General features: G+C 68.8%; 39 protein-coding genes and 5 tRNA genes. 13 read left to right on the top strand and 31 right to left on the bottom strand.

The annotated features are described in order from the left end of the window. Positions 1 to 168: 168 nt before the first annotated feature. The 5 genes from katG to ABZ319_RS22680 all read right to left on the bottom strand — a co-directional run bounded on the left by katG (position 169) and on the right by ABZ319_RS22680 (position 6,748). Positions 169 to 2,379, bottom strand: a complete 2,211-nt coding sequence (gene katG / locus ABZ319_RS22700) for a catalase/peroxidase HPI (protein ID WP_354988455.1) — start codon at positions 2,377 to 2,379, stop codon at positions 169 to 171. A gap of 35 nt (positions 2,380 to 2,414) precedes the next feature. Beyond that, positions 2,415 to 2,858: a Fur family transcriptional regulator gene (locus ABZ319_RS22695; RefSeq protein ID WP_354988454.1), complete on the bottom strand. Its 444-nt coding sequence runs from the start codon at positions 2,856 to 2,858 to the stop codon at positions 2,415 to 2,417. 151 nt (positions 2,859 to 3,009) lie between these two features. Beyond that, positions 3,010 to 4,050 (bottom strand): NAD(P)-dependent alcohol dehydrogenase, encoded by a 1,041-nt coding sequence (locus tag ABZ319_RS22690; RefSeq protein ID WP_354988453.1) that lies wholly within the window; start codon positions 4,048 to 4,050, stop codon positions 3,010 to 3,012. Positions 4,051 to 4,174: 124 nt separating this feature from the next. Next, positions 4,175 to 4,831 carry a hypothetical protein gene (locus tag ABZ319_RS22685; RefSeq protein ID WP_354988452.1) on the bottom strand — a complete coding sequence of 219 codons (657 nt, stop codon included), beginning with the start codon at positions 4,829 to 4,831 and terminating at the stop codon, positions 4,175 to 4,177. Between the two features lie 729 nt (positions 4,832 to 5,560). Next, on the bottom strand, positions 5,561 to 6,748 hold the full coding sequence (locus ABZ319_RS22680; protein WP_354988451.1) for an alcohol dehydrogenase catalytic domain-containing protein: 1,188 nt from the start codon (positions 6,746 to 6,748) through the stop codon (positions 5,561 to 5,563). Positions 6,749 to 6,932: 184 nt separating this feature from the next. Here ABZ319_RS22680 and ABZ319_RS22675 point away from each other — a divergent pair, with 184 nt between their 5' ends. Together ABZ319_RS22675 and ABZ319_RS22670 are read left to right on the top strand one after the other, a co-directional pair. Further along, positions 6,933 to 8,414, top strand: coding sequence for an FAD-dependent oxidoreductase (locus tag ABZ319_RS22675; protein ID WP_354988450.1), 1,482 nt, complete (start codon positions 6,933 to 6,935; stop codon positions 8,412 to 8,414). A gap of 133 nt (positions 8,415 to 8,547) precedes the next feature. Further along, positions 8,548 to 8,766 carry a DUF6480 family protein gene (locus ABZ319_RS22670; RefSeq protein WP_354988449.1) on the top strand — a complete coding sequence of 73 codons (219 nt, stop codon included), beginning with the start codon at positions 8,548 to 8,550 and terminating at the stop codon, positions 8,764 to 8,766. Positions 8,767 to 9,027: 261 nt separating this feature from the next. Here the strand turns inward: ABZ319_RS22670 and ABZ319_RS22665 are convergent, their stop codons facing one another. The 3 genes from ABZ319_RS22665 to ABZ319_RS22655 all read right to left on the bottom strand — a co-directional run bounded on the left by ABZ319_RS22665 (position 9,028) and on the right by ABZ319_RS22655 (position 11,773). Further along, complete coding sequence (locus ABZ319_RS22665) at positions 9,028 to 9,852, bottom strand: SigB/SigF/SigG family RNA polymerase sigma factor (RefSeq protein WP_354988448.1); 825 nt, start codon at positions 9,850 to 9,852, stop codon at positions 9,028 to 9,030. Positions 9,853 to 10,085: 233 nt separating this feature from the next. Beyond that, positions 10,086 to 10,601, bottom strand: a complete 516-nt coding sequence (locus tag ABZ319_RS22660) for a DUF4383 domain-containing protein (RefSeq protein WP_354988447.1) — start codon at positions 10,599 to 10,601, stop codon at positions 10,086 to 10,088. A 263-nt stretch (positions 10,602 to 10,864) separates the two neighbouring features. Continuing rightward, entirely contained in the window at positions 10,865 to 11,773 is a 909-nt protein-coding gene (locus ABZ319_RS22655) for a helix-turn-helix domain-containing protein (RefSeq protein ID WP_354988446.1), read from the bottom strand. Between the two features lie 329 nt (positions 11,774 to 12,102). On the opposite strand from ABZ319_RS22655, the gene ABZ319_RS22650 reads away from it, so the two are divergent. Further along, a complete protein-coding gene (locus tag ABZ319_RS22650; RefSeq protein ID WP_354988445.1) occupies positions 12,103 to 12,933 on the top strand; it encodes a SigB/SigF/SigG family RNA polymerase sigma factor in 831 nt (276 codons plus the stop codon). Positions 12,934 to 13,065: 132 nt separating this feature from the next. On the opposite strand, the gene ABZ319_RS22645 is transcribed toward ABZ319_RS22650, so the two are convergent. Then, positions 13,066 to 13,701: a TetR/AcrR family transcriptional regulator gene (locus ABZ319_RS22645; protein WP_354988444.1), complete on the bottom strand. Its 636-nt coding sequence runs from the start codon at positions 13,699 to 13,701 to the stop codon at positions 13,066 to 13,068. 77 nt (positions 13,702 to 13,778) lie between these two features. Here ABZ319_RS22645 and ABZ319_RS22640 point away from each other — a divergent pair, with 77 nt between their 5' ends. Then, positions 13,779 to 14,996, top strand: a complete 1,218-nt coding sequence (locus tag ABZ319_RS22640) for an oxygenase MpaB family protein (protein WP_354988443.1) — start codon at positions 13,779 to 13,781, stop codon at positions 14,994 to 14,996. A gap of 56 nt (positions 14,997 to 15,052) precedes the next feature. Here ABZ319_RS22640 and ABZ319_RS22635 read toward each other — a convergent pair whose 3' ends face one another. Continuing rightward, the gene (locus ABZ319_RS22635) at positions 15,053 to 15,361 is read right to left on the bottom strand and encodes a hypothetical protein (RefSeq protein WP_354988442.1); all 309 of its coding nucleotides are present in this window, start codon (positions 15,359 to 15,361) and stop codon (positions 15,053 to 15,055) included. Positions 15,362 to 15,682: 321 nt separating this feature from the next. On the opposite strand from ABZ319_RS22635, the gene ABZ319_RS22630 reads away from it, so the two are divergent. After that, complete coding sequence (locus ABZ319_RS22630; RefSeq protein WP_354988456.1) at positions 15,683 to 16,780, top strand: glutamate--cysteine ligase; 1,098 nt, start codon at positions 15,683 to 15,685, stop codon at positions 16,778 to 16,780. A gap of 147 nt (positions 16,781 to 16,927) precedes the next feature. Here ABZ319_RS22630 and ABZ319_RS22625 read toward each other — a convergent pair whose 3' ends face one another. Continuing rightward, entirely contained in the window at positions 16,928 to 18,400 is a 1,473-nt protein-coding gene (locus ABZ319_RS22625) for an aldehyde dehydrogenase family protein (protein ID WP_354988441.1), read from the bottom strand. Between the two features lie 38 nt (positions 18,401 to 18,438). Next, on the bottom strand, positions 18,439 to 20,004 hold the full coding sequence (locus tag ABZ319_RS22620; RefSeq protein WP_354988440.1) for a GMC family oxidoreductase N-terminal domain-containing protein: 1,566 nt from the start codon (positions 20,002 to 20,004) through the stop codon (positions 18,439 to 18,441). Positions 20,005 to 20,181: 177 nt separating this feature from the next. On the opposite strand from ABZ319_RS22620, the gene ABZ319_RS22615 reads away from it, so the two are divergent. Continuing rightward, positions 20,182 to 21,234, top strand: coding sequence for an AraC family transcriptional regulator (locus ABZ319_RS22615; RefSeq protein ID WP_354988439.1), 1,053 nt, complete (start codon positions 20,182 to 20,184; stop codon positions 21,232 to 21,234). 27 nt (positions 21,235 to 21,261) lie between these two features. Here the strand turns inward: ABZ319_RS22615 and ABZ319_RS22610 are convergent, their stop codons facing one another. The 6 genes from ABZ319_RS22610 to ABZ319_RS22585 all read right to left on the bottom strand — a co-directional run bounded on the left by ABZ319_RS22610 (position 21,262) and on the right by ABZ319_RS22585 (position 23,247). Next, positions 21,262 to 22,371: a metallophosphoesterase gene (locus ABZ319_RS22610; RefSeq protein ID WP_354988438.1), complete on the bottom strand. Its 1,110-nt coding sequence runs from the start codon at positions 22,369 to 22,371 to the stop codon at positions 21,262 to 21,264. A gap of 302 nt (positions 22,372 to 22,673) precedes the next feature. Beyond that, a tRNA-Lys gene (locus ABZ319_RS22605) sits at positions 22,674 to 22,746 on the bottom strand. A 111-nt stretch (positions 22,747 to 22,857) separates the two neighbouring features. Continuing rightward, positions 22,858 to 22,930, bottom strand: a tRNA-Phe gene (locus ABZ319_RS22600). A gap of 40 nt (positions 22,931 to 22,970) precedes the next feature. Next, positions 22,971 to 23,046 (bottom strand) — tRNA-Met (locus ABZ319_RS22595). 21 nt (positions 23,047 to 23,067) lie between these two features. Then, positions 23,068 to 23,138: transfer RNA gene (locus ABZ319_RS22590), tRNA-Gly, on the bottom strand. Positions 23,139 to 23,161: 23 nt separating this feature from the next. Beyond that, a tRNA-OTHER gene (locus tag ABZ319_RS22585) sits at positions 23,162 to 23,247 on the bottom strand. A 160-nt stretch (positions 23,248 to 23,407) separates the two neighbouring features. On the opposite strand from ABZ319_RS22585, the gene ABZ319_RS22580 reads away from it, so the two are divergent. Continuing rightward, positions 23,408 to 24,565 (top strand): hypothetical protein, encoded by a 1,158-nt coding sequence (locus tag ABZ319_RS22580; RefSeq protein ID WP_354988437.1) that lies wholly within the window; start codon positions 23,408 to 23,410, stop codon positions 24,563 to 24,565. 44 nt (positions 24,566 to 24,609) lie between these two features. Further along, positions 24,610 to 25,797, top strand: a complete 1,188-nt coding sequence (locus ABZ319_RS22575; RefSeq protein ID WP_354988436.1) for a hypothetical protein — start codon at positions 24,610 to 24,612, stop codon at positions 25,795 to 25,797. A 13-nt stretch (positions 25,798 to 25,810) separates the two neighbouring features. Here the strand turns inward: ABZ319_RS22575 and ABZ319_RS22570 are convergent, their stop codons facing one another. The 7 genes from ABZ319_RS22570 to ABZ319_RS22540 form a co-directional block, all read right to left on the bottom strand. Beyond that, complete coding sequence (locus tag ABZ319_RS22570; protein WP_354988435.1) at positions 25,811 to 26,962, bottom strand: TetR family transcriptional regulator; 1,152 nt, start codon at positions 26,960 to 26,962, stop codon at positions 25,811 to 25,813. Positions 26,963 to 27,100: 138 nt separating this feature from the next. Continuing rightward, complete coding sequence (locus ABZ319_RS22565; RefSeq protein WP_354988434.1) at positions 27,101 to 27,931, bottom strand: SDR family oxidoreductase; 831 nt, start codon at positions 27,929 to 27,931, stop codon at positions 27,101 to 27,103. Positions 27,932 to 27,946: 15 nt separating this feature from the next. Continuing rightward, complete coding sequence (locus ABZ319_RS22560) at positions 27,947 to 28,351, bottom strand: MaoC/PaaZ C-terminal domain-containing protein (protein ID WP_354988433.1); 405 nt, start codon at positions 28,349 to 28,351, stop codon at positions 27,947 to 27,949. Continuing rightward, on the bottom strand, positions 28,348 to 28,806 hold the full coding sequence (locus ABZ319_RS22555) for a MaoC family dehydratase N-terminal domain-containing protein (RefSeq protein ID WP_354988432.1): 459 nt from the start codon (positions 28,804 to 28,806) through the stop codon (positions 28,348 to 28,350). Before ABZ319_RS22555 ends, ABZ319_RS22560 begins: the two co-directional genes overlap by 4 nt. 2 nt (positions 28,807 to 28,808) lie before the next feature. Beyond that, entirely contained in the window at positions 28,809 to 29,990 is a 1,182-nt protein-coding gene (locus tag ABZ319_RS22550) for a lipid-transfer protein (RefSeq protein ID WP_354988431.1), read from the bottom strand. A gap of 738 nt (positions 29,991 to 30,728) precedes the next feature. Beyond that, complete coding sequence (locus ABZ319_RS22545) at positions 30,729 to 32,210, bottom strand: DUF222 domain-containing protein (protein WP_354988430.1); 1,482 nt, start codon at positions 32,208 to 32,210, stop codon at positions 30,729 to 30,731. 73 nt (positions 32,211 to 32,283) lie between these two features. Beyond that, positions 32,284 to 32,505: a hypothetical protein gene (locus ABZ319_RS22540; RefSeq protein WP_354988429.1), complete on the bottom strand. Its 222-nt coding sequence runs from the start codon at positions 32,503 to 32,505 to the stop codon at positions 32,284 to 32,286. Positions 32,506 to 32,565: 60 nt separating this feature from the next. Between ABZ319_RS22540 and ABZ319_RS22535 the strand changes: the two genes are divergently transcribed. Both ABZ319_RS22535 and ABZ319_RS22530 read left to right on the top strand, forming a co-directional pair. Continuing rightward, positions 32,566 to 33,207 (top strand): hypothetical protein, encoded by a 642-nt coding sequence (locus ABZ319_RS22535; RefSeq protein WP_354988428.1) that lies wholly within the window; start codon positions 32,566 to 32,568, stop codon positions 33,205 to 33,207. Positions 33,208 to 33,289: 82 nt separating this feature from the next. Continuing rightward, entirely contained in the window at positions 33,290 to 34,912 is a 1,623-nt protein-coding gene (locus ABZ319_RS22530) for an amidohydrolase family protein (protein ID WP_354988427.1), read from the top strand. A 20-nt stretch (positions 34,913 to 34,932) separates the two neighbouring features. Here the strand turns inward: ABZ319_RS22530 and ABZ319_RS22525 are convergent, their stop codons facing one another. Next, entirely contained in the window at positions 34,933 to 36,132 is a 1,200-nt protein-coding gene (locus ABZ319_RS22525; RefSeq protein ID WP_354988426.1) for a helix-turn-helix domain-containing protein, read from the bottom strand. Between the two features lie 191 nt (positions 36,133 to 36,323). Between ABZ319_RS22525 and ABZ319_RS22520 the strand changes: the two genes are divergently transcribed. Next, a complete protein-coding gene (locus tag ABZ319_RS22520; RefSeq protein WP_354988425.1) occupies positions 36,324 to 37,172 on the top strand; it encodes a DUF4436 family protein in 849 nt (282 codons plus the stop codon). 18 nt (positions 37,173 to 37,190) lie between these two features. On the opposite strand, the gene ABZ319_RS22515 is transcribed toward ABZ319_RS22520, so the two are convergent. After that, positions 37,191 to 38,546 (bottom strand): NAD(P)/FAD-dependent oxidoreductase, encoded by a 1,356-nt coding sequence (locus ABZ319_RS22515; protein WP_354988424.1) that lies wholly within the window; start codon positions 38,544 to 38,546, stop codon positions 37,191 to 37,193. A 150-nt stretch (positions 38,547 to 38,696) separates the two neighbouring features. Further along, positions 38,697 to 39,494: a serine protease gene (locus ABZ319_RS22510; RefSeq protein WP_354988423.1), complete on the bottom strand. Its 798-nt coding sequence runs from the start codon at positions 39,492 to 39,494 to the stop codon at positions 38,697 to 38,699. Between the two features lie 232 nt (positions 39,495 to 39,726). Between ABZ319_RS22510 and ABZ319_RS22505 the strand changes: the two genes are divergently transcribed. After that, on the top strand, positions 39,727 to 40,485 hold the full coding sequence (locus ABZ319_RS22505; RefSeq protein ID WP_354988422.1) for a GTP pyrophosphokinase family protein: 759 nt from the start codon (positions 39,727 to 39,729) through the stop codon (positions 40,483 to 40,485). Between the two features lie 54 nt (positions 40,486 to 40,539). Then, positions 40,540 to 40,968, top strand: coding sequence for a hypothetical protein (locus tag ABZ319_RS22500; RefSeq protein ID WP_354988421.1), 429 nt, complete (start codon positions 40,540 to 40,542; stop codon positions 40,966 to 40,968). A 161-nt stretch (positions 40,969 to 41,129) separates the two neighbouring features. On the opposite strand, the gene ABZ319_RS22495 is transcribed toward ABZ319_RS22500, so the two are convergent. From ABZ319_RS22495 to ABZ319_RS22485, 3 genes are read right to left on the bottom strand one after another with little or no spacing between them, the layout of a single operon-like run. Then, a complete protein-coding gene (locus tag ABZ319_RS22495) occupies positions 41,130 to 41,288 on the bottom strand; it encodes a hypothetical protein (RefSeq protein ID WP_354988420.1) in 159 nt (52 codons plus the stop codon). Between the two features lie 29 nt (positions 41,289 to 41,317). Continuing rightward, the gene (locus ABZ319_RS22490) at positions 41,318 to 41,548 is read right to left on the bottom strand and encodes an MbtH family protein (RefSeq protein WP_354988419.1); all 231 of its coding nucleotides are present in this window, start codon (positions 41,546 to 41,548) and stop codon (positions 41,318 to 41,320) included. After that, complete coding sequence (locus ABZ319_RS22485; protein WP_354988418.1) at positions 41,545 to 55,119, bottom strand: amino acid adenylation domain-containing protein; 13,575 nt, start codon at positions 55,117 to 55,119, stop codon at positions 41,545 to 41,547. The genes ABZ319_RS22490 and ABZ319_RS22485 overlap by 4 nt, the downstream gene beginning before the upstream one ends. Positions 55,120 to 55,160 lie beyond the last annotated feature (41 nt).

Raw genomic sequence — 55,160 nt, 5'->3', positions numbered from 1 at the left:
CATCCGCGCACTCGCGGATGCGAGCGTGGAACATCGGTCCGCCGGTGCCGCCGCGGGCATCCGGCCCGCCGTCAGCGGATCCCGCTTCCGCGCGACGCGGCAACACCGCTGCGGCACAGCGGAACCCGGGCCGGCCCGTAGCGGAGCCGACCCGGGTTCCGGTGTCGATCAGGCCAGGTCGAAGCGGTCGCTGTCGACGACCTTGACCCACGCGGCGACGAAGTCGTTCACGAACTTCGCGCCCGAGTCCGCCTGCGCGTACACCTCGGAGATCGCCCGCAGCTGCGAGTGCGAACCGAAGACGAGGTCGTTGGCGGTGGCGGTCCAGACCGCCTTGCCCGAGCGCGAGTCGACGCCCTCGTAGACGTTCTCCGCGGTCTCGGAGGCCTTCCACTCGGTGCCCTGGTTCAGCAGGTTGACGAAGAAGTCGTTCGTCAGCGTGCCCGGGCGGTCGGTGAAGACGCCGTGCTCGGCCCCGCCGTAGTTGGCGCCCAGCACACGCAGGCCGCCGACCAGCACCGTCAGCTCCGGAGCGGTGACATCGAGCAGGTACGCCTTCTCGAGCAGCAGGCGCTCGAGCGGCGCCTTCTCCCCGGGGCGCACGTAGTTGCGGAAGCCGTCCGCGCGGGGCTCGAGCACCGCGAAGGACTCGACGTCGGTGTTCTCCTGCGAGGCGTCGGTGCGGCCCGGGTGGAACGGCACGGTGACGTCGTGACCGGCGTCCTTGGCCGCCTTCTCCACGGCGGCGGTGCCGGCCAGGACGATCAGGTCGGCGAGCGAAACCTGCTTGCCCGCACCGGCATTGAACTCCTGCTGGATCTGCTCGAGCACCGGCAGCACCGCGGCGAGCTCGGCGGGTTCGTTGACCTCCCAGCTCTTCTGCGGCTCGAGCCGCAGCCGCGCGCCGTTCGCGCCACCGCGCTTGTCGGTGCTGCGGAAGCTCGACGCCGCGGCCCACGTGGTCTTGACCAGCTGCGCGACCGACAGCCCGGACTCGAGGATCTTGGCCTTGAGCGCGGCGATGTCCTGCTCACCGATCAGTTCGTGATCGACGGCCGGCACCGGGTCCTGCCAGAGCTGCGCCTCGGGCACCCACGGGCCCAGGTAGCGGCTGACCGGACCGAGGTCGCGGTGCAGCAGCTTGTACCAGGCCTTGGCGAACGCCTCGGAGAGCTCCTCGGGATGGTCGAGCCAGCGCCGGGTGATGGCGGCGTACGCCGGGTCCTCGCGCAGGGCCAGGTCCGAGGTCAGCATGGTGGGCGTGCGCGCGGGACCGCCGAACGGGTCCGGGATGCTGCCCGCGCCCGCGCCGTCCTTCGGCCGCCACTGGTGCGCGCCCGCCGGGCTCTTGAACAGCTCCCACTCGTAGCCGTACAGGTTCTGCAGGAAGCCGTTGCCCCACTGGGTCGGGGTGGAGGTCCACACGACCTCGAGGCCGCTGGTGATGGCGTCCTTGCCCTTGCCGGTGCCGTAGGCGCTCTTCCAGCCCAGGCCCTGCTGTTCGATCGAGGCGGCCTCGGGCTCGGCCCCGACCAGCGCGGCATCGCCGGCGCCGTGGGTCTTGCCGAAGCTGTGCCCGCCGACGATCAGCGCGGCGGTCTCCTCGTCGTTCATCGCCATGCGGCCGAACGTTTCCCGGATGTCGCGCGCGGAGGCCACCGGATCCGGCTCGCCGTTGGGGCCCTCCGGGTTCACGTAGATCAGGCCCATCTGCACCGCGCCGAGCGGTCCTGCCAGTTCGCGGTCGCCGCTGTAGCGTTCGTCGCCGAGCCAGGTGTCCTCTTCGCCCCAGAAGATCTCTTCCGGCTCCCAGATGTCGGGGCGGCCGAAGGCGAAGCCGAAGGTCTGGAATCCCATGGAGTCCAGGGCGACGTTGCCGGCGAAGACGAGCAGGTCGGCCCAGGAGATGGCGTTGCCGTACTTCTGCTTGACCGGCCACAGCAGGCGGCGGGCCTTGTCGAGGTTGGCGTTGTCGGGCCAGCTGTTGAGCGGGGCGAAACGCTGCGCGCCCTGACCGCCGCCGCCGCGTCCGTCGGCGATGCGGTAGGTGCCGGCGGCGTGCCAGCTCAGGCGGATGAACAGGCCGCCGTAGTTGCCGTAGTCGGCGGGCCACCAGTCCTGCGAGTCGGTCAGCACCGCGGCGACATCGGCCTTGAGGGCGTCGACGTCGAGGGTGGCGAACGCCTTGGCGTAGTCGAAGTCCGCGCCGAGCGGGTTCGACTTGGACGAATGCGCGTGCAGCACCGAGAGATCGATCTGCTCTGGCCACCAGTCCTTGTTGGTGCGCGGGCGGTGATCGGTCTTGGCGGTCGGCGAGGGGATCGCCGGGTTTTCGCTCTCGCTGGTGCTACCGGCGCCAACTGGGCATTCGGAGGTCACAGTGTTCCTTCCTGATGGTGTATTGCGGGCTGCAATCAAGTAGTAGCTGAATCGGGTTGTGCCGCAGCACAATCGGGACACAGTCCCCAGTAGATGACCTCGGCTTCGTCGATGGCGAAGCCGTGGTCGTCCGACGCGGTGAGACAGGGGGCCGGGCCCACCGCGCAATCGACGTCGGCGATCGACCCGCACGCCCGGCACACGACGTGGTGATGGTTGTCGCCGACGCGGGCCTCGTACCGCGCCACCAGGCCCGACGGCTGGATGCAGCGCACCAGCCCGGCCGCGGTGAGCGTGCGCAGGGAGTCGTATACGGCCTGGTGAGAGACCACGGACAGGTGTGCACGCACGGCCCGGATGATCGTGTCCGTGTCGGCGTGCGGTTGGTTGTGCACAGCGCTCAGCACGGCCACGCGTGGAGCTGTCACGCGCAGCGAAACTCCTCGCAACTGCTCTTGGAATTCCGTGACCGTGGGCACGCCCGCCAGTCTGTCCAGCTTTCTGGAATGAGTCAAGCATTTGATTCACGCCACGCCAGAACCCGCACCGACACGCCCGGTTATCCGCGAGCGCGGGCGAAACCGCAAGGGCCGCTTCCGCCCGCCGGGAATCGGCGGCCCGCGGGCGGACTCAGGGCACGATGACCGCGCGCCCGTGCAGCGAGCCCGCGGACAGCCGCCGATAGGCTTCGGGCGCGTCGTCCAGACTGAACCGTTCGACCGCGATGTCGAGCACGCCCTCGTGGGCCAGGTCGATGAGCTCGATCAGTTCGCTGCGCGATCCCCAGTACGGCGCGGTGACCGCGGACTCGTACGGGCTGATGCCGAAACCCACTCGCGCCGCGGACTTTCCGTCACCGAGGCCGACGATCGTGACGTCGGAGTCGATCCCCGCGACGGCCATCGCGGTGTCGACGGTCGGCTGGTATCCGACGAAGTCGAGCACCAGGCTCGCCCCGCCCGCGCCGGTGATCTTGCGGACGTTCTCGGCCGCGTGCGCGTCGGACAGCACGGCTTCGTGCGCGCCCACCGATTTGGCGAAGTCGAGCTTGTCGTCGCTGACATCGAGCGCGATGACCCGCGCGGGCGACAGATGCCGCAGCAACTGAATGGCAACATGCCCGAGACCGCCGCTCCCGATGACCACGGCCCAGCTCCCCGGCCGCAGCTTGTGCAGCGACCGCTTGATGGCGTGGTACGGCGTGAGCCCGGCATCGGTGAGCGGAACGGTCGCCACCGGATCGAGGTCGCCGATGGGAACGAGATGCCGCGCCGAATCCACGATCAGGTATTCCGCGATGGCGCCCGGCGCGCCCAGCCCCGGCGGGAAGATTCCCAGTTCGGCCGCGCGGGAACAGTAGTTCTCGAGACCCTGCGCACAGAACCAGCACACCCCACATCCCCACGGCCCGTACACCACGACGTTGGTGCCGACGTCGATCCCCTGCACTCCCGCACCGAGTTTCGCGACCCGCCCCGCGCCTTCGTGCCCGAGGGTCAGCGGCAAGGGAAAGCTCAGCATCTCCTTCGGCATGGACATGACGAAGTCGTCGGAATGACACACGCCCGCGGCGGTGACTTCGAGCAATACCTGACCCGGCCCCGGCTCGGGCGTGGGCACCTCACGCACCTGCGGTTCCGCACCGACTTCGACGTATTGCAGAGCCTTCACAGCGCTTCCTCTCGGTCGGGGACGTGACGCGCGAAGAATGTCACCGGCGAACCAATGGCTATCTCACAGCAAACCATAGTGGGCCGGGGAGGTCCATCGGATCCCGTCGCCCGGGTTCGGACGATCAGGCCGCGTCGGATTCGATGAGCGACATATCGAGAGCCGGGTCGTCGAGCCGATCTCCGGCGATGATTCGATCCAGGACGGCGGCGACCGTCGAGGCCGAGGCGGGAATGATCGTGGTTCGCGCGCCGGTGTGGGCGAGGTAGCGGCCGTCGCAGGCGATATCGAGCCAGTCCAGGGTTGCGCTGGGGCCGGGGGTCGCGGCGATCGGAGTGCTGTCGATGGTGACCCTGCCACCGCCGATTCGCGGTGCGTCGAGCAACGCCCGGGTGGTCGCGGCATCGTCGGCCCTGGGCCGCTGCCCGCGATGCACCGCCGGCATTGCGTACGAGATATGTTCGGCCAGTGCGGCATCGGGGCCCGACCACAGGCGTACGGTGCCGCGGTATCCGCCGCGTGCCTTCGAATCCTGCACCGCGAGTACGCTGCGATGTCCCGCCGTGCAGCCGCGCATGCGCACGCTGTGAATAGCGTCCGGGTGGTTGCCGTCGATCGTGACGCGCACCTCCGGCGCAGCGAGGACCCGCAGGGCCGCCGCCAGTTCCCGATCGGCCACGAGCGGGCTTGCCGCGGGTGCTTCGGACCCGAGCCACAGGGGTTCGAGATCGTCCCCGATGCGCGCGCCGGCGAGCTCGCCGGGGTCGAGAATCCAATCCATGCTGTAGTCGTTCCTTTCTCGAATCACGGCCGTCCGGACGCCACCGTCCCCGCACGACCGTATGGGCGGCAGGTAACGGGGCGACCTCGGCGGGCGTCCCGGGAGCCGGACCCAGCACAGAAATTGACCGGCAAATCGACACCGAAATTCGCGTTCGGCCGGATAGGCCCGCCGCAGGCCGCGCTCCTCACCCCCGCGCGTTGTTACCTCACCGTTGTGAAGTGCCGGGCGACGGCTCGCGCCCGGACCGGCCCTGCGTGCGCGGTATCAGTCCCCATCCGCGTTGTCACCCGGCGCCTCCTGGTCACCGTCTTCGTGGCGCATCACTCTTTCCCACCACGAGGTGAATGGGCTCGGCTCCGGCCACGAGACATCGGGCCGAGGTCCGGAATCGGAATTCAGATCATGGGTTCGAACGGAACGAGAGCTGCGGTGCTTGTTCACGGTTCTACACACAACGTTTCTTATCTGGGGTGTTACCGAGCGTCCTCTGACACGGACGGCGAGCGAATCACTGAGACCTGTTCACGCACCGGTTGCCCGATACCCCTCGTTCGAAACAACGAAATTCTTCCTGCGTCGCGACGCCGTGACTTCCGGGCATCCGGGCGGCATCCGATCGCGGAACCATGTGGCTGTTGCCGATGCGGTGAAAGCCGCGGGCGACCGACGCACCACAATCACTGCCCGGAGTCCGGGGCCGGACCCAGGCAGCTAACGGCCTGCGGCTCAGGTGGCGGGGTCCAGGACGATCTTCACCGCGCCGTCGGCCTTGCGCTGGAAGATGTCGTACGCATGCGGCGCGTCTGTCAACGGAAGTCGATGTGTGGCAAAGGTTTCGACACCGAGCGGATCATCGTCACCCAGTAACGGCATGATGTCGCCGACCCAGCGTTTGACGTTGGCCTGCCCCATCCGCAGCTGGATCTGCTTGTCGAACAGCACCCGCATCGGCAGCGGGTCGAGCATTCCGCCGTACACGCCGACCAGGGAGATCGTGCCGCCCCGGCGCACGATGTCGATCGCGAGCAGTAGCGCCGCGAGGCGATCCACTCCGGCGGTGTCGATCATCTTGCGCGCCAGCGCATCCGGCAGTAGCCCGGCCGCGCGCTGGGCCGCCGAGGCGACGGGTGAGCCGTGTGCCTCCATCCCGACCGCGTCGATCACCGCATCGGTGCCACGACCCCGTGTGGCCTCGCGAACGATGTCCGCGATCGAGCCGTCGGCCGCGTTCATGTCGATGACCCGTACCCCGCGCTCAGCCGCTCGAGCCAGCCGCTCGGGGACCCGATCGACGCCGAAAACCTCGATTCCCCGGTGCAGCGCGATCCGGGCGGCCATGTCACCGATCGGCCCGAGACCCAGCACCGTGAGCGAACCACCGTCCGGAACAGCGGCGTACTCGACCGCCTGCCACGCGGTGGGCAGCACATCGGACAGATACAGGAATCGCGTGTCGTGCGGGCCGTGCGGCACCTTGATGTGGGTGAAGTCCGCGTGCGGGACGCGCAGATACTCCGCTTGCCCGCCGGGAACCTGGCCGTACAGCTTCGAGTAGCCGAAAAGCGCTGCTCCACTGCCTTGTTCGCGCACCTGAGTGGTCTCGCACTGGGTCATCAGACCCTCATCGCACATGAAACAGCGACCGCAGCTGATCTGGAAGGGCACCACCACACGATCGCCGACCGCCAGGGTGCCCGCCTCCGTGCCGACTTCCTCCACGACCCCGATCGTCTCGTGCCCCAGCACATCGCCCTCGCTCATGAACGCGCCGAGCACCTCGTACAGATGTAGGTCCGACCCGCAGATCGCGGTCGAGGTGACCCGGATGATCGCATCCGATGGTGACTCGATCATCGGATCGGGGACCAGATCGACCGATACCTTGCGCTTGCCCTGCCACGTGACCGCTCTCATGGGTGCCTCCCGCACATATTCGGATTCGCTTCACACGAGCTGCGCCTACCCGCTGCCTCGATCGCCAATCGGGCAGCGCCCCGCCGGTGCCCGGAACACCGCTGAACGTCGGTGACGCCGATCGGTAGGCGGGAGGACCCGGACCGGAGTGTTTCGCACCCGCGAGCCCGGGCACCCGCGCCGCATGACGTCGTTATGGCTCGATCGATCGCCCGTTCGGACCTACCCGTCCCTCGCCCCGGGGCTGCGGTTCGACCACATAGTCGTCGGGGGCGGCCTGACCGGCGTGGCCACGGCCATGCTCCTGGCCAGGTCGGGCGCATCGGTGGCGCTGCTCGAAGCGCGAGATCTGGGGGCCGTGGCCACCGGGAACACCACCGGCAAGCTGAGCCTGCTGCAGGGAACCCATCTGTCGGAGATCGCCGCCAGACATTCCGACAGCTCCCTGCGCGCGTATCTCGAGGCCAATCGAGCCGGACAGCGCTGGCTGTTGGAATTCTGCGCCGACCACGACATCGACGTGCAGCGCGAGGCGGCGTTCACCTACGCGGCCGCGCCGGAATCGAGAGCGGTCGTCGAGAGGGAGCTCGCGGCGTGTCGCACGGCGGGTCTGGAAGCCGACTGGGTGGACGAGGTGGAGCTGCCTTTTCCGACGTACGGCGCGGTGCGCGCCGGTGATCAGGCCCAGTTCGACCCGATGACGGTTCTGCACGGATTGGCCGCGCAGGCGCAACGGCACGGCGCGGTGATTTCCGAGAACACCCGCGTCACCGGCATCAGTGGGGACACCGTTCATACCGACCTCGGCGACCTCCACGCCGATTCCGTCGTTCTTGCCACGGGCACACCGATTCTCGACCGCGGCGCGTTCTTCGCCCGCCTCGAGGCACAGCGCTCGTATGCCCTCGCGTTCGAGGTGCCGGGGTCCATCCCCCACGGCATGTACCTGTCCGCGGACAGCCCCACGCGGTCTCTGCGCTCTGCGCCCACCTCCGCGGGCGAACTGCTGCTCGTCGGCGGCAACGGGCATCCGGTCGGCCGCGAACCCGAGACCGGTTCCAAGGTGGACGAACTCATCGAGTGGACTCGAACATACTGGCCTACAGCGCAATTGACACACAGCTGGTCTGCCCAGGACTACTCCTCGATCGATGCGCTGCCGTACGTCGGCCCACTGCTTCCGGGCAGTGACCGCATTCTCGTCGCCACGGGATACGCGAAGTGGGGCATGACGAATGGGGTCGCAGCGGCCCTCGCCCTCACCGGCCGCCTGCTCGGCGCCACCCCCGCGTGGGCGCCCGCGCTCGAGGCATGGCGCCCGAGAGAACTCGCCGGGCTCGTCTCCGCGCTCGCGGCCAACAGCAAGGTCGGGCTCGCCCTGGCCGGCGGCTGGGCGCGCGCGGAGCTCCACACCACCGGCGACGCGCCGCCCGAAGGCACCGGCTATGTCCACCGTGACGGGGTCCGGCCGGTCGCGACCTGCACTGTCGACGGCGATACCTCGACGGTCTCCGCGATCTGCCCGCACCTGTACGGCGTCGTGCGGTGGAACGACGCCGAGAAGTCGTGGGACTGTCCCCTGCACGGCTCGCGCTTCGCCGCCGACGGAAGCGTCCTGGAAGGACCCGCGACGCGGCCGCTGGCGTCCCGAGTTTTCGAGTACTGAGGGCACGGCCCGCCGAGCAGCGCCCCGGTCACCGATCCGACGATGCGGAGGCGTATCGAATTCGGGTACAGCGCAAGGGGCCCGCGCCCCACGAACCAGCACTGTCGACACGATCGACTGAACAGGAGGCATGATGACCATGGATCCCGACCCCACGCGCACGCCGGATCTGGAACCGGGAGGCGGTGTGCCCCCGGGCTCGACCCCGCCCGATACGCCGCAGACCTCCGGCCTCTCGGCGCCGGAGCCCCGTACGCGAAATCACTTCCCGCCCACCGGGATCGCCGTGATCATCGTGGTGGCGCTGCTGGTGATCGCGTTCCTGGTCGTGGCGGCCGGAATCCTGCTGTGACCTCGTAGAGGTCGCGCACCTGCGTGACCGGAACCCAGCGGCGCAGAGCGTCACTCGATGGTGGCGGCGGCGAGCATCGAGTGATTGCTCACCCGCACTGCGACGTCGCGGTCCGCGATCCCCACGTGCGCGTGGCAGCCGCACAGCCGAGCAGGTCTGCGACTGTCGCCGCAGACCCGTCCATACCCCGAGATGCCCGATGCCCGATGTGGCAAACCGCCGGCGATCGCTGCCTCGGGTGGACGAACTACCCGAGGACGATCACTCCGCCTCGGGAAGTGCCTGATGTCTGAGATCGGTGAGCGTCCTGCTGAGGATGCGCGAGACCTGCATCTGGGACACGCCCAGCGTCCCGGCTATCTCCAGCTGTGTCATCCCGCGGTAGAAGCGCAGGTGGAGCACGTGGCGGTCGCGTGCGGGTAACCGATCCAGCAACGGCCCGACGCTGAGGGATTCGTCGGTCAGCTGATAGCCGGAGTCGATTTCTCCCAGCGCGTCGGCCACCGAGGCCGTGTGCCGGTCCTCGTTCTCGTCGAAACCGGATTCGAGCGAATCGCAGGAGTAGGCGTTCGCCGCGATCATGGCCTGGGTGACTTCGAGCAGATCCACCCCGAGCTCCATCGCGATCTCGACGGCGGTGGGTGTGCGCGCGTTGCGTTGGGACAGCTCCTCGATCGCCGATCCCAGCCTGCCCTGAATTTCCTTGGTGCGCCGCGGAACTCGCAGTGCCCAGGACTGGTCGCGGAAGTGGCGCCGCACCTCTCCCATCATGGTGGGTATCGCGAACGCGAGAAACGGGGTCCCGCGATGGGGGTCGTAGCGGTCGACCGAACCGATCAACCCGAGGCTCGCGACCTGGAACAGATCGTCGTGGTACTGCCCGCGGCCGGAATACCGGCGGGCGATGTGGTCCGCCAGGGGCAGACAGCGCCGCAGGATCTCCGCCCGCAACCGTGTGTGCTCCGCTGTGTCCGCGGCCGAGTTCGCGAGTTCGAGCAGCAACGGCTCGATGTCGTCGTAGGAATTCGATCCATGTCGCCGCGAAGCGCTGGATGACGTGGGATCGAGAACGTTCTGGTCGGTCATGAGGAGACCTCCGCCCACGGCATCGGATCACCATGGGTTCGCTCGAGAGTTGAACGCGCCCAATCGCCTCGCCGCCCTTCGAGCATCTCAGCTCCCGAGCACGACGGTCAGTACCGCAAACGAACGATTTCACGGTGCGCTGGCCAGAAAGCGAACTATTCGGGCGGCCCCGGGCCGGGGGTCGCCCGTACGTTGTGTCCCGACGCTCGGCCTCGGGACACACATCGTTCCGGTCAGTAGCCGTGCGCCGAATGCGTGCCGGGCGCGGAGCGTGTACCCGCGGGGCCACCCGGCCCGTTTCGCACCATGCGGGGCAGGACCAGCCCGAGGGCGACCATGCCCGCGCCGAGGCCCAGGTGCAGCCAGTTGTCGGCGGTGTTGACCGGAACGAAGTTCGCGGCGCTGTCGTGGTCGATGACCAGGCCGTACAACCACAGCGCCAGGTAGACCACTCCGCCGCCGATCAAGAACGAACGCGAGGCCACGGCGGTGCGGGCGGCGAGCACCCCGGCTACACCGAACAGCAGGTGCACGATGTTGTGCAGGACCGAGACCTGGAACAGGCCGAGCAGTTTCGCGTCGGTGTGGTGTCCGGCGAAGGTCAGGGTATCGAAGTCGGTGGTGATGCCCGGAACGAATCCCAGGACGCCGACGACCAGGAACACCGCGCCGACCGCCAGGGAGCCGATCTGCAGGGGTGAGCGGGTTCGAGCACCCACGGGTGCTACGGGTTGCTGACTGTAAGTCATTGCGAGAACTTCACTTTCGAGTCGGGCGATGCCCTTGCAGACGCCGCCTCCGTGCTGCGGTCGCGTTCGTCGATGAACGGCCGAACGCCCCGGCACGATCTGTCCGGCATGTGCCCATCAGCGTTGGCACGGGCCGTTTACCCGGCGCCTGTGGCCCCAAACGGCAAGTGGGAATCACGTTCCGCGGTCGTTCGGTTCGACCGCCGCCGCGCACCCGTGCAACGACTGCCGGACCTGCCCCGACTCGGGGCGTGCACGGGCTGTCACTCGCGAGAGATGCGCTCCTGCAAAGTATTCAGAATCGAATCGAACGCCTGCACGGTGCCCGGCGGCGCCGAGGGTGCGTGCGAGGAATCCTCGATCAGTTGCGCGGCAAGGGCATCCACCGCGAGACCGGTCTCGCGCGAGCGCCGGCTCAGTATGGCGAACGCGTGGTCGGCATCCACGCCGTACACCCGCATGAGGATGCCTTTGGCCTGTTCGATGACGGCCCGGTCGTCCGTCTCGTCATGGCTGTTCGCTTCGGGCGCTTGGTTTTCGGACGTCACGGGCTCACCGTCCGAAGCGGGGCGCGATCGATCGGCCAGCGTAGTATGCGGCGCACGCCCGTACCGCACCCGGTAGGCGACCGCGAAACGGCCGGGATGCGGGAAACCCCAGCCCATCGCCACCTCGCTGACCGTGGAACCGTCACCGGGACTGCGGTTCTCGAGTTCGGCGTGGGCGGCGTTCATGCGCATGTCTCGCAGGTAGGCCATGGGGGTGGTGTCGAACTCGTGGCGGAACGCCAACTGCAGCGCGCGGATCGAAACGTTGCCCGCGGCGGCGATATCGGCGACGTCGACCTCTTCGCGCAGATTGTCGGACATATACGCCACCGCGCGCCGGACCGGCTCGGCGGCCTGCCCCACCGCGGCGAGAATCTCGGCCGGGGTGGGATCACCCGGTAGTACGGCATCCACACAGGCGGCCACGTACGCCGCGCTCTGTTCGGTGAGACCGAGGGACGTCGTCATCGACTCGATGCTGTGCTGATGTGCGATCACCGCGCGTACCACCGCCACCGCGTCCAGATCCGGGGCGGGGCCGTCGTAGTCCGGATCGGTGACCTCCCGCAGGAAGCGTTCGATCAGAGCCGGGTCCCGGCCGTCGAAACTCGACTTCTCCCTCACCTCAGCACCTCCAGCGAACCGCCGACCGCGCTCACGCATCCTCCACCGGTATCACCGGCCCGCGCTCGTGGGCAGCGGGCCCAATCCATATTCGCACGATGCCGAGGACCCGGACCACGGCGACCCACCGCCTCTCTCTGCTCCGTCCACGAAGTCGGCCTCCGCCGCGGCGCTTGCACTCACCTTCATCCAGTGCTAAACAATATCTCTACCAGATGGTAGAGATTATCTGGTCGACCAACTAGACAGAATGAGGTTTAGCGCCCACATCCCGGGGCACGGTGTCGGTGACGCCCTCCGCTTGCACCAACAACACCGAAAGTATCGACATGTCAACGGATCACGCACACGAGGCTGCCCGCACGACGACCAGCGGTGACTCCTACGACAACCTCGAACCCGCACTGCGCGAGCTCGCGGGCCTGGCCCCCGACGACCCGGCCCGCGCTCGACTGCGCGCGGAGATCATCGCCCGGGCGCTGCCGCTGGGTGAGCACATCGCGTCCCGCTACAACGCGCGCGGAGTGGAAAGGGAGGATCTCGTCCAGATCGCCGCGTGCGGGGTGGTGCTGGCGGTCGACCGGTTCGACCCGGCCCTGGGTTCACCGTTCCTGGGATTCGCGATTCCGACGGTGATGGGCGAGGTGAAACGGTACTTCCGCGACAGCACCTGGGCGGTGCGGGTACCGCGCCGGATCAAGGAAGTTCGCCAGCAGGTCGCCGCGGCCATCCCGGAACTCGCCCAGCGCCTGGACCGCGAACCCACCGCGCGCGAGCTCGCCGCCCACCTCGACACCGATCTGCACGAGATCACCCAAGCCCTGCTCGCCAACAACGGCTACGCCGCCCAATCGCTCGACGCGCGTACCCCCACCGACGACGGGGACGCGACGCCCGCCATCCCGGCCGACGCGCTGACCGTCATCGAGGACGGATACGCGCTGATGGAGGACTCGATCACCATCGGCCCGCTGCTCTCGGCGCTCTCCGCCCAGGAACGCGCGATTCTCCAGATGCGGTTCGGGCGCGATCTGACCCAGGTCCAGATCGGGAAGGCCCTGGGGATCTCGCAGATGCAGGTGTCCCGGATCCTGGCCCGCACCCTGACCACCCTGCGCGCACAGGCTTTGAACGAAGAGCACGCGACCCAAATTGCCTGACGACGCCCCCGAAGCCGAGCACGCCGGCGCGGGGCGGGCCGCGACGAGAGCGAGAACGACACCAACCGGGAGGGTGCGTTCGACAACCTGCTCCCAGGGTTGCCTGCGCCGAGCCCGGCCCGGTCGGTCGCCTCAGGCGACGCTCGGACCACCCGCGCCGATCGCGGCGAGACACAGGCGGGTGCACGCGGCCGCCAGTTCGGCCGCCGACTGCGTGGGCTCGCGGAGCCAGTCCTCCAGCACCATATTGACCCCGCCGACCACGAACAGCGCACTGCGGCGTACTTCCGCCGGGTCGGACAGGTCCGCGTCGATGAGGTCGGAACCGTAGTGCAGGACCAATTCCGTTATCAGGTCGTGCATTTCGATGCGGTATTGCACCAGCGAACCGGCGGTGGCGACGTCGGACACCATGCGGTGAACGTGGCGATCCCGGGTGAGGAGTTCGAAGAACGCGGTGAGCGCGGCCCGGAGTTTGGGTTCGAGACCACCGGGTGTCACCAGGCTCGTGGCGACCAGCAGCTCTGTCACCTGAGCTCGCACCTCGAGGGCGACTTCGCCGATCAGCGCCTCTCGATTGGGAAAGTGCTCGTAGAAGTAGCGCGGGGTGAGCCCGGACGCGGCGCACACCCCGCGCACGGACACCTCGGCGACGCCCGACTCGCCCCAGACCTGCCGGCCCGCGGCGAGCAGCTTGCTGCGGCGGTCGGCGCGGCGCGTTTCCGCACTGACTCCGCCGTAGTCACGCACTACATCCGATCTCGACATTGACATCACCATACCGCGAACCTACCTTTGGAACACGGCCGTTATCCAATATGGCCGCGACTCAACGAGGAGTGCTGATGTCCCAGGTCATACCATCGCGTCATCCCGCTGAACCCCTGCCGGTACCGGGGGTCATCCGAGGTTTCGCACTCGCCCTGGGGCTGCGCAGGCCCGACGCCGGCCAGTTCCGCCATCTCGGCGAGTGCCTGACGGTCGGCGACGAGCCCACGGATCAACTGGTCGAGTGGATGTACTCCGTCGGCATGAGCACCGCCAAGCCGCTGTTCGAGCGGGCGCTGGCCGACGGCATCGCGAGTGTGCAATCGCCGCCGGAGCCACTGCGGGCGTTCTTCGCCGACCTCGAGGCGATCCCCGCCTGGGTCGATCCCGACACCCTCACCCGGGCCGCCCTGGTACTGCGCGGCGGTGGATCGGACGGCATGTACCTCGCGCGCGATGTCTCGCTGCTGGGCGGCTACCAGTTCGCCGGATTCAACCAGACTCTTTTGCGGACAGGCGCTTTGGAGAAGGGGTCCAACACCCGTTTCGCCGAAACGATGAAGTGGGCCATGGATGTCATCTCGGCCGACGGTCTACTGCCCGGCACCACCGGGTATCGATCCACGGTGCGGGTCCGGATGATTCACTCGTTCGTGCGCCGGCACGTGGTCGCGATGCCGGACTGGGAACCGCAGCGCTGGGGCCTGCCGATCAACCAAACCGATATGGCGGCAACGCTCGTGGGCTCGTTCATCGCCCCGACGACGGGCGGTCTCGGCATGGGGATGCTGCTGCCGCCGTCCGATCTCGACGCGATCGCGCATCTGACCCGCTACACCGGCTGGCTGCTCGGCGTGCGGGAGGAGTTCCTGCCGCACTCGTTCCGCGACGGCGTCCGCGTGCTCTACCACACGATGACGGCCCTCGCGACGCCCGACGAAACCACCAAACAGCTGGCCGCGCCCATGGTCGACGACCCACTGACCTGGAACTACAGCCGGTTCCCGCAGCTGCGCAGGAAACTGGCGAGATCGGCGCACCTGTCCGTCACCAGCGCCTTCCTGGGCCCTCGCGCCATGCGTGCGCTGGGCCTGCCGAAGGCCGTCCCGCCGTGGTACCCACTCGTCCGCATTCCCGTGAATATCACCAGATCCGTTACCGCACAGCTGGTTCCCGGCGGCATGGAACGCGCCGCGGCCCGCGGTGAACGCGAGAACGCCACCTTCCTGCGGACCATGACCGACGCCCCGACGACCATCGGCGGCGCGGTCGAGGGCCTTGTCAAAAGCGCATAGGCGATGTGCGCGCGGGCGAACCCCCGTCCGCGCGGCGCTCATCGCGTGGCCGAGGGTCAGTGGCCCATTTGATCGGTCAGCGACAGCCCTTCCTTGGCCTTGATCCGACGGTGCTCGAGCAGGAGCCACACCGTCCCGCCCACAATCCCGACCGCACACACGGTGGCCCCGATCAGAGCCCAGCCCATGAATCCGTAGGCCGCCGCCGTGAGCGTCGCGCCGAGCGCCGCGATGCCCAGCATCCACAGCAGGATGCCGGGGAAGTTGTAACCGTCTTCGATGCTTTCACCGGCGTGACTTCGCGTCGTCCGGGCCGTATCGGGAACGCCGTCGGGCGACTGGTCGTGGGTTCCGGGACGGGTCATGAGGTCGCTCCTTCGCTGTCGGGTTATTGATGCGATTACCCCGCTCACTCCAGGCAAACGTGAACTTTCGCGCGCAATGGACGGGTACCGCGTCGGATCACCGCTGGAGCGAAGCGCTTGACCCGGACGGATTGCGGGTAGTTCACCGGTACTCAACGCGACGGCGAGTCGTAAGGAGATGGCCATGAAGGCACCGGGTGCGGCCCCGTTCATTCCGCCCCGCGTCAACGACCGCGCGGCGGCCCGCACGGATTTCGTGATGGATCCGAAGCGGGCGCGGCCGCGATCAGCGAATTCCGGGCCGGGTGCCTGATGACGACCATGGAACCGGTGACCGTCGGCGTTGAGGAGGAATTCCTGCTGACCGACCCGAGGACGGGCGCGCCGGTCCCGAAGAACACCGCCGTCGCCCGGACCGCGAAGCAATCCGGGGTCGAGTTGCAGCTCGAATTGACCGGTTGCCAGGTGGAAATCAGCACCGGCGTCCATACGGACACGGCGGCGCTGCTCGCCGAACTGGGTTCGCTGCGGCGCGCGGTCGCCGAATGCGCGAAGCGGAACGATGCGCGGTTGCTCGCCGTCGCGGTACCCCCGAGCGTTCCCGAGGAGTTTCCCGTCACCGACACCCCCCGATATCAGCGCATCGCCGATCGGTTCGGGATGCTCGCCCGCGAACAGGGACTGTGCGGCTGCCACGTGCACGCCGGCGTGCCGGACCGCGATACCGCGCTGCGGGTCAGCAACCAGCTGCGCCCGTGGCTCCCGGTGTTTCTGGCGTTGACCGCGAATTCCTCGATCTATCGCGGCGCGGACACGGGGTACGCGAGCTGGCGCAGCATCCTGTGGCATCGCTGGCCCAGCGCGGGTCCCCCGCCGTACTTCGAGTCGGTCGCCGACTACGACGCCCTGGTCGATCTGATGGTCTCCGGCGGCAGCATTCTCGACAGGAAGATGGTGTATTGGGATGTTCGCCCGTCCGAGTCGTACCCCACGATCGAGGTGCGGATCAGCGACGTGCCCGCCACCGTCACCGAGTCGGCGCTGCTCGCCACGCTGATTCGAGCGTCCGTCATGACCGCCCTCGCCGACCTGGACGAGGGCCGGCGGGCACCGGCGGTGCGCGCCGAGGTGCTCCGCGCCGCGTATTGGAACGCCGCGCGCTACGGCCTCGACGGCGCGGGCCTCGATCCCCGCACCCGCCACGTCATTTCCGCGCACGCGCTCGTGAACGGCTTGATCGAGCACGTGACACCGGCCCTGGAAGCCCTTGGCGCACAGGTGTTCGTACGCGACGCCGTGGCCACGGTCCTGCGCACCGGAAACGGCGCGCAGCGGCAGCGGGCGGTGTTCCGCGAGGGCGGCGACATCTCCCGACTGACCACCGAACTCGAGCACATCACCCTGGAGGGATGCCCGTGATGAGCGGGAATCAGTGCCGCGCTTCGCCTTCCACAGCACCCGACCGGCCGCGACCGGACGGGGCGAGGCCGAACGCGAACCTCGCCTCGTCGGTGTAGTCGGTGCCGATCCACCTCTGCCCGGCGCCGAGACCGAGCCGGAGCAGCCTCAGCCGTGCCGGAGCACGGTCAACGTCGCCATGAGTTTGTCCACCGCCGCCGTGCGGGCGAAGCTGGTCAGTTCCAGCACCGCCGGAAGCCGCCGATACGCCACGGATTTGGCGTAGGTGAACTCTTTCAGGCCGTCCGGGCCGTGAATCCGGCCGAATCCGGAATCGCCGACCCCGCCGAAGGGCAGTGCGGGGACCGCGGCGAACAGATAGACCAGGTTCACCCCGGTCATGCCCGATCGGATGCGGCGCGCCAATTCCTGACCGCGCCGTTTGGCGAACACCGCCGAGCCGAGACCGTAGCGCGAGGCGTTGGTCAGTTCGATCGCCGCGTCCATATCGCGAACCCTGTTGACCGCCAGCGTGGGACCGAAGGTCTCTTCGACCATCGCCGGCGCGTCCTCGGGAACGTCGACGAGAATGGTGGGCTGAACCACGCGGTCACCGACCCCGCTCGGCCCGCCGACGACCGCACGCGCACCCCGGCGCACCGCGTCCGCGATGTGCTCGGCGACCACGCGCGGCTGGGTGGGCATGGTCATCGGCCCGATCGCGGCTTCCGGATCGCTGCCCGCGCGCAGGTTTTCGGCCTGTGCGGTCAGGATGGCGACAAAGTCGTCGTAGACCCGCTCGTGCACGTAGACGCGTTCGGTTCCGATGCAGGCCTGCCCGGCGTTGGAGAACCCGCCCCACAGTGCCGCGGCCGCCGCGGCTTCCAGATCCGCGTCCGCGTCGACCAGCAGGACGTCCTTGCCGCCGGCCTCGACCAGCACCGGGGTCAGAGTGTCCGCGCAGGCGCTCAGCACCTTCTTGGCGGTGGCCGTCGAGCCCGTGAACGCGATCTTGTCGACCCCCGAACGGCACAGCGCCGCACCGGTTTCGCCCAGTCCCGTCACCAGTTGCAGCACGGGATGCTCGGGGACAACCTGAGCGAACGCGTCCACCAGCCACGCGCCGACGCCCGGGGTGTACTCGCTGGGCTTGAACACGACCGCGTTGCCCGCGGCCAGCGCGTAGGCGATGGATCCCATCGGGGTGAACACCGGGAAGTTCCACGGGCCGATGACACCGATCACGCCCAGCGGCAGATACTCCACCGAGGCGCCGAGGTCCACGGCCATGAGACCCGTCGAGACTCGCTTACGCCCCAGTACTTTTCGCGCGTTCTTCGCCGCCCATGCCAGGTGATCCAGCGCCATGACGATCTCGAGCTGCGCGTCCGAGGTCGGCTTGCCGGTTTCGGCATGACTGAGCTCGGCCAGCTGGGGCAGTCGGCGCGCGATGATCCCGCGCCACCGATCCAGGCGCTCGGCGCGTTCGGCGAAGCTCAGCCCGGCCCACCAGACCGCCGCCTCGCGGGCCCGGGCGACGGTGTCCAAGACCTGCTCCGCGGTGTGCACCGCATGGCTGCCCACGCGGTCACCGGTTGCCGGATCGAGCGAATCGAAGGTCACGACGGCCTCGGTGCTCACGAATTCTCCTTGTGCTTCCTGGATTTCGATCTCGGCGTTCACGAGCGATCACCCCGGATCAGGTCCGCGGCCTTCTCGCCGATCATCACGGTCGCGGCATTGGTGTTGCCGCGCGGCACGACCGGCATGACCGAGGCGTCCGCGACGCGCAGGCCCTCGATGCCGTGCACCCGCAGGCGCGGGTCGACCACCGACATCTCGCCACCGCCCATGGCACAGGTCGACACCGGGTGATACAGCGTCTGGGTGGCGGCCCGAATGTGTTCGGCCAGTTCCGCGTCCGAGGCCGATTCGACCCGTCCGGGCAGAAACGGCCGGTCGAGCAGGCGCGCGAAGGAGGGCTCGCGGGCGATGTCGAGGACGCGGCGGGCGCCCGCGATCACCGCGGTCATGTCGATCGGATCCTCGAAGTAGGCCGGATCCAATTCCGGCTTCCAGGTGGGGTCCGCGGAGCGCAGGCGCAAACGGCCGCGACTGGCCACGTTCACGAGAGTGACTCCGGCGGTGAACATCTGCCCCACGGGCTCACGGAACCCGTTGTCGTAGAAGCCGCTGGGAGCGACGTGGATCTGAATATCCGGCGCCGCCAAACCGGCACGGGATTCGAAGAACGCGCCGCCCTCGCCCACATTGGAGGACAGCGGACCGCGCCCGGTCAGCTTCCACTGCATCAGGCGGGCCGGGGTGGAGAAGTCGGCGAGGTCGGAGGTGCCGCGGGTGTGCCAGATGAACGGCGTCACGGGATGATCGTGCAGGTTCTCCCCCACGCCCGGCAGGTCCAGCACCGGGTCGATGCCGTGCTCGCGCAGCTGGGCGGCCGGGCCGATGCCCGAAAGCATCAGCAGCTGTGGGGAATTGATCGCACCGCCGGAGAGCACGACCTCGTGGTCCACGAAGACGGTGTGTTCGGTTCCGCGTCGCCGATAGCGCACGCCCACCGCCCGGGTCCCCTCGAGCACCATGCCCGTGACCAGCGCGAAGGTCTCGAGCGTCAGGTTGGGCCGGTCGAGCACCGGACGCAGATATCCGTCGGCGGTCGACCAGCGCCGGCCGTTGCGGCAGGTGACCTGGTAGCGGCCCGCGCCGTCCTGTTCGGCCCCGTTGAAGTCGGCATTGCGCTTCAACCCGCCGGCCACCGCCGCGTCGATCCACTCGTCGGTCAGCTCGTGGGTGTAGCGCCGGTCCTCCACGTGCAGCGGACCGGTGGAGCCGTGGTAGCTGTCGTGCAGGCTCGTATTCGTCTCGGCGCGAACGAAGTACGGCAGCACGTCGTCGTAGCCCCAGCCGGTCGCGCCGAAATCGTCACGCCAGGAGTCGAAGTCGGCGCGGTTGCCGCGGATGTAGATCATGGCGTTCATCGACGAGCAGCCGCCGAGCGCCTTCATCCGCGGCCAGAACGCGCGGCGGCCGCCCATATGCTTCTGGGCGACGGTCTCGTAGTTCCAGTCCCACTTGGTCTTGAACAGCTGCGGGAACGCGGCCGGAATCTTGATCTCGTCGGCGTCGTCCGTCCCGCCCGCCTCGAGCAGCAGCACCGATACCGCAGGATCCTCCGAGAGCCGCGCGGCCAGCACCGCACCCGCACTGCCTGCTCCGACGATCACATAATCAAAGCGTCTTTGCCCGCTCACCCTTGTCCTCGCATTCGCGCCGCCCGCGCCGTGATCCCGATCACAGCCTTACCTTCGAAGGCTAAAGCCGCCGGTCAGCGGATTGACAGGCCCGGCCGGGCCGCTTTTTTGATATATTCGGCCAATGCGCACTACCGTATCGAGGCGCGCGTGAGCGTCCTGACCGCGTTGCGCGCACCCACCAGCGCCCTGCTGATCACCCGCCTCGCCGCCGAACACGGCCTCACCGAATCGGACTGCCTGCGGCACAGCGGCCTGAGCGCCGACCACCTGCGCCGCCCGGGCGCGCTCATCACCGGCGCGCAAGAGATCGCCATCATCACCAATCTGCTCGACGCCCTGCCGGACACACCGGGCCTGGGCTTCGCCGCCGGGCTGCGGTATCACGCCACCGCCCATGGCATCTGGGGCTACGCGCTCATCTCCAGCCGATCACTGCGCGACGCCATCGACGTCGGGCTGCGCTTTCTCGACCTGTCCTATTCGTTCTGCCGTATCACCACCACCGAATCCGGGCGCGACCTGGCACTGGTGATCACCCCGGAGGTCGTCGATCCGCGTGTGGCCCGGTTCGTCGCCGAACGCGACATCGGCATCATCGCCACCCTGCATCGGGATATCACCGGCCCCGAGGCCGAGATGCGGGCCGTTCGGCTGCCCTACCCCCGGCCGCCGACAGCCCGCCGAATAGCTGAAACTCTGTCCCTCACACCGAATTACGGACAGCAGGACTACGCGGCCGTATTCGACACCGCGATGGTCGACGCGCCCCTCCCGCAGGCCGACCCGTACACCGCCGCCCTGACCACCGATCAGTGCAGCGACCTGCTGAGCCGGCGGCGCGCCCGCACGAGCCTGGCGGGACAGGTCCGTGAGGTCTTGTTCGCCGGCCGGCGCGGAGCCCTGAGCGAGACCGAAACGGCTACCGCCCTGCACCTTTCGACCCGCACGCTCCGCCGGCAGCTGGCAGCGGAAGGACAGTCCTACCGCACACTGCTCGACGAGGGCCGCAGCGCCCTGGCCCGCGAGCTGCTCTCCGGCACCGATCTGCCCACCGCCGCGATCGCGGACCGCCTCGGGTACTCCGAAGCCGCGAGCTTCACCCGGGCGTTCCAACGCTGGACCGGATCCACGCCGCTGCGCTGGCGGCATGCGCAACGGCGGGGTGATATGACACCGCCCGACCCGGCCGCGATCCGCTGAGCGCCCGGCGACAGGTTTCGCAGGCGCTCAGCCGAGCTGCTGATCGAACACCTGCGTGCCGCGACCGGTAGCCGGATCCACCGTCACCACACGGAGATTCGCGGCGCTCGGGGTGAGGTCCAGCACCATGAATCCGAGTTTGTCCTGGCTCTCGTACAGCGCCTTGGTGCGGTTGCGACCGCCACTGCCGCTGCTGCCGCTACCGCCCGAGCCCGAGGTCTTCGCGGCCGCGCCCGAGACGATCTGCCGGGTGCCCTTGGTGGCCGTGGTCGGCTCGAGCACCTGCAGCGAGTGATCGTGGCCGGAGAGGATGAAATTGACCCTGCCGAGTACGTGCTGCTCGAAGAACGCCTTTACCGCGACTCCGCTGAAGGGTGCGGGCAGGCCGTCGTAGCTGCCCGCGTTTCCATGCCCGCCGTTGCTCAGATAGGGGTGGTGGGTGCAGACGATCTTCCACTTGGCGGTCGACGCGGCCAGCGCCCCGTCGAGCCACGCCCGCTGCGCGTTCATATACGGCCCGTCGACGCTGAACTGCGGATCCAGCACCGGCGGGATGATCGCCGCGAGCGGGGTCAGGTCCAGGACGAAGAACTCGACGGCGGGATCGATGCGCAGCGAGTAGTACCGGCTGGGCATCCACCAGCGCGGCGAGGACGCGTGATAGGCGACTTCGAAGTTGCCGCGCGCCAGCCAACTCCCGTCACCGGGAAACACCGAGCTGGTGTCGTGGTTGCCCAGCACCATGGCCCACGGGAAATCCAGTCCCGCGTTGGGGTTCTCGAACTTCGCCGCGAACTGGGGATCCTGCTCGTCGCTGGGCCCGCTGTCGTAGATGTTGTCACCGAGCCCGACGGCCATCGAAAACGGTTCGCGCGCATGGAATTCGCGGGCCGCGTTGGCAACCGCCAGCTGGGTGGAGGACCCGGTGCCCGCGTCCCCGGTGACCAGGATCCGGGCGCTCCCCGGCCCCGGCAGCGGGAATTTGACGACACCGTCTCCCACCGGCACCGCCTGCGCGGGAGTCAACCCCAGTAGTGACGCCCCCGCCACCACACCGGCGACCCCGGCCGCCCCGGCCAGCAGTTCGCGGCGCCCCATGTTCGGACCGTGGGCGGTGACGTTACGTGCTTGCTGCATATCTGGCAGACCCTTGCGAAGTTGGAGTTCGGTGCTGGTGAAGCAGGTTCGACAATCAGACTGGTCGCGCGTCCAGTGCCGAAAGCGAGCTCATAGTACCGAGATGACCCCCGCGTGATCCGCGAATGAACAGATCCGGATCCCCCGCTGAAGCGTTGCCGTTTCAACCGGCACCCGCCGGGACGCCCGCCCCGGTTACCGCCGCCACCGGCACCCGGCCAGGGAAACTGCCACGAGGAAGAACAGCGACTCGCATGAGCCCTGGCTTTCCGCCAGCGAATGGTCTCAGGCGTTTTCTTGGGTGCCCCCACCAGGGCTCGAACCTGGGACCCGCCGCTTAAAAGGCGGCTGCTCTGCCAACTGAGCTATAGGGGCATCGTCCGGATGGCGAGATCCGAACCCGCGGCTACCCGCTCCAGGAGCGGGAAATCCGACCGTACCTATCCGCATCCGATCGACGGCAGCCGAATTGCGTGCTGCCGCTTGCCGGCCCGGCAGGATTCGAACCTGCGATCTCCTGGGCTTCAACCAAGCGCTCTGCCAACTGAGCTACGGACCGCTATCCACCCATCCCGAGAATGGGCCGACTTGGTAAGTCGAAGCGGTGGCCGGATTCGAACCGGCGACCTACGGGTTATGAGCCCGTTGCGCTGAACCATACTGCGCCACACCGCCATAGCGCGCCTTCGCGCACCGCACAGGTGAGAGGAATCGAACCCCTGTCAACGGCTTTGGAAAACGCCGCTCTGCCACTGAGCTACACCCATTCGCATTTCCCGAAGAAATACCGCGGAAAGTTGAGGAGTCGAACCCCCGGGACACGCTGCCCGCCTCCGGTTTTCAAGACCGGCTGACCTCCACAGGCCGGAACTTTCCTTTCCCGCCACCCCGTCGAATTTGCGGTAGAACAAGATTCGCAGGCCCCTCCCCTACCCGCAACCGAATTACGCTCGCGCACCCTTCGCCGCCTCGATGCCATTCGCGAGGCGGCTCGGCCCACTATGGTCGAGGGCGATGTCGTCGAGGGGGAGTTTTCATGCCGAGTGTGTTCGGGTCCTACATCGACGGTGACAGGTTCGTGTTCCTCGACCTGAAATCGTTGCCCGGTGATCTGCAAGCCAAGTTGCGGCGGCGAGCCGACGCCGGATACGAGGAGCCGCGTCGACCGACCGACCACGAGCTCGAACAACTGGACTCCGAGATCGCCCAGCTGAACGGGCGGGTGTGGACGGCGCGCCTGGACAACACCGATCCCGGCCGACTTCGGCAGCTGAACGGGCAGTTGCGGGAAGCGCACCTGAAGCGAAAGGCCGCGATATCCGGTCGGAAACAGCCCTTTCCGAACCGCTTTCGATGGCCGATCACGCTCGCCGTCTTCACCGCCCTGGCGGGCTGGGCGGTTCTGGTGTCACAGCTCGGCGATATCCCGCTGCTACTTCTCCTACCTGCGGTGTGCGGAACGTCCGAGATCACCCGGCAGATCTCGCTTCGATTCCCTCGCTCGCTGGTGCTGAGTAAGAGCGAAGCGCTGCTCGTGGAGGAAGCGACACGGAGCATTCCGATATCCGACAAGGATCGGGCGATCACGCTGCTGAAGCACCAGAGGTCACCCAGGAACGCCGCCGATCTGATCGCCGTCGCGTCGTATCTCGCGGAGCTCATCACCGGCAGTGACGCCTGGACCAGCCCCTATCTCGAACCCCACCGGGCGCAGTTCGACGTGAACGAGGAAGTCCGGCAGATCGCGACGAACGCCGCGCGATACGAGGTGATGCTCCAGCGCGTAGACGTCGCGCCGACCGGCTCGACCCCCACCGCCGAATTGGCGAAGTCAGCCCAGAACATCGCCCGGCAACAACTCGACGTCGTCTGGAAGACACTGCGGAAGCGAGGCGCCGCCCTGATCGACTTCGCCTCGCACATCAAGCAGCTCGACACCGAACTACACAACGCCGCACTGGCACGCCAAGCCTTGGACATGGACGACGAGCTGGCCGACCTGATGGCCTCGGCCGCCGCGAACGAACTGGCGACCGGCCAGTTGAGGCACCTCAGCGATCAAACAGCCGGCCTGACCCTAGCGATTCGAGAGCTGGTCGAGCATCTCCACAACGACCTCACCACGTTGCGCGCCCTCGCCCCGCGAGACCGCCCCCGAGACACGATGCCCGGCTCCGGCTTCGACCCCACCTGACCACCACTGGCCGAAACCGGTTGACCGGCCGATAGGATCGGCTCGTGGCGTGGTTCGAGAGTGATCCATTCGACGCGAAAGCGCGGATAGATACGCGGTGCGTCACGCATTTCGACGCGGTCGATGTCTTCGCGAAGTTGCTGAACTCCGCGTTCAGCGCCGGCATGAGTTTGCGGGATCTGCTGGAATCCACAGGTCGATTCGCCCTGGTCGATGTTCCGACCCTGGTCGACGAACCGGGTGCCGACGTCATCGCGCTGCGCGGCGGGCGCGTCACCTACTACTCCGAGAAGCATCGCGAAATCCCCGCGTACGGCTTCACGCTGTCGCGCATTCTCAAAGTACGCACGGACATCGGCCCCGGCTGGGAACAGCCCGGGCCATACCTGCACACGATCTCCACCGGGCTGCTGTGCTTTCCGGACGACAGTGCCGGGACATCCGCGTGGTTCACCGGCAGCTGGCGCCCCGACGGCGACATTCCCTTCGACAGCTGGGTGCGAACGCTGCTCGAGCAGCCGGAAGTCGCCCGCCTGTACGACCATCGTGCGCGCCTGTACGCGGTGACCATCACCTCGGAAAACCCCAGTGCCGGTGTCGATGCCGTATCCCCGAACGATGTTTGGCGATTCACCGGCGGCGTACTGCACACGCGAACGACACGGGCGGAGCTACCCGAGGTCGACTGGTTCGAGAGGTGGACATACGCCGAATTCCAGGGTGACGACCAGCTCGTGCTGGCACTCGACACCGGGCAGCCGTTCCACATCGACGGTGACGGCGGCTCCTACGGCAACCGGCGCGGATTCATCATGGTGTTGCAGCTCGGCCCGGACCGGCGGTGGGAGCTCGTCGCCTTCGAATCGGGGCTGGATGACCGTTCCCACGACGAGAATTTCGTGCCCGACGCGATCGCCTGGCATCGGCGAGGCGTGCTCGCATGGTCGTACAAGGATGAAATCGACTGGCACGTATACAAATCCGGACACACGCGGGCCTCCCGCCCGGAGCCCCGCTATGCCCCGGACTTCGACTCGAACCTCGGACTCGTCCGCCACGCGGGCGAACTGTACGGCGCCGGGCACGAGATGACCCTCGATGAATCCGGTCGCATCCTCACCATCGGCGGCGCGGACGGCACCCTGTTCATCGATGTCGACACGAACACCCGATCCACCGACGGCCACACCTGGGAGACCATCCCGGAAAGTCTGATCTATCGATTCGAATAGCCGCCCGCAACGCTCACCCCGCGAAAACCAGTGCGTGGCACACCAACTCGACCGCCGGTGCAGCCGACACCCACTGCCGTACCGACGGAGTCGTGGCCAGGTCGTTGATCGTGTTCAGCGCCGCCTGCACCCGGACCCGGGCGCGAGCGTCATCGGACTCCGTGCCGGTCTGGCGCAGGATCCGCATCCAGGTCGCTATGTAATCGTGTTGGGCGACGCGCGCGCGGTGGCGTTCCTCGTCGGGGAGCTGGTCCACCTCGGAGTTGAGGAGGCGGACCAGGGACGCATTCTCGAACGCGAACTCGCGGTAGCTCGCGATCAGGCGGCCCAGCGCATCGCCTGGGCCGTGGGCGCGGCCGAGTTCGCGTTCCATGTCGGCGCGCAGCAGATCACCACCGCGCACGATAGCCGCGGACAGAATCTCAGCCTTGCTGTCGAAATGGTTGTAGAGGCTGGCGCCGGCAATGCCAATCGCGGCGCCGATATCATCGAGACCCACGTCCGAGAATCCGCGCGCGGCAAAGAGTTCGGTGGCCGCGGCCAGAATCTCCGCGCGTCGCGACGGTGACCAGGAAGACGCCGGCAGCGCCGAGACCCGCGTGTCGAACGCGGGAATCGCGGTCGCCGCGGTATCCCGCAGCAGGCTCGCGAGCAGTTCCGGATCCACCTCGACCGCGTGGAACGAGACGCTGGTCGCGACGCCGAGCACGGCCCACGCGAGGAAATCGGCTTGTGCCGCATCGAGTTCGGGGCGATCGCGCCGCACGATCTCGGCCAGATCCCGCCCGATATCGCGCAGCGTGCCGCGAATCTCCTGCCGGGCTTCCCCGGTCAGATGCCGGGCCTCGCGATGCCAGAGCACCCCGATCGCGCGCCGCTCGATCATGACCTCGGCCAGCAGCGCCGCCGAGTCCGAGAGTGCACTGCCCCGCGCATCGCCGAGTACCCGCTGCACGACCGTGAGCCCTTCGGTCACAACGGCTTCCAGCAATTCGTTCTTGTTGCGGAAATGGCGGTACAACGCGGCGGGGCTGACGGCGACCGCCTCGGCGATATCCTTCATCGACACCCGGGAGTACCCGCGCCGGTAGAAGAGCTCCGCGGCGGCGGCCAGCACGAGTTCCCGGCGGTTGGCCGGGCGCGTCCCACGCACCGGACGGGTCACGATCAGCACCTCTCCTCCAACTCTCGGTAGATCGGTTCGCCCTCGGCGAATGATCGCGGACTCGAGGATATCGCCGCGCCCGGGTCAGCATCGCGGCCGCCGGGCTCAGCGCACTCCGAGCGGCGATCGCGACCCCCGTCAGATGTTGAAACCGCCCCCGCACACCACGGTCTGAGCACTGATGTAATCCGACTCCGGAATGCAGAACAGATAGACCGACCCGGCCGCCTCGGCGGGAGTTCCCGCGCGACCCAGCGGAATGCCCTTCTCCATCGTGGACAGCAACTCGGCGTTCACGCCCACCCTGATCTGATTGCCGGCGACATCGATCGTGCCGCCCGAATCGGCCGACGCCTCGGTGAGGCGCGTCTTGATCAGACCGAAGGCGACCGTGTTGACGGTGACGTTGTACCGGCCCCATTCCTTGGCCAGGGTCTTGGTGAGCCCGGTGACGCCGGCCTTGGCCGCCGCGTAATTCGCCTGTCCCGCATTGCCGCCCAGGCCCGCGACCGAGGAGATGTTCACGACCTTGCGCGCGTGCACCGGCTCCCCCGCCGCCCGCGCCTGCTTCACCAATCCGGAGATGACCGGCTGTGCCGCGCGCAGAATCCGGAACGGCGCCTTGAGGTGTACATCGAGAATGGCATCCCACTGCTCGTCGGTCATCTTCTGGATGACCGAATCCCAGGTGTAACCGGCATTGTTGACGATGATGTCGAGCCCGCCGAAGCTGTCGACGGCGGTCTGCACGAAACGTTCGCCGAAGTCGGCATCGGTCACGCTCCCGACGCAGGCCACCGCCCGGCCGCCCGCGGATTCGATGGCTGCGACAGTGTCCTTGGCGGGCTCGGCGTCGAGATCGTTGACCACGACCGCCGCGCCGTCCGAGGCGAGTTTGAGCGCGATCTCACGCCCGATCCCGCGACCGGAGCCGGAGACGATGGCGATCTTGCCGTCCAGTTTTCCCATGAGCTGCAAGTCCTTTCAGACCGCGACGAGCGCGGTGCCGGTGAGGGTGAGAGTGCCGTCGGCGAGTGTGACGGCGAGTTCGAGAGTGGCGAGCGTGGTCCCGTCGACGATCTCCACCGCGGTGACCGTGCCGGTCGCGGTGGGCCGGGCTAGAACGGGTGTCTTGGCGGCGAATCGCACGGCGTAGGAGCGAATCGCTTCGGGGGCAACCCAATTCGTCAGCAGCCTGCCCAGGTACGCCATGGACAGCATGCCGTGGGCGAAGACATCGTCCAGCCCCGCGGACTCGGCCACATCGAGATCGATGTGAATCGGATTATGATCGCCGGAGGCACCCGCGAACAACGCCAGCGTGGCGCGCGAGATCGGATCGATCTCGATCGGCGGCAGCGTGTGGCCGACTTCGAGCGGTGCGATCACGGCCGCACCTCCGGATTCTGCACGACGAGAACCGAAGTCAGATCGGCGACCACGCTACCATCCGCCCGCGTGACAGCCGCCTGTTTGACGATGAACTCGAGCGCGCCGTTCTTCTTGGTGTAGACATCACCGATGGTGGGCCGCACCGTGAGCACATCACCCGCGTGAGCGAGCGAGTGGTAGGTGAAGCGCTGTTCACCGTGCAGCACGCGGCGCAGGTCGACGCCGATCTCGGCCAGCCACGCGAACGGGTCGGACTGTTCGAGTTCGATGGCGAACAGGAAGGTCGGAGGTACCGGGAGAGTAGCGTGCCCGGCCGCGGCCGCGACGGCGGCATCGGTGAAGACCGGATTGATCTCGCCGATCGCCTTGGCGAAGAAGCGAAGCCGGCCGGCATCCACGGTGAGTTCGGTCGGGGGCAATGCGGTGCCGATGATGGCCGGGTCGACAGCCATGCTCAGCCAACCTTCTCGTACAGCGTGACCACGGCCGCACCACCGAGGCCGATATTGTGCTGCAGAGCCAGGCGCACGTCCTCGACCTGACGAGCCTCCGCCTGCCCGCGCAACTGCCAGACGAGTTCAGCGCACTGCGCCAGTCCGGTCGCACCGAGCGGATGCCCCTTGGACAGCAGACCACCCGACGGATTGGTCACCACGCGACCGCCGTAGGTGTTATCGCCATCGGCGATGAACTTCTCCGCCGTACCCTCGGGCGTGAGGCCGAGCGCCTCGTAGGTGAGCAGTTCATTCGTGGTGAAGCAGTCGTGCAATTCGACCACCCGGATATCGCGGGGATCCACTCCTGCCTGTTCGTAGACCTGTTGTGCGGCAGCGCGACTCATATCCGAGCCGACAATCGTCATCATAGAATTGCCGGTGAAAGTGCCCGCACCGTCGGTGGTCATGGCCTGAGCCTTGATCGCCACATCGGACCGCAGTCCATGCCTGCGCGCGTAGTCGGCACTCACCAGCACCGCGGCCGCCGCACCGCAGGTCGGCGGACAGCACTGCAACCGAGTGAGCGGACCGTAGATCGGCGGCGAGGCGAGCACCTCCTCGACAGTGACCCGATCGCGAAACACCGCGTAGGGATTATTCGCCGCGTGCTTGCGCGCTTTCACCGCGATCTGCGCGAAGACCTTCGGATCCATCCCGTACTTTTCGCAGTACTCCCGGCCCGCACCGCCGAAATACTGTGCGGCGAAGGGTGCATCGCTGCTGCCCTGAATGCCCTCGACCACCGTGTTGAAGCTGTCGAACGGCGTCGGCCGATCGGTATAGCCCATGGCCAGCGCACCGCGCTGCATCTGCTCGAACCCGACCGCGAGCACCACGTCGGCCACTCCGTGTTCGATGGCCTGGCGCGCAAGGAACAGGGCCGACGAGCCTGTCGAGCAATTGTTGTTGACGTTCATCACCGGGATACCGGTGGTCCCGACGCGGTACAGGGCCGCCTGGCCCGCGGTGGAATCGCCGTACACGTATCCCGCGTATGCCTGCTGCACGGCGTCGTAGTCGATCCCGGCATCCGTCAGCGCGGATCTGATCGCTTGCTCGGCCATGAGGTCGTAGGTCTGGCTTTGGCGCGGTGTGGTGAACGGGATCATTCCGACACCGGCGACGATGACAGTGGTCATGGCTGGCTCTGTAACTGTTCATGGTTCACTTAGCGGACGTTACGGCATGTGGCCGTAGGAGCCAAGGGTTCCTCGAACGGAGGCTATGGCTTATTGGTGTTTACTTGATCAACAGATAGGCGTCGATCGTGGCAGCGTGGGGTCGTGGTGCTGGAGACAGCCGACGGGGGTAGCGACTTTGCGGATGCGCGGCCAGTACCTGAGGGATCGCAGCGTTGAGAACTGGTTGGGTTGACGAACGACTAGATAACGAGAACCAGCGGAGTACAGAGGGGAGGTCGGGCTACGGTTCCAGCCCTCCCGAGGCAAAGCAGCCTGGATAACGGAATACCAGCGGGGACCGGTTCGGAGCCTCGACGGCGGTACCAGCCCTACCGGGCCGATAAGAGGGATCCACCACCAGCGGGGGTACGAGCAACCCTCGAATCGACTACCGCTCACCACAATCACCCTCTGAAGCAGTACCAGCATTCAACGATGACGGATCTTTGTCTGTAGGTCTCGAGAAGGTTCCCACGGCCATCCAGCCAGGCTGGAAGGGCGAACAGGCTCCCAGCTGGAGAGCCGAAGTCGGGTACGGCAGGCGAGGTAACCAGCACTGCCGCGTTGTTCTTGCTTGTTCTCCCGAACCCCGCCGGAAGATGAAGGGTGCGTGCGGGTCTCGGCTACGTCGGCCACTGGAATGAACACCAACGCCGCTCTTGCGTTGTGGGCTTTGCTCCGGCTGGAGGCAGTGCTCTAGCAGAGTCGCCGCGCCGGGATACCCGGGATCCCCGAGGGGCCGCGCACTTGCGGGTGATGACGGAAGTTCACGCGCGGTCTGCGAGCGGGGTCGATATGCGGTGGCGGAATCCACCCGGTCTTGCCCGGATGCTCCGACTCTTCCGGCATGACGATCGTTTTCCAGCCGTTCGGACCAGAATTGACCTGGGCGTGGCAGGCATCGCACGCGAATGTCAGGTTCTCGATGTCCGTTTCGCCGCCATCAGCCCACTCTGTGATGTGGTGGACCGCCGAGCGGGTGGCTGGGGCGTCGCATCCGGGGCGGGTGCACCCGCGCTCGACCGCGGTGAGTGCCAGGCGCTGTTCTACCGAGGCGAGGCGTTGACCACGGGAGAGGTGCAGGGGGCGGCCGTTGGCATCCACGATCACCAGGTACGGGGTGGAACGCGCGGCCAGTTTGATCGCTTCGGTGATCGAGAGCGTGCCACCGGTGTTCGTGGTAGCGAGCCCGGTGCGCTGCTCCAGGTCCGTCAGGCGCATGGTGACCACGGTCGAGACCGGCAGCCCCCGGTGATACCCGAGCTTGGTCGGTCCCATATCGGGCTGCAGGAACCGCAGCAGCGCATCGTGATTGCGTTGCGCTTCGCTGCGGTGATCACGCTTGGCAGCAGCCCGCAACACGTTCCGAGCAGCGACGGTGGCAGCATCGGCGTCACTGTCATCGGTCTCGGTTTCGGTGTCGATCCCGAGTTGCGCGGTGGTGTGCGGGCTCTCGGGATCATCGGGGTTGTACATGCCGGGTCGCGCGAACTTGGCGAACATGGGCAGGAACACCGCACCCAACTCCGGAGTGAGCAACCCCGAGATCGGGAACATCCCATCCGCGCGTTGACGGCCGATGCAGATCCCGCGCATCCGTTGCCGATCCCGATCAGCGATCAACGACCCATCCGGGTCGATATGGGCCAGGGCCCGGACCCCGAGGGTCGTCACACCCTTGGGGTCACCGATGCGGGCGTAGTCGGTCAAAGATTGTTCGGTGAAGTCTTTGACTTCCGCGCTCGCGCGTTCGGGAATCCGGTCCAGGACCTTCACGATCGCTTGCACGTGCTCGGCGGAGATCTCTCCCGCGCGCTGGGCGGCGGCGATGTGGGGGAATACCGGTGGCCGCTGGAACGACCCTTCGGACACGGTCGACAGCCGGTCGGCGTTGCGCACTCGAGCCGCGGCATCGAAATGGGACAGCCGCAAGGTCTGTTGCAGGAACACGATCAGACTCTTCACTCCGGCCTGCGTGTTCAACCCCCGCACACCACATTCGAGGACGAAGCGTTGCTTCACCGCTTCGAGCATGCGGAAACTGGTCTCGAGTTCCTGCATCTTCTCGATGAACTCGGCATCGGGCAACGAGAACAGAGGCGATTCGAGCAGGTCTTCCACAATGGCAGCGTGTGCGGTGACACTCTGTGCGATGGTGGTTTCCCCTCCCGAATTCATACCCCCATTCTACTCCTCAATAGCAAACAGATATAGCCCAATTCAATTGTGATACAACAATATTCAGACCCAACTACAGTTCAGAACCCCGCCGGAATCGACCCCGCCGAAACACCGCGCGCACCCGCTCCCGCCAGCCGCCCTCGGGTTCCGTTGCGGGCAAATCGCTTTCGATCGCAGCCTCGGCCACCGCCGCCTCCGCGAAGCGCGCGTGCAACTGGTCACGAACCTGATCCGGCGTATAGGCGCGGCGTCGCCGTTCGGCGCGCACAACGACCACACCGGTGGCGACCACACCGGCCGCGCCTGCCAATCCCACTGCCTTCCACCACCTCATACCGCATAGGCTACGGGCATGAGCGATCAGGGCATCAGCCTGGACCGAGCACTAGAGCTCACCAGAACCGGCGACATCTGGCTCTTTCGCGGGCATTCGGCCGCCGACCGGGCGATTCGCATGACCACCAACAGCCCCGTCAACCATGTCGGCATGTCCGTGGTGATCGACGACCTGCCCGCCCTGATCTGGCACGCGGAACTCGGGCGCTCACTGCCGGACATGTGGTCCGGCAACACCCATCGCGGCGTTCAGCTGCACAATCTGCGGGACGCCGTCATGGTGTGGGCCGAACGCTACGAACAGCGCGCCTGGTTCCGCCAGCTCGACCACCCGGTCACCCCGGAGATGGAAGCCAAACTGCTGCGCACCATCGCGCGCCTGGACGGCACCCCCTTCCCGTCCACGGCCGCCCTGGCGGGCCGCTGGTTCCGCGGCCGCGGCGCGCGCCTGCCCTGGCGCAAGTCCGACAGGGCCACCACCCGCGAGCTCGAAAGCGCCTACTGCGCCGAGGTGGTCGCGGTCACCTACCAGGAGATGGGTCTGCTCCCCACGAACCGCAAATCCAATTGGTATGACCCGGGCCGCTTCTGGAGCGGCGACGGCCTCGAACTGTCGGGCGGCTACGCCCTCGGCGGCGAGATCGCCATCAAGACCTAGCGGACACGCGCCGACCTGACGGGACCGTGATCGTTTCGGGCCTACGCTCGTGCCGGGGACCCCGATCGACGAAGGGAACGCGATGCGCAGCGCCGATCTGATCTTCACCGGTGGGTCGATCATCACGGCCGACGACGGCGGGCCCACCGAGCCCTCCCATCTCGCGGTCTCGGACGGTCGGATCATCGCCGTCGGGTCGGACGAGGTGCTCGGGCACCGGGGACCCGACACCGCGATGATCGATCTCGCCGGGCGCTGCCTCATGCCGGGTTTCGTTGAGGCGCATACGCATCCGACGCAGGACCAGACGCTGTATCTCGACTGCGTGGTCGACATCCGGCCGGTCACCACCTGTCCCACCGCCGACGACGTGGACCGGGCGATCAAACGCGCGCTCGACGTCGCGCCGGCGGGCGAGCCGCTGGTGTTCTACGGCCTGGACGTGCTGTTGCAGACCGGCTACCCGACGCCGACCCTCGAGTGGCTGGACCGGATCGGTCCCGACCGGCCGATCATCATCTGGCAGAACTCCGGGCACCAGGCCTGGGCCAATACGGCGGCGTTGCGCAACGCCGGGCTCACCGACGCCACCCCCGATCCGATCGGCGGCAGTTTCGAGCGTGACACCGACGGTCACCTCACCGGCACCGTGTACGAGGCTCCCGGCGTGGAGGCGGTCGTCGCGCCGATCCTGTTCGCGGCGCTCCAGGGTCCCGAAGCGCTCGCGAAGCAGCATGCGGCGCTGTCCGCACAGGGCGTGACCATGTGCAGCGACATGGCGTTCTCCCCCGCGATGCGCCCGCTGGTGGCGGCGCTGTACGAGCAGAACCTGGCCAGGGTCCGCATGCGGGTGTACGAAACATCAACGCCCGCTTTGACAACCGACTATCCGCTGGCGAACGGGGACGACCTCTTCCAGCAGATCGGCATCAAGATCTGGGTCGACGGGTCGCCCTGGGTCGGCAACATCGACACCTCGTTCCCGTATCTGAACACCCCGGCCACCGCGGCGCTCGGCCTCGGGCACGATCATCGCGGGCACGCGAACTACACCGAAGCCCAGCTCGCAGAGATCGTCGGCGCCTACTACCCGAGGGGCTGGCAGATCGCCTGTCATGTCCACGGCGACAACGGCGTCGACAAGATTCTCGACGCCTACGAGCGGGCCCTGCGCGCGCATCCGCGCCCCGATCACCGCCTGCGACTCGAGCACTGCGGCGCGATGACCGCGGCCCAGTTCCAGCGGGCCGCGCGCATGGGCGTCACCTGCAGCCTGTTCGTCGATCACCTCTACTACTGGGGCGACGTGCTCGCGGACGACCTGTTCGGCGCGGACAAGGGCGGTCACTGGGTTCGCACCAAATCCGCGCTCGACGCCGGGATGCGCGTTTCCTTCCACAACGACAGCCCCGTGACCCGGGAGGAGCCGCTGCGCAACATGTCCGCGGCCGTCACCCGTACCTCCCGTACGGGCCGCGTGCTGGCGCCGGAGGAACGCATCACCGTCGAGCAGGCCATCCGGGCCCAGACGATCGACGCTGCCTGGCAGTTGTTCGCGGACGACATCACCGGCTCCCTGACCCCCGGGAAGTACGCGGACCTGGTGATCCTGGATCGCGATCCCCGCCACGTCGACCCGCTGGACCTGCCCGGCATCGATGTCCACGCCACCTATCTCGCCGGGCAGCCGACCTACCGGCGCTGATCGCCCCGCGCGAGGCACGCCTACGGCCGCCGGCAGAAGCTCCTCGCCACCAGCCCGGCTCGCAGATAGCTGAGCCCGATGGGGGCGACGGGATCGAACCCGGTCAGCGCGCCGACGCGTTTGAGGCGGTAGTCGACGGTGTTGACGTGGACGTTCAGCGTGCGGGCCATCCGTTTTCGATTGCCGTCGGTGTCGATGTGCAGGCGCAGTGTTTCCAGCAGTTCGGGCTGGGAGTCCAGGGGGTCGAGCAGGCGGCCCAGGTGATCCAGGGCCGGTCCGGGGCGGGTCAGCTGGAACTCCAGGGCGATGTCGGGGAATCGGTAGAGACCGGCGCGGTAGCGCAGGCGCTGCACCAGCTGCAGGAGCTGATGGGCGTGCCGGGCGGCGGCGGGCACATCCGGCGCGGCGCTGGGGACCGTGGTCGCGTGGATCGGTATCCGCGCGGCCGCGGCCAGGCAGCCGATCAGTTCGTCGAGGCGCTCGTCGGGCACCCGCGTGCTGGGAACGAGCAGCGTCCCGCCGCCGGTTCCCAACGAGGACAGCACATCCGGACCGAAGCGCAGTGCGAGCGCGTCCCGGAGCCGGCGCGGTGCGCTGTCCGTCGCGGCGGTTTCGGAGTGGGACTCGTCCGGGTGACTGCCCGGGGCCAGCGCGAGCACGTGATAGTGCTCCGCGATTGCCAGGCCGGAGACATCCAGGGGCGCAACGGCTCCCGCGGTCAGCAGCACCGAGGTCAGCGATCGGGTCGCGGCCGTGTGATGGCCGATGACGTGGCGGTATTCGTCGATGTACGCCGCGGCCACGATGGCCGTGATGGTGTCCAGCACATCCAGCAGACTGCGACCGATCCGGCCGGCATCGTCCGCACCTTGCGCGGCCGCGTAGGTCAGCAGAACGTCGGAGCAGAGCCGAATCCCGCTGTGCACGGCCCGATGCACGGCCTCGGCGGGGACGCCGTCGCGTGCGAAACCGGCTGCGGCCGAGGCGATCCGGCCGCGATCATAGCCGGTGTCGTCGCCGTTCATCAGACCGCGGGCGAGCCGCACGCAGATGCCGGCGATAGACAGTTCGGCCCGCTCGGCATCCGCTTCGGGGGTGTGCGAGCCCGCCTGCGCGCGGCCTTCGGCGCCGAGCCGCCGCGACAGCGTTCGAGGATCACCGAGTATCTCGGCCGCGGTCCGGCCCGATACCCGTAACGGGCGCGAAGTCTCCGCAGGCATGGTCCCTCTTCCTGCTCCGACGTTCCTGGACACCAGCATCTGAGAACTAGTGGTTTCACACTGTAGCGCCGCCCCGTATCACGCGACACGAAATTCCGAAGGTCTCGAACGCGTCGCGGGACACCCGCGCTCCGGCGCGCCAACCCCCTACGCCCAGGTAAGTAGCCACAAATTCGCTAACGTTCCCGATCGTGGCGGAGACTGCTTCCAAACGACGCGGGTTGCCCTATGTACTGGCTGCTGTCGGCGTGCTGTGCGCGATTGCCATTGGTGCGCTCGCCTACGCCAACGAGCGGGGTACCCGGGAGGTCACCTCCGAGGTCGGGGCCGAGCAGGTCGGTGACGGGGTGCACCTGGAGTTCGGTGCGCAGCGGATCGAGGCACAGCGGCGGGAAGTGGTGACCCAGTTGCGGGTCGTGCCGTGGGGAGCGCTGGCCACCGACCAGGACCAGACGATTCCCGCGAAGAACATCGTGGTCGAGTTGCCGCTGGCGACCACGACGCGAATGGAGCTGCCCGCCGGTGACCGGATCGCGGTCAAGGAGGTGCGGCTGCCACTCTCGGACGGGGTGATCTCGGACTACCCGTTCGACCGGTACACCGTGCAATTGCTCGCCGAGGTGACCGTCGACGGAGCGGACATTCCGATGTCGTTGTCCTACACCGACTATGACCCCTTCTATCTCAGTCGTGTCACCGAGGAACAGGTGGACGCGGGCGTCGCGTACGCGGAGATCAAGGTCAAGCGCTCGCGGGGCACGTTCATCCTGGCCTGGTTCCAGCTGCTGGTCATGTGGTTGCTGTCGCTGTCCGTCCTGGCCGGCGCGCTCTACATCGTGCGCCATCGCCTCGGCCTGCCCTGGCCGGCCCTGGGCTGGATGGCCGCGACCCTGTTCGCCCTGGTCGGTTTCCGCAACGCCGCACCCGGCACGCCACCGGTGGGCTCACTGATCGACTACTGCGCGTTCTTCTGGGCCGAGGCGATCGTCGCGTTCTCCATCGCCCTGGTGACCTGGAAGGGCGTGCGAGTCACCGGCTGAGAGCGCGCGTTTCGGCGCTCATCGAGTGTTTCCGGCCGCCTGCCGTTGCGGTTCGGCCGAAATCCCCTCGCTGCCACCGAATCCCGATTCGACCGCGTCCACCAGGCCCAGGGTCGAGAGCGGGCGCGGGGTGAAGAGATTGGTGAGGTAGGACAGGGTGATGGCCCAGCGGTTGACGCCCCGGGACACCGCCAGGGTGTGGTAGGCGCGGGTGACCGCCTTGGCCGGCAGGCCCGACAGCCGCACGCCGAGCGGGTTGGCCACCGCGAAACGCGGGCCGAGGTCCACGACCAGGCCCAGGTCGCGGTGTTTGTAGCGGGTGCCGGTGCCGACGCCCAGGCTGGCCGCGACGTTTCGAGCCAGGACGCTGCCCTGACGGGTGGCGTGCTGGGCGGTCGGCGGAGTGATCTTGCCCGGCACGACGAGGTCGGGTACGGCCGCGGCGTCACCGCCGGCGAAGATGTCGGGGTGACCGGGCACCCGCAGCGTGGGGTCCACGACGAGCCGGCCGCGTTCCATCGGCAGCTTCAGGCCGGTGAGGACCGGAGCGCCGGTCACCCCGGTCACCCACGCGACCGTGCGGGTGGGGACGACGGTGCCGTCGGTGAGCACCACTCGCTCGTCGGTCACCTCATCCAGCGTGGTCTCCAGGCGGATGTCGATCCCGCGGTCGCGCAGGACCTGTAATGCCTTCTCCCCCAGTCGTTCACCTACCTCGGGCATGACCCGGTCCGCGGTGTCCAGCAGCAGGAACCGGACATCGGCGGGGTCGAGGCCGCGGCGCGCGGTATAGGCGTCGGCCAGTGCGCGCAGTTGCGCGACGAGTTCGGTTCCGGCGTAGGAGGCTCCGACGACCACGACGGTGCGACGGCCCTCGCGCACGCCTGGGTCGTCCTCGTTGTCGGCCTCCACGAGCTGACGCAGGAAGTGCTCGCGCAGGTACACCGCCTCGGCGATGGTCTTGAGCCCGCGCGCGTGCTCCGCCAGGCCCGGCACATCGAACAGGCGCGTCACCGAGCCCGGGGTCAATACCAGCCTGTCCCAGGACAATTCGACGGGCCCTTCGCTGTCCCGTTGCACGGTCAAGGTTTTCGAGTCCGGGTCGATCGTGTCGACCTTGCCGATCACCAGCGTGACCTTCGGCAGTGTGTCGACCAGGGAGATGGCGACGAACCGCGGGTCGATCAGCCCACCGGCGACGTCCGGCAGCAGCGGCGTGTACAGGTGATAGTCGGTCGGCGAGACCAGCACGATCTCCACGTCCCGCCCGGACCGGCCCAGGATTCGGCACAGCTTCCTGGCACAGGTGAATCCCGCGAATCCGCTCCCGACGATCACCACGCGCTGCCGGCCCGCACTGTTCTCGACTGTCACTGCGCCACCTCGTTGGTCTCGGGGGTTTCCTCGGCGTTTCCCCGCACACCCGGCTCGAAACCCCGCCGCCGCGATGCGGTGACGATCGGCACACCGCCGAATGCGGCGGGACCCGCCGAGACGAGCGCTGACCAGGGAACCGCCCGCCGATCAGTCGGGCAGGTGATCCTGGATCCAGGTGCTGAAGTGGCCGACCCGGGTGTAGGCGGCGTGGGTGGTGAATTCGTGGCCGCAGGGCATGCCGTTGGAGGTGACGCCCACGACCTGGGGGCGCGGGGCGCCGGGCGGGGTATAGAGCATCGGGCCGCCGCTGTCGCCGATACAGGGGCGGGCGGTACCGGCGCCGGAGATGCAGACGATGTCGCCCAGCAGGCCCAGCACGGCCGCGGGCACCAGGCAGTGCGCGCGGGGAATGATCAGCGCCGTGCCCACTTGCAGTGTGGGACTTTGGGATCCGTTGGGTTCGGTCGCGCCCCACCCGGCGATGACGGCGACATCGCCGATGGCCGGATCCTGGCCCTGCGGGGGCAGGTCGGCGGGCTGCGCGGTGGGACCGAAGACGATGGGCTCGGCCAGGGTGAGGACGGCGATGTCGCCGAGGCCGAGCATCGGGTTGAACCCTTCGTTCACCGCCGCGTCCGCGACCTCGATCGGGGTGCCCGCGCCGGTGTCGGTCGAGCCGTACAGGATGCCCAGGTTCGTCGGCCGTTCGACGCCGATCAGGCAGTGCGCGGCGGTCAGCACGGCGCGCGGGGTGAGAATCGTGCCGTTGCAGGGACTGAGCGCGCCGGTGATCTGCACGACGGAATGGACTTCCCCGGCGGCCGCGGGGTGCCCGCCCGCTATGGCGGAGGCGGGGGTGCAGGGCGCGAGGGCTATCGCCGCGACGGCGACGCAACCGGCCCAGGGAATTGCTCGTCGGTACCCGGCTGTGTTTCGAAGGGGCATGGCCTGCTCCTACGGGTGCGATGCAACAGGGACTCGGGAGGTTTTCGCCAACGGGCTGACCAACTGTTGCGCGGCGTCCGGTGATCATGTCTCGGGCCGATGGACGCTGCCGAAAGAATCCTATATGTGGCGCACGGCACAATGGCGCAGCGTCCGCCCTCGGCGTGCCCGAATTCGCAGTCGTGAATTGCGCTGACGTGCGGATATTCGGACGTCTGTCAGTATGGAGGGGATGAAATCTCCCGAGCGACCCCCGGCCCCCGACGTCGAAGCCGACGGCTCGGGCGCGGTACGCATAGACGAGCTTCGCGTACTGCACGGGCAGTTCGTCGACTTCATGCTCGATTACAAATTCGCGATCGACGAGATCACCACGAAGTTCAACATCCTGCGTGAGGATCTGCACAATTCGAACGAGTACAACCCGATCGAGCACATCAACTCGCGGCTGAAGTCACCCGAGAGCGTGCTGGAGAAGGTGCAGCGCAAGAAGTACCCGATGAACCTGGCCAGCATCCGGGAGAACGTCCTGGACATCGCCGGTGTTCGCGTGGTCTGCAGCTTCATCTCCGACATCGCCGCGGTCCGGGACATGATCGCCGGTCAGGAGGATGTGACCGTCCTGGACGAACGCGATTACATCACCCATCGCAAGCCGAACGGCTATCAGAGCCTGCACCTGATCGTCTCGATCCCGGTGTTCCGCGTCGATCGCACGGTCCGCGTTCCCGTCGAGATCCAGATTCGCACGATCGCCATGGATTTCTGGGCCAGCCTGGAACACAAGATCTACTACAAATATCGCGGCCAGGTCCCCCCGAACCTCCTCGCCGAACTGACCCGGGCCGCCGAGGCCGCCAATCAGCTCGACGAGAAAATGGAGTCCCTGCACCGCCTGGTGGACCACAATGGCCACCGCACCCCCATCTCCGAACGCCAGGGCGGTCTCGATTTCAGCGCCCTCTACGAAAACCTGCTCGCCGAGGACTGACCGCACGACGTTCGCCGGGAAAACACATTCGACACCCGTGGCAGGATGGGCACAATGAGCGCCCGTTTCTTGAATATCGATGTGGAAGTGCGAGATACGGCCGATCCGACGGCCCTGCGTACCGCCTTCGGGGCCGATATCTCCGTCCTGCACGTCGGCACGGACGCCGACGGCCTGTTCCTGTTCACGTTCGAAGCGATCCTGGCGGACACCGACGATCCCGCCGTCGTCGCCGAGGCGCTGTGCACGGTGATCGAAGGCCTCGACGCCCCGGCGCGCGCCCACTGGCACGCGGTCCGGGACCGGGTCTTCGATCTCGGCTACGAAGCCGAACTGACCGGCCCGGTCTCCTCCCCCGTGTTCTCCCCGTCCCTCCTGCGCCGCCTGGCCGACCTCGACGTCCGCCTCGCGATCTCGATCTACGTCCCACAGCTCCGCCCGGACAGCGCCCCCGATCTGCTGGCTCCCGGCGCGAATTGCTGACCGGCCGACCATGTTTCATGGTCCGCGCACGCGGACGAGCGGACCGGGGTCGCCGGTCCGCTCGGGTATCGGGGAGACCGGGTGGGTCCGGCCGATCGTGTTCTCGGGGTGCAGTTTTCGGGGTGGCCCACCGCGGCGTCGCGGCGGGCCGGCCGGAGCGATCAGGTCGATAGGGGCAAGGGGGTCGCGGGGCGGGTGTAGTGCGTCGGATCCGGCGCCGCCGGGGCGAACAGGTCGAGTTCTTTCGTCGTGCGCTGGGCGCCCGGAATCCCGCCGGGCAGGCAGCTCGCGCTGCCGCCGGCGAGGATGAGCAGGGCCATCGCCGGGAGGGCGACCGTCCGGGGCGGTCTCACCGGGCGGGGACCGGGTCGGCGGCCATCGCGGCGATCAAGCTGTTGGGGCGCATGTCGGTCCAGTGCTGTTCCACGTAGGCCAGGCAGGCGGCGCGGTCGCCCTCGTGGACCGACTGCCAGCCGTCCGGGACGGGGGCGAAGTCGGGCCACAGGGAATGCTGGCCTTCGGCATTGACCAGGACGGCGAAACGACCGTCCTCGTTGTCGAATGGATTGGTCTCGCTCATGCGCTGTCCCTTCCGGTGTTCGTGGTGGACCGGCGCCCGGTGGCGCCGGTGGTGGAAACCTCTGTGCGGCCGTCGGATTCGGCCAGATGCCGGCGCAGGATCGGGCCGATTCGGTCGAGGGCCCGGGGAGAGCCCATGTCCACGTGCGAGCAGGGCAGGAAATGCTCGTGGATCTCCCCGCCGACGATCTGCCGCCACGGCCCGGTGCCGGGTACCGGCGGGGCCGGGCGGTCCACCGGGGGCGTGTCCTGCACCGTGGCGGTGAAGTACACCAGCTCGCCGTCGTACCGGCCGGGCTCGTAGCGGTAGGCCATGCTCGTGCCGGCCAGGTAGCCCGCGTAGAGCCGTTCGACCTGGGTGGCGTCCAGCGCGCCGAACGGACCCTGCTGTTCGTGCAGCAGTTCCGCCGCCCGCGCCGCGGACACGTGCTCGGCGGCCAGGCTCGAATCACCGAGCAGCGCCGCGAGCAGTTCCCCGGCGCTGGGATCGGCGACCTCCGGCTCGCCGGCCAGAATCCGGCTGTCCAGCAGCGCGAGCACCGCCACCCGCTCTCCCTCCGCCTGCAACTGCGCGGCCATCTCGTACGCGATCAGCCCGCCCAGCGACCAGCCCAGCAGGTGGTACGGGCCCTGCGGCTGCACGGTTCGCAGCTCGCGCAGATAGCGTCCGGCCAGCTGTTCGATCGTGTCCAGTCCGGTGTTGTCCTCGGTCAGCTGCGGCAGCTGCAGACCGTAGAGCGGACGCTCGGGCTCGAGGTGCGGCAGCAGCCCGGTGTAGCTCCAGGCGACGCCGCTGGCCGAGTGCACGCAGAACAGCGGAGCCAGCGTGCCCTGCGGCCGAATCGGCAACAGCGGCAACAGCGCCGCCTCGATGCCCGTGCCCGCACCCGGCTCGGTGACCCGGGCCGCGATACCGGCCGGTGTCGGATCCAGGAACAGCGCCTGCATGGGCAGGTCCGCCCCGGTCCGGTCCCGGATCTCGGTCACCAATCGCGTTGCCAGCAGCGAGTTTCCGCCCAGCTCGAAGAAATTGTCGTCCACGCCCACCGCGGCCGGTCCCAGGACCGCGGCGAAGGCCGCGCAGACCAGTTCCTCGGTGTAGGTACCGGGCGCGCGGTAGGGCGCCCCGGCCAGCAGCTCGGGTTCGGGCAGCGCGGTGCGATCCAGTTTGCCCGCGGGGGTGAGCGGCAACGTCTCGATCAGCGTGATCGCCTGCGGCACCATGTATCCCGGCACCCGCGCCGCCACGTGCCGGCGCAGATCGGCCACGATCAGCGCCGCGTCGGCGCACACGTAGGCCGCCAGAATCGTGGCGCCGGAAGCGGTGTCGTACCCGATGGTGGTCGCGGCGCGCACACCCGGGAACGACACCAGCGCGGCGTCGATCTCACCGAACTCGATGCGGAACCCCCGGATCTTGACCTGATGGTCACCGCGCCCGAGGTATTCGAGCTCGAGCCCGGCCGGGCGCGCCAGCCAGCGCACCAGATCGCCGGTCCGGTACATGCGCGTGCCGGGTCGCCCGAAGGGGTTGGCCACGAACCGTTCCGAGGTGAGCGCGGCCCGGCGGTGATAGCCCCGCGCGAGCGCGGGCCCGGCCAGGTACAGCTCGCCGGGCACCCCGATCGGCACCGGCCGCAGCCGGGTGTCGAGCACGGCGAGCCCGAACCCGCGCAGCGGCCCGCCGATGGTGATGGGCGCTCCGGGCCGCAGCGGCGAACTGATGGTCGCCGCCACCGTGGCCTCGGACGGGCCGTAGGCGTTGAGCATGGTGCGCTGCGGTGCGCTCATGGTCCAGCGATCCACCAGTTCGGGCCCGGTGCGATCACCACCGACCATGATCATCTCGAGCTCCTCCAGCCCGGCCGGTTCGACCGTGGCCAGCGCCGCCGGGGTGACGAAGGCGTGGGTGATCCGCTCGGAGTGCAGCAGCTCGCGCAGTTCGGCGCCGCCGAGCACGCCCGCGTCGGCCAGCACCAGGGTCGCCGCCGCGCCGAGCGCGAGCAGCACCTCGAGAATCGCGGCGTCGAAACTGGGCGAGGCGAAGTGCAGCACCCGCGAGCCCGTGGTGACCCCGCCGCGCTCGGCCAGCTCCGCCGCGAAGTCGGAGATGCCCGCGTGGGTGACGCTGACGCCCTTGGGCAGGCCGGTGGAACCCGAGGTGTAGATCAGATACGCCGGATTCGCCAGGTGCGCCGCACGATGCAGATCGCTCGCCGACAGCTCCGCGCTCGAGTAGAGACGGGTCTCGGCGGCGAAGGACGGATCGTCCAGCGCCTCCCACTGCGGCCCGTCGGGCAGCTCGGCCCGGCAGCGCGTGACCGTGACTCCGATGCGCACCTGCGAGTCGGTGAGCATGTGTTCCTTGCGCAGCGCCGGATAGGCCGGATCCACCGGCACGAACGCGGCACCGGTCTTGAGTACCGCGAGCATGGCCCGCACCGCCTCGACCGAGCGCGGAATGCTCAGCGCCACAATCGTCTCCGGTCCCACCCCGCGCGCGAGCAGCGCCCGGGCGAGCCGGTTGGTGGAGCGGTCGAGCTGCTCGTAGCTCATCTGGATCTCACGATCGCGCACCGCGACCGCGCGCGGGGCGGCCGCCATCGCCGCGGCGAAGACCTCCGGGAAGGTGATCGCGCCCCGCGACTCGGCGCCGAATACCGGTACCAGCGTGCGGGTTTCGGCCGGATCGAGCAGTTCCAGATCCCCCACCGCGATGGAGGTGTCCGCGACCGCGGCCGCCAGCACCCGAACGAATCGGCCGCACAGCAGTTCCGCGCTCTCGGCGTCGAACAGATCGGTCGCGTAGGTCACGCACAGCTCGATGCCGTCCGGAGCCCCGTGCGGGGTATGGGTTTCGGTCAGCGTGAACTGCAGATCGAACTTGGCCACCTCGAAGCCCGGGTCCTCCGCCGTGGCCACGACCTCGCCCAGCGCCGGCAGCCCCGGCACCGCGTTGTGCACCGACAGCATGACCTGGAACAGCGGGTGATGCGCCGCCGAGCGCGCCGGGTCGAGCGCTTCCACCAGCCGCTCGAACGGGATGTCGGCGTGGGCGAAGGCGTCGAGATCGGTTTCGCGCACGGTGTCGAGCAATTCGGCGAACGAGCCGGAGTTCGACACCGGTGTGCGCAGGACCAGGGTGCCGACGAACATGCCGACCAGCGCGTCCAGGCGCGGATCCACGCGCCCGCCGATCGGCGTGCCGATCACGACGTCGCCGGTGCTGCCGAGGCGGCCGAGCAGCACGGCCAGCACCGCGTGCAACACCATGAACACGCTGACGCCGTGCCAGCGCGCCAGTTCGTTCAGCTCGTCGTGCAGATCGGCGTCGATCCGCGCGTACACCGAGGCGCCGTGCTGGGACGGCACCGCCGGGCGCGGCCGATCCATCGGCAGGGTCAGGCAGTCCGGCAGGTCGGCGAGCTTCTCGGTCCAGTAGGCGAGCTGGCGCGCGGCCGAGCTGTCCGGATCGGTGTCGCTGCCCAGCACCTCGTGCTGCCACAGGCTGAAATCGGCGTACTGCACCGGAAGCGGCGGCCACGCCGGGTCCCGATGCGCCGCACGCGCGGTGTAGGCGGCCACGAGATCTCCCGCCAGCGGCGCGGCCGAGGCGCCGTCCGCCGCGATGTGATGCATGACCAGCAGCAGCACGTGCTCGTCCGCGCTCACCCGCACGATCGCCGCGCGCACCGGAATCTGCTGTGTCACATCGAAGCCCGCGGTCAGGAAGGTGCGGGCGAACTGCGCGGCGGCGGTGTCGGACAACTCGGTGACCGGCACCGTGAGCGCGGGGTCGGACACCGGCAACACGACCTGGTGTGGTCCCGTGCCGTCGGCGGGGAACACGCTGTGCAGCACCTCGTGCCGGGCCACCACATCGGCGACGGCCAGGCTCAGCGCGGCCGCGTCCAGCGGACCGCGCAGGCGCAGCACGAACGGGATGTTGTACGCGCCGGAGGCGGTGTCGAACCGGTTGAGCAGCCACAGGCGCTGCTGCGCCGGGGACAGCGGAATCCGCGCGGGCCGGGTCCGGGCCACCAGCGCCGGCCGGTCGCCGCCGCCCGCGGCCAGGGCGCGCTCGAGCACCGCGCCCAGCTTCTCCGGGGTCGGCTGCTCGAACACCGCGCGCACCTCGAGCCTGCACCCGGACGCCGCGGCGATGCGGGCCACCAATTGCGTTGCCGAGAGCGAGTTCCCGCCCAGCTCGAAGAAATTGTGGTCCGCGCACACCGTCTCGCGGCCGACGACCTCGGCCATCGCCGCGGCCACCAGCTTCTCCCCCGCGGTGCGCGGCGCCCGGCCGGTGTCGGAGACGGTGAACGACGGCTCCGGCAGCGCCCGGCGGTCCAGCTTGCCGTTGGGCGAGAGCGGAATCGACTCCAGCATCAGGAAGGCCGAGGGCACCATGTGCGCGGGCAGGCGCTGGGCGGTGACGTCGTGCAGTGTGCGCGGGTCGACCGTCTCGCCCTCGAGCGCGACGGCGTAGCACACGATATGCGCGCGGCCGCCGTCGTCCTTGCGAACCTCGGTGTGCGCGAAACGGATTCCGTCGCACGCCGCGACGACCGCCGAGATCTCGCCCAGCTCGATGCGGAAGCCGCGCACCTTGACCTGGTGGTCGGCGCGCCCGGCGAAGATCAGTTCGCCGTCGGCGTTCCAGCGCACCAGATCGCCGGTGCGGTACAGCCGCTCACCGGATTCCCCGAACGGGTTGGCCACGAACCGCTCGGCGGTCAGGGCCGGGCGGTGCTGGTAGCCGCGCGCCAAACCGATTCCGCCGACGTAGAGTTCGCCGACCGAGCCCGGGGGCACCGGCCGCATGCGCGCGTCGAGCACGACGGCGCTGACCCCGCGCATGGGCCGGCCCAGCACGATGGGCCGATCCGGGTGCATGGGCTCGGAGAAGCTGGTGGCGATGGTCGCCTCGGAGGGTCCGTAGCCGTTGACCATGTCCCGGCCGCGGGCCCACTGCTGCACCAGTTCCTGATCGAACGCCTCGCCGCCGACGATGAGCGTGCGCAGGCTCGGCAGCGGCCACCGGTCGGCGTCCATGCTGGCCAGCGCGGCCGGGGTGATGACCACGTGCGTCACCCCGGCATTGTCGATGAGCTCGGCCAGGTCGTCGCCGCCGTACACGTCGATCGGGACGATGACCATGGTCGCGCCGCCGCACCAGGCCAGCAGCAGTTCCAGCACCGCCACGTCGAAGCTCGGCGAGGCCAGGTGCATGGTGTGCGAGGAACGGTCGACATCGAACCGGACCCGTTGCACCTCCGCGCAATTGAGCAGGCCGCGGTGGGTGACCGCGACGCCCTTGGGCAGGCCGGTGGAGCCCGAGGTGTAGATCAGGTACGCCAGATCGTCCAGGCGCGGGGTGCGGCGGCGCTCGGCGTCGGTGACCGGCGCAGCGGAGAGTTCCGCCACGGCGGCCGCGTCGTCCACCAGCATCCACTCGATGCCCAGGTCGCCCGGCAGCGCGACCTGATCGCCGGGCACGGTGAGACCGAAGCGCACCGCGGAGTCGGTGAGCATGTGCCGGATGCGATCCAGCGGATGGCGGATGTCCACCGGCAGGAACGCCGCGCCGGTCTTGGCGATGGCCAATGATCCGGCCACCGACTCCACCGAGCGGGCCAGGCCCAGCGCGACCACGTCGCCCGGGCCGACCCCCCGCCCGATGAGCTTGCGCGCCAGTCGATTCGTCCAGGCGTCGAGCTCGTCGTAGGTCAGCGTCCGCTCCCCCGCCACGATCGCGGGGTGGCCGGGCGTCACGGCCCGCTCGAACAGCTCGATCAGCGTGATCGAGCTCGCCGCCCGCGCACCCCGCGCGGGCGCGAGCACCGAACGCTCCCAGGCCGAGAGCATGTCGGCGTCGCCGACCGCGGCCGCGGGCTCGGCCAGCAGGCCCGCCAGCAGCCGCACGTAGCGCCGGCTCATCCGATCCGCGGTGGCGGCGTCGAACAGGTCGGTGGCGTAGGACAGCGTCATCTCGATGCCGTCCGGCGCGCCGCTCGCGGTGTGCGTCTCGGAGAACGTGAACTGCAGATCGCACTTGACCAGGCCCGGATCGACCGGGAACCCGGCCACGGTGACCTCGGGCAGGCGCACGGTCGGCACGCCCATGTTGGTGAGCGACAGGCTCACCTGGAACAGCGGGTGGTGCGCGGTCGAGCGGACCGGGTTGAGCACCTCGACCAGGCGCTCGAACGGCAGCTCGGCGTTGGCCATGGCGTCGAGATCGGCCTCGCGGACCGAATCGAGCACCTGATCGAAACTGGCGCCGCCGTCGATCCTGGTGCGCAGCACCAGGGTTCCGACGAACATGCCGATGAGCTCGTCCAGCGCGGCGTCGCCGCGCCCGGCCACCGCCGTGCCGATGGCGATGTCGCCGGTGCCGCTGGTCCGCGCGATGAGCACCGCCAGCACCGCGTGCAGCACCATGAACACGCTGGCGTCGTGGTCGCGAGCCGCCTCGGTGAGGCGGGCGTGCAGATCGGCCTCGATCCGGGCCGAGGTGGATCCGCCGCGATGGGAGGCCACCACCGGGCGCGGGCGATCCGCGGGCAGCTCCAGGCATTCGGGCAGATCCGCCAGGCGTTCGGTCCAGTAGGCGAGCTGGCGCGAGGTCAGGCTCTCGGAATCGTCCTCGGCCCCCAGCAGTTCACGCTGCCAGATGCTGAAATCGGCGTACTGCACCGGCAATTCGCGCCACTGCGGCGCGCCGCCGGTGCTTCGCGCCCCGTACGCGGCGACCAGATCGCCGGCCAGCGGGGTGAGCGACCAGCCGTCCGCGGCGATGTGATGGATCACCACGACCAGCACGTGCTCGTCCTCGCCGACGCGCAACAGCGCCGCGCGGATCGGAATCTCCACGGCCAGATCGAATCCCGCCGCCGCGACATCGAAGGCGTCGGTGAGCACGGACTGCGGGCTCGACACGATGCGCGCGAACGGCAGCGTGGCCGCCTCCGCGCCCAGCACCACCTGGTGCGGGCCGTCGGCGTCCTCCGGGAACAGCGTGCGCAGCACCTCGTGCCGGGCGACCACGTCCGCGACCGCCTGCCGCAGCACGTCCGCGTCCAGCTGCCCGTTCAGGCGCAACCCGAGCGGAATGTTGTAGGCCGCAGAACCCGGGTCGAAGCGGTTCAGGAACCACAGGCGCTGCTGTGCCAACGACAGCGGTACCCGCGCCGGGCGCGGTCCCGCCGACAGCGCGAGCCGGTCGGTGGCCGTTCCGGCCGAATCATCCAGCAGCAGCGCCAATTCGGCAGGCGTCGGATGCTCGAAGATGGCGCGGACGGCCAATTGCACCCCGCTCGCCGCGCTCAGGCGCGCCACCAGCTGGGTGGCCGAGAGCGAATTGCCGCCGAGGTCGAAGAAGCCGTGATCGGCGGACACGGACTCGTGCCCGAGCACCTCGGCCATGACCTGCGCGACCAGCTTCTCGTTGGGCGTCCGCGCCGCCCGGCCCTGCGCCGCGGCCTCCCAGACCGGTTCGGGCAGTGCGCGCCGATCCAGTTTTCCGTTGGGCGAGAGCGGAATCGCGACCAGCGGCACGAACACCGCGGGCACCATGTGCACGGGCAGGCGTTCGGCGACGCCCGCGCGCAGCGCGGCCGTGTCGAGCGGGTCGTCGTCGGACACGACGAAGCACACGATCGCCTGCCGTCCGGCCGCGTCCTTGCGGACCTCGGTATGCGCGAAGCGAATTCGCGGGCTGTCCGAGACCACCGCGGTGATCTCGCCCAGTTCCACGCGGAAACCGCGCAGCTTGACCTGATCGTCGCTGCGGCCGACGAAGGCCAGCACGCCCGAACGGGTCCAGCGCACGATGTCACCGGTGCGGTACATGCGCTCGCCCGGAATCGCGGCGAACGGATTGCTGACGAACCGGTGCGCGGTCAGGCCAGGCCGCTCGTGGTAGCCGCGGGCCAGGCCGTCACCGCCGATGTAGAGATCGCCGGAGACCCCCGGCGGCACGGGCCGCAGCCGCTCGTCCAGCACGACCACGGTGGTACCGCGAATCGGGCCGCCGAGCACCACCGGATCGGCCGCGCCGATCGGATCGGAGATCACGCTCATGATGGTGGTCTCCGTCGGGCCGTAGCCGACGAACATGGAGCGGTCATCGGCCCAGCGCGCCAGCAGTTCCGGGCCGACGGCCTCGCCGCCCGCGCACAGGCTGCGCAGGGACGGCAGCGGCCAGCGCCGCTTGTCGATGCTCGCCAGCGCGGCGGGTGTGATGAACGCGTGGGTCACGCGCTCGCGCTCGATCAGCGTGGCGAGTTCGTCGCCGCCGTACACGTCGGGCGCGGCGAGCACCACGGTCGCGCCCGCGCACCAGGCCAGCAGCAGTTCCAGGATCGAGGCGTCGAAACTGGGCGAGGCGAAATGCAGGGTGCGGCTCTCGGAGTCGATGCGGAATCGGTCCCGCTGTTCGGCGGCGAAGCCGGCCAGGCCGCGATGGGTGACCGCGACACCCTTGGGCTTGCCGGTCGAGCCCGAGGTGTAGATCAGGTACGCGACGTAGTCCAGGCCCAGCGAGCGGATCCGCTCGGAATCGGCGATGGGCGCGGCGGATTCGCCCGCTTCCAGCTCCGCCAGCGTGAGCCAGGTCAGCTCGGTGGACAGCGCGCCGAGATTCTCCGCGGTGGTGATGCCCAGGCGCGCACCGGAATCGGTGAGCATGTGGGCGATGCGGCCGGCCGGGTAGCGCAGGTCGACCGGGGCCAGGGTCGCACCGGACTTGGTGACCGCGACCGCGGCCAGCACCGAGTCCAGCGATCGCGGCAGGCCCACCGCGATGGTGTCGCCGGGACCGACGCCGCGCGCGATCAGCGCCCGCGCGACACGGTTGGACCGCTCGTCGAGTTCGCCGTAACTGATCGAGCCCGAATCCGATACCACGGCGGTGGCGGCGCGGGCAGCGGTGGCGGCGGTGAAGATCTCGGGCAGGGTGGCCGGCACCGGGCCGGTGACACCGCGCGCGGGCGCCGAGGCCGCGCGCTCGGCGACCGAGAGCAGATCGATGTCGCCGACCGCGATGTGCGGGCGGCCGCTGACCCCGGCCAGGAGCTGGACGAAGCGGGCGCAGAGCTGTGCCGCGGTGTCCGCGTCGAAGATGTCCGTGGCATAGGTCAGCCGGATGTCGATGCCGTCCGGATCACCCTGTGCGGTATGGGATTCGGTGAAGGTGAACTGCAGGTCGAACTTGGCGATCTCGAGGGCGATGTCCTGGACGCGGATCACCACGTCGTCCAGGTGCGGCAGTTCGGGCACCACGTCGTGCACCGACAGCATGACCTGGAACAGCGGGTGGTGCGCGGTGGAGCGCGCCGGGTCCACCGCCTCCACCAGGCGCTCGAAGGGAATGTCGGCGTGCGCGAACGCGTTCAGGTCGTGCTCGCGCACCGCGGCCAGCAGTTCGGTGAAACGGGTCGCGCGATCGACCTCGGTCCGCAGCACCAGGGTGCCGGCGAACATGCCGATCAGGGGATGCAGCCGGGCGTCGGCACGGCCGGAGATCGGGGTGCCGACGGTGACCTCGCCGGCTCCGGCGAGCCGGGCCAGCAGCACCGCGAGCACGCTGTGCAGCACCATGAACAGACTCACGTTGTTGTCGCGAGCCAGGCGGGTGAGCGCGGCGTGCGAGGAGCCCTCGAGCCGGGCCGAGACCGATGCCCCGACCTGGGTGCGAACGGCCGGGCGCGGGCGGTCGGCGGGCAGTTCGAGCACGTCCGGCACCCCGGCCAGGCGCTCGGTCCAGTAGGTGAGCTGCCGGGCGGCCCGGCTCTCGGGATCGGCCTCCTCGCCCAGGATCGCCTGCTGCCACAGGCTGAAATCGGCGTACTGCACCGGCAATTCGGCCCAGTCCGGGGCCTGGCCGCGCCGGCGGGCGGCGTACGCGGTCGCCAGATCGCCCGCCAGCGGTGCGGTGGATCCGCCGTCGGCGGCGATGTGGTGCACGACCACGACGAGCACGTGATCGTCGGCGGCGACCCGCAGCAGTTCCGCGCGCAGCGGGAGTTCGGTCGCCAGATCGAAACCGCGGGCGGCCGCCGCGTTCAGGTGCTCGGCGATCGCGTCGCCGGGCAGCGCGGTCACCGGCATGGCGAAGCGCGCCGTGCGCGCCGGGCCCCGGGGGCTCTCACCCGGAACCGTTGCGCCGGTCGGCGTTTCGGCGGAGCGATCCAGCGGCAGCACCAGCTGATGCGGTCCGTCGGCGTCCTGTGGGAAGAGCGTGCGCAGCGCCTCGTGCCGCTGCACCACGTCCAGCAGCGCCGACCGGAGCGCGTCCTCGTCCAGCGGCCCGCGCAAACGCAGCGCCACCGGAATGTTGTATGCGCCCGAATCGGTGTCGAAGCGGTTCAGGAACCACAGGCGCTGCTGCGCCGGGGACAGCGGGATCCGGCCGGGGCGGTGCCCGCGGGTCAGCTCCGGCACATCCGAATCCCGGGCCAGCAGTTCGTCGACCACCCGCGCCAGCTGTTCGGGTGTCGGGTGCTCGAAGACCGCGCGCACGCCGAGCTGGCGTCCGGTCGCGGCGGCCAGCTGGGCGACCAGGCGGGTCGCCGAGAGCGAGGTGCCGCCGAGCTCGAAGAAATCGTGATCGGCGCAGACCTGCTCGCGCCCGACCACCTCGGCCATGGCCGTGGCCACCAGAATCTCACTGGGGGTGGACGGTTCGCGGCCCTGCGCCAGTTCCCAGACCGGCGCGGGCAGGGCGCGGCGATCCAGTTTGCCGCTGGGCGAGAGCGGAATCGCGTCGAGCACCACGACCGCCGTGGGCACCATGTACCCGGGCAGGCGTCCGGCCGCGTGGGCGCGCACGGTCGCCGCGTCCAGCGACCCCGTGCCCGCGATATAGCTGACGATGCGCGGGGTTCCGGCATCGTCGTGCCGGATCTCGGTGTGCGAGAAGCGGATTCCATCCAGTTCGGCCACGGCCGCGCTGATCTCGCCGAGTTCGACGCGGAAGCCGCGAATCTTCACCTGGTCGTCGCCGCGGCCGACGAACACCAGTGTGCCGCCGTCGGTCCAGCGCACCACGTCACCGGTGCGGTACATACGCTCGCCCGGCGTCGCCGCGTAGGGGTTGGCCACGAACCGCGCCGCGGTCAGGCCGTTGCGATCGACGTAGCCGCGGGCCAGGCCCGCGCCCGCGACGTAGAGCTCGCCCGCCACCCCGATCGGCACCGGGCGCATGCGCGCGTCGAGCACCGCCAGCGCCGCACCGCGAATGGCGCGGCCCAGCAGCACCGGCTGATCCGGAACGAGGGCGTCGGAGATGACCGGGGCCACGGTGGCTTCGGACGGGCCGTAGGCGTTGAACATCGCGCGCCCGGCGGCCCAGCGGGCCACCAGGTCCGCGCCGACCGCCTCGCCGCCCACGACGAGGCAGCCCAGCGCGGGCAGCGGCCAGCGCGCGGTGTCGATGTCGGCCAGCGCGGCCGGGGTGATGAAGGCGTGCGTGACGCCTTCGGTCTCGAGCAGCCCGGCCAGTTCGTCCCCGCCGAAGATCTCGGCCGAGGCGACCACCATGGTCGCGCCCGCGCCCCAGGCCAGCAGCAGTTCCAGCACCGAGGCGTCGAAGCTCGGTGAAGCGAAATGCAGGGTGCGGCTGTCGGATCGCACGTCGTAGCGTTCGCGCTGTTCGGCCGCGAAGGCCGCCAGACCACGATGGGGCACCGCGACGCCCTTGGGGACGCCGGTGGAGCCCGAGGTGTAGATGACGTAGGCGATGTCGTCGATCGAGAGCGGGCGGACCCGGTCCGAATCGGTGACGGCCGTGGACAATTCGCCCGAGTCCTCCACCGGCAGCCAGCGCAGGTCGAGGTCGGCGGGCAGCCGGGTGCTGTCCGCGGCGGTGGTCAGGCCCAGGCGGGCGCCGGAGTCGGTGAGCATGTGCCGGATGCGGTCGGCCGGATGGCGCACGTCGACCGGCAGGTAGGCCGCGCCGGTCTTGGCCACGGCCACCGTGGCGACGACCGATTCCATCGAGCGGCCCATCCCCAGCGCCACCACGTCGCCGGGGCCGACGCCCTCCGCGATCAGGGTGCGCGCCAGCCGGTTCGACCATTCGTCGAGTGCGCCGTAGGTGAGCGCGCCGGTCGGGGTGAGCAGCGCGGTGCGGGCCGGTTCGGCCGCCGCGCGGGCGAAAAGCTCGGGCAGGGTGCGGAATTCGCCGGCGGCCGGGCCCCGGACGGGAGCCAGGGCGCGCACCTGCTCGGGATCGAGCAGCTCCAGATCACCTACGGCCGCTTCGGGTTCGGCGATCGCAGAGCCGAGCAGGCGCAGGAACCGCAGGCTCAGTTCCACCGCCGTGGTCTCGTCGAACAGGTCCGTCGCGTAGGTCAGGCACAGATCCAGCCCGGGCGCGCCCGCGTCGGCGGCGGCGGCGGGCGGTGCGGCGGTGAAGGCGAACTGCAGATCGAACTTGGCGACGGTCGGATCGACGCGGTGCACGGACAGGTCGAGTCCGGGCAGCCCGATGGACGGCGCCGGGAAGTTGTCGACCGACAGACTCACCTGGAACAGCGGGTGGTGTGCGGTCGAGCGCACCGGATTCAGCTCTTCCACCAGCCGTTCGAACGGCAGATCGGCGTGCGCGAACGCCGCGAGATCGGTGTCGCGCACGGTGGCGAGCAGTTCGCCGAACGTGGCGGCGGGCTCGACCTCGGTGCGCAGCACCAGCGTGCCGACGAAAGCGCCGATGAGCGCTTCCAATTCGGGCTCGGTGCGGCCCGCGATGGCCGTGCCGACGGCGATGTCGCCGGTGCCGGCCAGCCGGGACAGCAGCACCGCGAGCACGGCGTGCAGCACCATGAATTCGCTGACGTCGTGCCTGCGCGCGAGCGCGGTGACACCGGCGTACAGGTCGGCCTCGACCCGGGTGCGCACCGAACCGCCGCCGTGGGTGGCCACGACCGGGCGCGGGCGATCCGCGGGCAGTTCCAGGCAGTCGGGCAGGGCGGCCAGGCGCGATCGCCAGTACTTGAGTTCTTGTGCGGCAACGCTTTCCGGATCGTCCTCACTGCCGACCAGGGTCTCGTGCCAGACCGCGAAGTCCGCGTACTGCACCGGCAGCGGGGCCCACTGGGGCGCGCGCCCCGCGTGCCGCGCGGCGTAGGCGGCGCTCAGGTCGGCGGCCAGCGGCGCGAGCGACCAGCCGTCCATGGCGATGTGGTGCACGATGAGCGCGAGCGCGTACTCCTCGTTCCCGGTGCGCACCAGATCCATGCGCACCGGCAGCTCGGTGGTCAGATCGAAGCCCTGTTCGGCCGCCGCCGCGACGTGCGAGTCGACCTCCAGCGCCGAGGCCCGCAACACGGTCAGGCTCAGCGGCACCTCTTCGACCGGAACCACGACCTGATGCGGTCCCTGCTCGTCCTGCGGGTACAGGGTGCGCAGAATCTCGTGCCGGGCAAGCACATCGGTGAGCGCGGCGCGCAGCGCGGACTCGTCCAGCGCACCGCGCAGCCACAGCGCCACCGGGATGTTGTACGCGCCGGAATCGGTGTCGAGCTGGTTCAGGAACCACAGCCGCCGCTGCGCCGAGGACAGCGGCACCCGGGCCGGGCGCCGGGTCCCGGCGAGCCGGGGCCGGGTCG

This window comes from Nocardia sp. NPDC005978, from assembly GCF_040614455.1.
GTDB lineage: Bacteria > Actinomycetota > Actinomycetes > Mycobacteriales > Mycobacteriaceae > Nocardia.
This window is presented reverse-complemented; position numbering and strand designations above follow the sequence as displayed.

What these genes read in the sequence shown, in the direction of transcription:
- ABZ319_RS22610 (WP_354988438.1), bottom strand. Translation starts at nt 22,371, where the DNA reads ATGCAGCAAGCACGTAACGTCACCGCCCACGGTCCGAACATGGGGCGC.
- ABZ319_RS22490 (WP_354988419.1), bottom strand. Translation starts at nt 41,548, where the DNA reads ATGAGCGAGACCAATCCATTCGACAACGAGGACGGTCGTTTCGCCGTC.
- ABZ319_RS22630 (WP_354988456.1), top strand. Translation starts at nt 15,683, where the DNA reads ATGGAACCGGTGACCGTCGGCGTTGAGGAGGAATTCCTGCTGACCGAC.
- ABZ319_RS22640 (WP_354988443.1), top strand. Translation starts at nt 13,779, where the DNA reads ATGTCCCAGGTCATACCATCGCGTCATCCCGCTGAACCCCTGCCGGTA.
- ABZ319_RS22530 (WP_354988427.1), top strand. Translation starts at nt 33,290, where the DNA reads ATGCGCAGCGCCGATCTGATCTTCACCGGTGGGTCGATCATCACGGCC.
- ABZ319_RS22660 (WP_354988447.1), bottom strand. Translation starts at nt 10,601, where the DNA reads ATGACTTACAGTCAGCAACCCGTAGCACCCGTGGGTGCTCGAACCCGC.
- ABZ319_RS22525 (WP_354988426.1), bottom strand. Translation starts at nt 36,132, where the DNA reads ATGCCTGCGGAGACTTCGCGCCCGTTACGGGTATCGGGCCGGACCGCG.
- ABZ319_RS22565 (WP_354988434.1), bottom strand. Translation starts at nt 27,931, where the DNA reads ATGGGAAAACTGGACGGCAAGATCGCCATCGTCTCCGGCTCCGGTCGC.
- ABZ319_RS22535 (WP_354988428.1), top strand. Translation starts at nt 32,566, where the DNA reads ATGAGCGATCAGGGCATCAGCCTGGACCGAGCACTAGAGCTCACCAGA.
- ABZ319_RS22650 (WP_354988445.1), top strand. Translation starts at nt 12,103, where the DNA reads ATGTCAACGGATCACGCACACGAGGCTGCCCGCACGACGACCAGCGGT.
- ABZ319_RS22635 (WP_354988442.1), bottom strand. Translation starts at nt 15,361, where the DNA reads ATGACCCGTCCCGGAACCCACGACCAGTCGCCCGACGGCGTTCCCGAT.
- ABZ319_RS22545 (WP_354988430.1), bottom strand. Translation starts at nt 32,210, where the DNA reads ATGAATTCGGGAGGGGAAACCACCATCGCACAGAGTGTCACCGCACAC.
- ABZ319_RS22685 (WP_354988452.1), bottom strand. Translation starts at nt 4,831, where the DNA reads ATGGATTGGATTCTCGACCCCGGCGAGCTCGCCGGCGCGCGCATCGGG.
- ABZ319_RS22510 (WP_354988423.1), bottom strand. Translation starts at nt 39,494, where the DNA reads ATGCCCCTTCGAAACACAGCCGGGTACCGACGAGCAATTCCCTGGGCC.
- ABZ319_RS22675 (WP_354988450.1), top strand. Translation starts at nt 6,933, where the DNA reads ATGACGTCGTTATGGCTCGATCGATCGCCCGTTCGGACCTACCCGTCC.
- ABZ319_RS22500 (WP_354988421.1), top strand. Translation starts at nt 40,540, where the DNA reads ATGAGCGCCCGTTTCTTGAATATCGATGTGGAAGTGCGAGATACGGCC.
- ABZ319_RS22645 (WP_354988444.1), bottom strand. Translation starts at nt 13,701, where the DNA reads ATGTCGAGATCGGATGTAGTGCGTGACTACGGCGGAGTCAGTGCGGAA.
- ABZ319_RS22555 (WP_354988432.1), bottom strand. Translation starts at nt 28,806, where the DNA reads ATGGCTGTCGACCCGGCCATCATCGGCACCGCATTGCCCCCGACCGAA.
- ABZ319_RS22680 (WP_354988451.1), bottom strand. Translation starts at nt 6,748, where the DNA reads ATGAGAGCGGTCACGTGGCAGGGCAAGCGCAAGGTATCGGTCGATCTG.
- ABZ319_RS22670 (WP_354988449.1), top strand. Translation starts at nt 8,548, where the DNA reads ATGACCATGGATCCCGACCCCACGCGCACGCCGGATCTGGAACCGGGA.
- ABZ319_RS22495 (WP_354988420.1), bottom strand. Translation starts at nt 41,288, where the DNA reads ATGGCCCTGCTCATCCTCGCCGGCGGCAGCGCGAGCTGCCTGCCCGGC.
- ABZ319_RS22580 (WP_354988437.1), top strand. Translation starts at nt 23,408, where the DNA reads ATGCCGAGTGTGTTCGGGTCCTACATCGACGGTGACAGGTTCGTGTTC.
- ABZ319_RS22550 (WP_354988431.1), bottom strand. Translation starts at nt 29,990, where the DNA reads ATGACCACTGTCATCGTCGCCGGTGTCGGAATGATCCCGTTCACCACA.
- ABZ319_RS22505 (WP_354988422.1), top strand. Translation starts at nt 39,727, where the DNA reads ATGAAATCTCCCGAGCGACCCCCGGCCCCCGACGTCGAAGCCGACGGC.
- ABZ319_RS22665 (WP_354988448.1), bottom strand. Translation starts at nt 9,852, where the DNA reads ATGACCGACCAGAACGTTCTCGATCCCACGTCATCCAGCGCTTCGCGG.